We start from the raw sequence: 56,950 nt of genomic DNA on the forward strand, positions 1-56,950 counted from the left end.
CCAACTGCTACCACCTGTACCCGGCGCACGCCGCGTTCGGTGGCTACAAGAAGTCCGGCGTCGGTCGCGAAACCCACAAGATGATGCTCGACCATTACCAGCAGACCAAGAACCTGCTGGTCAGCTACGACATCAATCCGCTGGGCTTCTTCTGACAGGCCTCGGAGAGCAGCGGGGGCTGGCCTTGCGTGTGTCCGGCCCCCGCACATACACCACCGTGATCCTTCGGGAGCGAAACCTTCCGTAAAGAACACCGCGACACTGTTCAAAGCCAGTTTCAGGCCTGCCTGGCGCAGCCTCCGATTGGCTTCTGACGCCTGGCAAAACCATAACAAAAGGGCAAAGCAATGGATCAGATCGGCAATTACGTCCTCTACGTCATCATGTTCTGCGCGGTCCTGGGAGCCTTCGCAGCCATTCGTGACAGTGAAAAAGGCCTCGGCAAGGAGTTCATGGAGGGTATCCATGCCACGGGGCACATCTTCGTTCCGGCAGCCGGGATCATGGCCTCCATCCCCTACCTGACGGTGATGATCGAGAGTGTCTTCGGGCCGTTCTTCGACGCCCTGGGCGCCGATCCGGCACTGGCGGCCACAATGATCATCGCCTCGGACATGGGCGGCTATCACCTTGCCTCAGCCCTGGCGGCCAGCAAGGAAGCGCTGATCATGGCGCTGATCACCGGTTTCATGGGCGGTGCGACTATCGTCTTCTCGATTCCCATGGGCCTGGCCATGCTCGACAAGCGTGACCACAAGTACATGGCGCTGGGCATCATGTCCGGCATCCTGACCATCCCCATCGGTGTAATGATCGCCAGCGCCATCCTGGTGATCAGCAATCCCATGGTGCGCGAAGTGGTCGCCACCAACGGAGAAGCCACTTACCAGCTGGCCATGGGGCTGGGCGGCGTGTTCGCCAACCTGCTGCCAATCATCATCTTCGTGGTGGCGCTTGCCGCCGGCCTGCGCTTCCTGCCGGACCTGATGATCAAGGGCTTCATTGCCTTCGGTCGTGGCATGGATGCACTGATCAAGCTGGTGCTGGTGTTCTCCATCGTCGAATACTTCACCGGCGTGTTCACCCTCGTGCTGGGCGGCTGGGGCTTCGACCCGATCATCGCCGATGCCGAGGACCAGACCCGCGCCCTGGAAACCGCCGGCTATATCGGCATCATGCTGGCCGGCGCCTTCCCGATGGTCTACCTGCTGCGCAAGTACCTCGGCGGCCCGCTGGAAGCGCTGGGCGGCAAGGTCGGCCTGAGCGCCGTCGGCAGCGCCGGCATGCTGGCGACCATCGCCAATATCCTCGCGATGTTCCGCCTGGTGCGCTTCATGCCGCCGAAGGACAAAGTGCTCAACATCGCCTTCGGCGTGTGTGCGGCCTTCCTGCTCGGCGATCACCTGTCCTTCACCGCCAACTTCCAGCCGACCATCATCCTGCCGGTGCTGATCGGCAAGATACTCGCCGGTTTCTCCGCCGTGGGGCTTGCCTACTGGCTATCGGTACCCAAGGCGCTGCAACTGGAGCAGCAGGACCGGGCCGCCGGCATCATCGAAGCGGATGAGTATCCGGGATCGACGCTGCACGGCAGCCCCCTGCCGATCCCGAAAGAAGCCGCCCGGGCCTGAAACGCCCCAGGCACTCCCGAAAACGAGCCACAGCTGCCGCAAGAGGCTTAACTACCTCTATCGGCAGCCATACTCGCCGGGTTGTCTTCCACCCCGAGACAGGAGCCTGATCATGGCAACCTATTCCCACAGCATCGGCGGCCAGACCTGGCGCTTCGACAGCCTGCGCGAGTTGCTGGCCAAGGCCAGCCCACTGCGCTCGGGCGACTGCCTGGCCGGCGTCGCCGCCGCCAGCGACGCCGAACGCGCCGCGGCGCAGATGACCCTGGCCGACGTGCCGCTCAAGCAGTTTCTGAGCGAGGCGGTGATTGCGTATGAAAGCGACGAAGTCACCCGGCTGATCATCGACAGCCACGACGCCGCCGCCTTCGCCCCGGTCAGCCACCTGACGGTGGGTGGCCTGCGCGACTGGCTGCTCGGCGATGCCGCCGACGAGGCCAGTCTGCGCGCCCTGGCCCCCGGCCTGACGCCGGAGATGGCCGCTGCGGTGTCGAAGATCATGCGCGTGCAGGACCTGATCCTGGTGGCGCAGAAGATCCGCGTGATCACCCGCTTTCGCAACACCATGGGCCTGCGCGGACACATGTCCACCCGCCTGCAACCCAACCACCCCACCGACGACCCCGCCGGCATCGCCGCCAGCACCCTCGACGGCCTGCTCTACGGCAACGGCGACGCGATGATCGGCATCAACCCGGCCACCGACAGCATGGGTTCGATCTGCACCCTGCTGGAGATGCTCGATGCCGTCATCCAGCGCTACGAGATCCCCACCCAGTCCTGCGTGCTGACCCACGTCACCAGCTCCATCGCCGCCATCGAGCGCGGCGCGCCGCTGGACCTGGTGTTCCAGTCGATCGCCGGCACCGAAGCGGCCAACGCCAGCTTCGGCATCAGCCTCAAGGTGCTCCAGGAAGGTTACGAAGCCGGCCTGAGCCTCAAGCGCGGTACGCTGGGCAACAACCTGATGTACTTCGAGACCGGCCAGGGCAGCGCGTTGTCGGCCAATGCCCATCACGCTGTCGATCAGCAAACCTGCGAGGCTCGCGCCTATGCGGTGGCGCGCCATTTCAATCCGTTCCTGGTCAACACCGTGGTCGGCTTCATCGGCCCGGAGTACCTCTACAACGGCAAGCAGATCATCCGCGCCGGGCTGGAGGACCACTTCTGCGGCAAGCTGCTGGGCGTGCCGATGGGCTGCGACATCTGCTACACCAACCACGCCGAAGCCGACCAGGACGACATGGACATGCTGCTGACCCTGCTCGGCGCGGCCGGCATCAACTTCATCATGGGCATTCCCGGCTCCGACGACGTGATGCTCAACTACCAGACCACCTCCTTCCACGACGCACTCTACGCCCGCCAGGTACTCGGCTTGCGGGCTGCACCGGAGTTCGAGCAGTGGCTGGCGCGCATGGGCATCTTCAGTCACCGGGACGGCCAGCTGCGCCTCGGTGACGAGCTGCCACCCGCCTTCCGCCAGGCCCTGGCGCAACTTTCCTGATTCGCGCATTCATGCAGAGGTACGCATGTCCGACCACGCCCCCACCACCGAGAACCCCTGGCAGCAGCTGCGCCAGCTGACCCCGGCGCGCATCGCCCTGGGTCGTGCCGGCACCAGCCTGCCGACTCGCGCCCAGCTCGACTTCCAGTTCGCCCATGCCCAGGCCCGCGACGCCGTGCACCTGCCGTTCGACCCTGCCGGTCTGCGCGAAGAACTGCACAACCTCGGTCACCACTCGCTGCTGCTGCACAGCGCCGCCAGCGACCGCCATACCTACCTGCAGCGTCCTGATCTGGGACGGCGCCTGGATGATGAATCCGCCGCCCAACTGGATGAATACGTCAAGCAGCACGGCGGCGGCCATGACCTGGCCCTCGTCATCGCCGACGGCCTCTCGTCACTGGCAGTCAGCCGCCACAGCCTGCCCTTTCTCAAGCGTCTGCTCGAACAGGTGACCGCCGAAGGCTGGTCACTGGCCCCGATCACGCTGGTGGAACAGGGCCGGGTGGCGGTGGCCGACGAAGTGGGCGAGCGGCTGGGGGCGAAGATGACGGTGATCCTGATCGGCGAGCGTCCCGGCCTCAGTTCGCCCGACAGCCTCGGCCTGTACTTCACCTGGGCGCCCCGCGTCGGCCTCAACGATGCCTATCGCAACTGCATTTCCAATGTGCGCCTGGAAGGCCTTAGCTACGGCATGGCCACCTTCCGCCTGATGTACCTGATGCGCGAAGCCTGCCGGCGGCAGCTCTCCGGGGTCGACCTCAAGGACGACGCCCAGGTGCCGACCCTGGAAAACCAGGGGCCTGGCAACTTCCTGCTACCGAACAAGGATTGATGGCCTGAGGAGCCACCGATGCCTCCCTCGTCCCGGCATGCACGCCGCTTCGCCGTTACCCTCATTGTTCCGTTTCCACCCGCCGCCCGGCGAATCGCGGCGGCGGCGCTCCCGAGGCAATCCCAAGTCGTCGCCGGCAAGGCATATAGCCTGCGGGCTACCGGTAGGCCTGACGCATTACTGGCTGCTTCGCGTGCACTGGTCTGCAAATTGCTTGCTTTCTGAAGTCAGGGCGTTTCGCGAGGCCCAGCCGCTTTGACAGGAAAGGCTGATCGAAGACCACCGCTGCAATAACAATAAAAAGGGCGCCAGCATGTTCAAGCAGAAGAAATTCAAACAGGCGACGCTGATCCTGATTGCCATTACTATCATTCTGATCCTGCCGAACCTGAACCGCCTGGTCAGTTGAGCGCCAGCCACGAGGCGAACCGAGAGGAACCCCATGTACAGATTGTTCGCACTGCTCATGACTTTGGCCGGCGCCACGATGGCTGGTGAAATCGACCGTCCGGCGGCGCTTGCCGCCTTGCAGAATCCCGACACCCTTCTGATCGATGTGCGCACGGCACCGGAATACGCCCAGGGTGCCCTCCCCGGCTCATTGCGGATCGAAACCCCGGAACTTGCCGAGCGCATCGCCCGTGTAGCGCCCGACAAGAATGCCTCCATCGTGCTCTACTGCCGTAGCGGTCGACGCTCGTCAGCCGCCCAAGATCTGCTGCAGGAGCTGGGCTACACCCAGGTCATCAATGCCGGCGGTTATGAGCAATTGCGCGAACTCGTCCCCTCCCGCTGAAAGCGTCCTGAAAAGCGGACATCCACGCCACTTCCTGCGTCTCCCTGCCAGCACGGAGCCATCGGCACGGAACTAATGCGTGGCAAAGGCTACTGAAAAAGTAGCCTTTGCCTGGCGCCTGGCCGCGTCGTCGTAGGAGTTGAGTGATGAATTGGGATGCGATGCTGAACGAAACCCTGTGGATCAACATTGCCATAGTCGCGGTTGCCACCTTCGTCAGCTATCTGGTGCTGCAAACCGCCCTCAAGATTGTCACCAATCGCCTGCGCAAATTGAGCAAGGGATCGCCCAGCGGCTTCGCCGGCATGGTCGCGGAAATGCTCAGCCGCACCAGCCAACTGCTGCTCATCGCGATGTCGCTGCTGATCGGCCTGAAGTTCGCGGAGCTGCCCGACCGTTGGGAATCGGCCATGTCCCATGGCTGGTTCATCGCACTGGCGTTCCAGATCGCGCTCTGGCTCGACACGGCTGTCCATCTGTGGATGGACAGCCTGACGCGCGATGGCAAGGCGCGCAATCCGGTAACCACCACCATCATCGGCATCATGTTGCGCCTCGTCGTCTGGACGATGATGCTGCTGTCGGTCCTCGCCAACCTCGGCGTGGACATCACCGCGATGGTGGCCAGCCTGGGCGTGGGTGGTATCGCCATTGCGCTGGCGGTGCAGACGTTGCTCAGCGACGTCTTCGCCTCGCTCTCCATCGGCATCGACAAGCCGTTCGAGATCGGCGACTTCGTGGTCTTCGGCGATATCGCCGGTAACATCGAGCACATCGGCCTGAAGACCACCCGCATCCGCAGCCTGAGTGGCGAGCAGGTGGTGTGCTCCAACGCCGACCTGCTTGCGCAGACGATCCACAACTACAAGCGCATGGATACGCGGCGGATCGTCTTCAAGTTCGGCATCAGCTACAAGACGACCGCGAGCAAGCTGCGCGAAGTCAGCCAACTGGTTCGCCGGATCATCGAGGGCATCGAGCTGGCCAAGTTCGATCGGGCGCATTTCTTCTCATTCGACAACAGCCAGCTGACCTTCGAGGTCGTCTACATCATGCAGACTGCCGACTACAACAAGTACATGGATGTTCAGGAAGCGATCAATCTCGGTCTGCTCGAAGGTATACACGAGCTGGAAGTGGACTTCGCCTTCCCCATCCGCCAGGTGGAGTTCATCGGCGGCAATCTGCCGGAAATGCTGGTTGCCCGAGCACCAGAGGAGCAGACGGCAACCCCACAGCCATCAGCGCCAGCCCCCTGATCGGAACCTGCGGGGCGGCGACCGAAACAGGTCGCCGCCCCGCCCTGATCAGTTTTTCCGCATCGCCACGTGGGTATCGATCAATTGCTGCACCACGCCCGGATCGGCCAGCGTGGACAAGTCGCCCAGGGTGTCGAATTCATCCGTGGCGATCTTGCGCAGGATGCGCCGCATGATCTTTCCCGAGCGCGTCTTGGGCAATCCGCTCGCCCACTGGAGGGTATCCGGCACGGCGATCGGGCCGATCTCCTTGCGCACCCATTGCTGCAGTTCCTGACGCAACTGATCGCTCGGCTCCTCGCCGTGGACGAGGGTGACGTAGACATGGATACCCTGCCCCTTCACCGGATGCGGCACGCCGACCACCGCCGCCTCGGCGACCTTGCGGTGGGCGACCAGCGCGCTTTCGATTTCCGCCGTGCCCATGCGGTGCCCGGAGACATTGAGCACATCATCCACGCGCCCGGTGATCCAGTAGTAGCCGTCCTCGTCGCGGCGCGCGCCATCGCCGGTGAAATACATGCCGCGAAAGGTCTTGAAGTAGGTATCGACGAAGCGGTCGTGGTCGCGATAGAGGCTGCGCATCTGCCCCGGCCAGGAATCGAGAATCACCAGATTGCCTTCGATGGCGCCTTCGAGCAGGTTGCCGAGGTTGTCCACCAGGCCAGGCACCACGCCGAAGAAGGGTCGCGTCGCCGAGCCCGGTTTCAGCGCGGTGGCGCCGGGCAAGGGGCTGATCAGGATGCCGCCCGTCTCGGTCTGCCACCAGGTATCGACGATGGGGCAGCGTGACTTGCCCACCGTCTCGTAGTACCAGTGCCAGGCCTCGGGATTGATCGGCTCGCCCACGCTGCCGAGCAGGCGCAGGCTTGAGCCATCCGCGCCCGCCACCGCCGCGGCGCCTTCGGCCATCATCGCGCGAATCGCCGTGGGTGCGGTGTAGAGGATGTTCACCTGATGCTTGTCGATGATCCGGGCAATGCGCGCCACATCGGGATGATTCGGCACACCCTCGTACATCAGCGTGGTCGCGCCGTTGGCCAGCGGGCCATAGATGATATAGCTGTGCCCGGTGATCCAGCCGACGTCGGCGGTACACCAGTAGATTTCGCCGGGACGATAATCGAAGACCCGTTCATGGGTCAGCGCGGCGTACAGCAGATAACCGCCCGAGGTGTGCAGCACGCCTTTCGGTCTGCCGGTGGAGCCGGAGGTATAGAGGATGAACAGCGGCTCCTCGGCGCCCATTTCCTTCGGCGCGCAGACCTCGCCGGCCACCTGCATCAGTTCGTGATACCAGACGTCGCGATGCGGGTTCCACTTGATCTCGCCACCGGTGCGCCGCACCACGATGATCTTCTGCACGCAGCGGGTTCTGGGGTTGGTCAGCGCATCGTCGACATTGGCCTTCAACGGCACGGCCTTGCCGCCGCGCATGCCTTCGTCGGCGGTGATCACCACCTTGGAGTCGCCATCGATGATGCGCCCCGCCAGCGCCTCGGGCGAAAAGCCGCCGAACACCACCGAATGGATCGCGCCGATGCGCGCGCAGGCCAGCATGGCCACCGCCGCTTCGGGAATCATCGGCATGTAAATGGTCACCACGTCGCCGCGATGCACATCCTGACCACGCAGGGCGTTGGCGAACTTGCTGACTTCCCGGTGCAGTTCGCGGTAGGTGATCTGCCGGCATTCGGAGGGATCATCACCTTCCCAGATGATCGCCACGGCATCGCCGCGCGCCTCCAGGTGGCGGTCCAGGCAGTTGGCCGATACGTTCAACGTGCCGTCGGCGAACCACTTGATGTCCACATGATGATCGTCGAAGGAGGTCTGCTTGACCCTGGTGAAAGGTCTGATCCAGTCCAGACGCGCCGCCTGTTCGCGCCAGAAGCCATCCGGGTTCACCACCGATTGCTGGTACAGGGCCTTGTATTCGGCCTCGTCGGTCAGCGACCGCGCCGCCACTTCGGGCCGCACGGGATACAGGGACGCAGCGCTCATGGGCAATTACCTCATGTGTGTCATGGCATCAGTTGTCACTCCTGTCTCGCAGGCGAAACCCTGTTCCCATCCACGCGCCTGGCAGACATTGGGTTTGATCCCTACCGGGGTGGATGCGTTCCATCACGGCCACCCTGCGTTTCCCCAAGCATAGACCGCTGCCTGAGCACGGTTGAGTTGCCCTGCCCGGTGGCGCTCGGTCATGCTCGCCCCGAACGACGGCACACAGGTATCGCAAGCATGGAACAACGCGGCAACGCCCTGCCCCTGCACGGCATCAGGGTCATTGAAATGGGCCAGCTGATCGCCGGTCCCTTCGCCAGCAAGATGCTGGGCGAATTCGGTGCCGAGGTGATCAAGATCGAACCGCCGGGCGGCGGCGACCCGCTACGCAAATGGCGCAAGCTCAAGGACGGCACCTCGCTCTGGTGGCATGTGCAGTCGCGCAACAAACACTCGCTCACCCTCGATCTCAGAGAGTCCGAAGCCCAGGACATCGTGCGCAAGCTGGTAGCCGAGGCCGACGTGGTGGTGGAAAACTTCCGCCCCGGCACGCTGGAGGAATGGGGCCTGGGCTGGGACGCACTGTCGCAGCTCAACCCGCGCCTGATCATGCTGCGCATCTCCGGCTACGGCCAGACCGGCCCCTACCGCGACCTGCCAGGCTTCGGCGTGATCGGCGAAGCCATGGGCGGCCTGCGACACCTCTCCGGTTATCCGGGCCAGCCACCGGTGCGCGTCGGCGTCAGCATCGGCGATTCGCTGTCCTCACTGTACGGCGTGATCGGCGTGCTGCTCGCCCTGCAGGAGCGCAACCGCAGCGGCCTGGGCCAGGAGATCGACGTGGCGCTGTACGAATCGGTATTCGCCATGATGGAAAGCCTGGTGCCCGAATACGACGCCTTCGGCTACGTGCGCGAACCGGCGGGCAGCGCCCTGCCGGGTATCACGCCATCCAATTCCTACCCGTGCAATGACGGCACCTGGGTACTGATCGCCGGCAATGGCGACAGCATCTACAAACGCCTGATGACGCTGATGGGCCGCCAGGACCTGGCCGACGATCCGCGCTTCGCGCATAACGATGGCCGCGCACGGCACGCCGAGCTGATCGACGCCGCCATCGGCGAGTGGACGGCGCGGCACAGCCGCGACGAAGTGATCGAGGCGCTCAAGGGTGCCCGCGTGCCGGCGGGTTATCCCTATACCGCCGCCGATATCGTCGCGGACCCGCACTATCTGGCGCGGCGGATGATCGAGCAGGTCGAGACCTTCGCCGGCCCGCTGAAAGTACCCGGCGTGCTGCCCAAGCTCTCGCGCACGCCGGGACGCATCGGCCAGGGTGGCCCGCAGCTGGGCGAGCACACCGACGACATCCTCGCCGGCCTCGGCCTCAGCGACGAACAACGCCAGGGCCTGCGCGCGCGGGGGATCATCTGACGAGCCAGCTACTTCAGGTTGCCTGCCCGGCGCGCTGCAACAGACGACGGGCACGACCGACGACAGGCGCGTCGACCATCTGTCCATCCACCACGAAGACTCCATCACCGGACGCGCCGGCAGCGAGGATACGTTGCGCCCAGGCCAGCTCTTCAGCGCTGGGCATCAGCGTTTCATGCACCACGGCGACCTGGCTGGGATGAATGCACAGCAGGCCGCCAAAGCCCATGTCACGCGCATTCGCCGTGGCTTCGGCGAGGCCGTGCAGGTCCTTGATATCGGGGAAAATACTTTCCAGCGGCGGCGCCAGCCCGGCCAGTCGTGACTGCAGCAGCAGTGCATAGCGCGCCTGATCGAGCATGCGCTCGGCTGCCGCGCTGCCGCTGGAAAGTCCCAGGTCGAGGCCCAGGTCCAGCACGCCGAAGGACAACCGCTCGACACCTTCAGCCGCCGCGATCTCGCCCAGCGCGGCAAGCCCGCGCGCGCTTTCGACGATGGGCCACAGCGGCTTTCCGCAAGCCGCGACGGTCGCCACCTGGGCCACGCTTTCAACCTTGGGCAACAGCACGCCGATCACCCCGGCATGCTGCGCGCAGAGGGCGATATCCGCCGCTTGCTGTTCATGGCCGGGGGCGTTGATGCGCACCAGCACGCGAGCCTCAGGATGGCTTGCAAGGAAGTCAGCGAGGTTATCCCGAGCCTCGGCCTTGAGACTTTCGGCCACGGCATCTTCCAGATCGACGATCACCGCATCGGCGCCACTGGCCAGTGCCTTGGGAATCCGCTCCGGGCGGGTGGCGGGAACGAAAAGTGCGCTGCGGAGGGTGCCTGGATTCATATGGGTGTCCTTCAATTGTTCGTTTGTCAGGCAGGTTACACCGCGCCCTGCTCGTGCAGGCGCTGAATATCGCTCGACGTATAGCCCAGCTCCGCCAGCAGCGCATCGGTGTGCTGGCCCAGCGCGGGAATCGGCTCCATGCGCGGCCTGAAAGCGCTGTTGCCACCCGGCGGCAGCAAGGCGGGCAGTTTGCCGGACGGGCTGTCCACCTCGCTCCAGCGCTGGCGTGCCCGAAGCTGCGGATGCGCCCAGACGCCGGCCATGTCGTTGACGTGGGCGTTGGCGATCGATGCGTTGTCCAGGCGGACGATCACCTCCTCGGCGCTCAGCCTGGAGAAGGATTCGACGATGATCGCTCGCAATTCAGCACGGTTTTCCGAACGCTTGAAGTTGGCCGAGAAGCGTTCGTCCTGCGCCAGTTCCGGCTGCAGCAGCACCTTCTCGCAGAACAGCAGCCATTCGCGCTCGTTCTGCAGGCCGAGCATCACCGTGCCGCCGTCGCCGGTGGGGAACGGCCCGTAGGGATAGATGGTGGCGTGAGCGGCGCCGGCGCGCGGCGGCGGCGTGGCGCCCTGGTAGGCGTAGTACAGCGGGTAGCCCATCCATTCCACCAGACTCTCCAGCATGGACACGTCGATACGGCTGCCGACGCCGGTCTTGCCCCGCAGCATCAGCGCCGAGAGCACGCCGGTGTAGGCGTACATGCCGGCGGCGATATCGGCGATGGAACAACCGGCCTTGGCCATCTCGGTCTCGCCCGGCCCGCCGGTGACGGAGAGGAAGCCGCCCTCGGACTGGATCAGCAGGTCGTAGGCCTTCTTCTGCTCGTAAGGCCCGCCTTCGCCATAGCCGGAGATATCGCAGACGATCAGCCGTGGGAAGCGCTCGTGCAGCGCCTCGAAGGACAGCCCCATGCGCGCGGCGGCACCGGGCGCGAGGTTCTGCACCAGCACGTCGGCCTTGGCCAGCAGTTGGTCGAGCACGTGCGAGGCGGCATCCTGCTTGACGTCCAGAGTCAGGCTTTCCTTGGAGCGGTTGGTCCAGACGAAATGCGAGGCCAGGCCATCGACACGTTCGTCGTAGCCACGGGCGAAATCGCCGGCGCCGGGCCGCTCGACCTTGATCACGCGGGCACCGAGATCGGCCAGCTGCCGGGTGCAGAACGGCGCGGCGATGGCGTGTTCGAGGCTGACCACGGTGATGCCGTCGAGCGGGCGGGGTTTGGCGGTTGTATCGTTCATATCCGGTTCCTGCAGATTCGGCGTAGGGTGGAAATCGGCGAAGCCATTTCCACGCGTTTGTTCAAGCCCCAGGGGACTCTGGCACCGCTTTGGTGGATGAGGCTTCGCCGTCATCCACCCTACGATTCAGTTCAGGCCAGTTCGTCCAGCCGCTCCAGCCCGCGCAGCCGCCAGACCTTGTCGATCAACACGCCCGCCTCGTCGTCGCTGCGCGACCCGGAGAACTGCAGCAGCCGGCGAAACTTGTCTTCCAGCTCGGCGCGGCTCAGGGTGTTGCCCGGATCGCCCTTGGGTTCGTCGATGGCACCGTGCAGGATGCGTCCATCCGTGGTGGTCACTTCTACCCTGCCCAGCCAGCGCGCCGGATAGGCGCCGTCGACCTCGGGATCGAGCAGCATGCTCACCTTCTCGCGAAACAGCCCGACACGTGGATCGCTCAGCGCATGGCTATGGAATTCGCTCAGCCCGGCCTTGCCGTACAGGGCGATCAGACCCAGCACCGTGCCCATGGAGAACTTCGCCTGGTGCACGGTCTGCGGCACTACCACGCGACCCAGCACGTCGATGGCGCCCTGGTGTACATGGGCGGTGACGCTGGCGATGTTCTCGGCTGTAAGGTTCTCGCGCTGCATCAGATCAAGCAGCGCATCGGCAGCCGGGTGCGTGTGTCGGCACGAGGCGTGGAACTTGAACGAGGTCTCGGCCAGCGCCCAGCGGCTGCCGAGACGGTCGGAAAGTCTGCTCGGATCGGCATCATTGGACATCCCGGCAGCCATGCCCTGCTCGCCTTCGAGAATGTTCTGCGCGCCGGTCAGGCCGTCTTTCGTCAAGTAGGCCGCGAGCAGGCCATCGGCGGCGGCCTTGGCGGTATGCAGTTGCTTGGAGTCGGCGGCATCACGGAGGAATTCCCAGAGGCCGGCGGCCTGGGTGCCGGCACTGCCCAATAGATGGGTGAACTGCTGCTGATCGAAATCCATCAGCTTGCCCACCGCCACGGCGGCGCCCAGGGTGCCGACGGTCGCGGTGGTATGGAAGATGCGGTAATGCGAACGACCGAGGAATTCGCCGATGCGAATGCCCGCCTCATAACCGGCAACCGCAGCGACGAGCAGGTCGCGACCGGACTTGCCCAGATCCTGCGCCGCCGCCAGCGCCGCCGGAAAAACCACGGTGGCCGGGTGCAGCACCGAGCTGTTGTGCAGATCGTCCTGCTCCACCAGATGCGAGCTGGCGCCATTCACCAGCGCGGCGAAATAGGCACTGCTGCTCTTGCCATTGACGAAGATGCGCGCCGACCCTTCTGCCGGCCCCATGCGCTGCGCATAGCGCTCGAACAACGGGATCGGGTGCGATCCCGCGCTGGCCAGCGCGGAGCCGAGCCAGTCGAGAAACAGGTCTTCGGTGCGGGCGAGCACCGCGTCGGGAATCTGCTCGTAAGCGAGCCCGGCGAGAAATCCGGTCAGCGCCTGGGTGTGCTGGCTCATGCGTTCGGCTCCAGTATCGAATGATTTTCGTAGGAGCGGGCCTTGCCCGCGAAACATTCCCGCTCGGAGGGACGAGCCTCCTTCGCAGGCAAGGCCCGCTCCTACAGGATGGATTTCAGCCCACCGATGATTAAAAAGAACGCGGCAGCTCCAACAGATGCTCGGCCACGTAGGACAGGATCAGGTTGGTGGAGATCGGCGCCACCTGGTACAGCCGCGTCTCGCGGAATTTGCGCTCGACGTCGTATTCGTTGGCGAAGCCGAAGCCGCCGTGGGTCTGCAGGCAGGCGTTGGCCGCCTCCCAGGACGCCTTGGCCGCCAGATACTTGGCCATGTTGGCCGCCGCCCCGGCGTTGCGACCGGCGTCGTATTCCTCGCAGGCGCGCCAGCGCATGAGATCCGCCGCTTCCAGCTCTATATGCGACTCGGAGATGGGGAACTGCACGCCCTGGTTCTGCCCGATGGGCCGCCCGAACACCACGCGGTCGCGGGCGTACTGGGCGGATTTTTCCGTGAACCAGCGGCCATCGCCGATGCACTCGGCGGCGATCAGGGTACGCTCGGCATTCAGGCCGTCGAGGATGTAACGGAACCCCTTGCCTTCTTCGCCGATCAGGCTGCTGGCCGGAATCTCCAGGTTGTCGAAGAACAGCTCGTTGGTTTCGTGGTTGACCATGTTGGCGATCGGCTGCACGGTCAGGCCGTTGCCGATGGCCTCGCGCAGATCGATCAGGAAGATCGACATGCCGTCGGCCTTGCGCTGCACCTCGGCCAGCGGCGTGGTGCGCGCCAGCAGGATCATCAGGTCCGAATGCTGGATACGCGAGATCCACACCTTCTGGCCATTGATGATGTACTTGTCGCCCTGCTTCACCGCCGTGGTCTTGATCTTGGTGGTGTCGGTGCCGGTGGTCGGCTCGGTCACGCCCATCGATTGCAGGCGCAACTCGCCGCTGGACAGTTTTGGCAGGTAGTAGCGCTTCTGTTCCTCGCTGCCGTTCCTGAGCAGGGTGAACATGTTGTACATCTGCCCGTGCACGGTGCCGGAATTGCCGCCGCAGCGGTTGACCTCTTCGAGGATGATCGAGGCTTCGGCCAGACCCAGGCCCGAGCCGCCGTATTCTTCCGGGATCATCGCCGACAGCCAGCCGGCTTCGGTCAGCGCGCTGACGAAGGCTTCGGGAAAGCCCTTCTCCTCGTCGATCTTGCGCCAGTACTCGGCGGGGAACTCGGCGCAGAGGCAGCGCACGCCTTCACGGATGGCGCTGTATTCGTCGTTCAGGTACGGGTTCATCCAGGTTCCTCGATTCGAGTCGTTGTTGTGCGCTCACGCGCCACAACTAGTGATGTGTCAGGCGAATTCCACTTCGGCCTTCTGCGCGATGCCGTCGGCATTGCCGGCCCAGAGTTCGGCCTTGCCGGGCGTGACGATGCGCCCACCAACCTCGAACGGCTGCGGCGCGATCAGCGGGCGCACGCCGCGATAGGCGAAACGCCTGAGGCGCGCGTCGGGGTTGGCGCGGCAGAAGGCGCGCAGGCTGAGCGTGGCGATCAGCGGGCCATGCACCACCAGCCCCGGATAGCCTTCGGTTCCGGTGGCGTAGGGCCAGTCGTAATGAATGCGGTGACCATTGAAGGTGACCGCCGAGTAACGGAACAACAGCGTCGCGGTAGGCTCCACCGCCTCACGCCAGTCGCCGGTCGGCAACGGCTCGCTGCCGGACAGCTTTGGCGGGCTCGGCTCGCGGTAGACGATATCCTGTTCCTCGCGGATGGCCAGGCGACCGTCCTGGGAGTAGTCGTGGCGCAGGGTGACGAACAGCAGCGCCCCCGTGCGACCGGCCTTCTCCTCGACATTGAGAATGGTGGTGGTGCGGCTGGCTTCGCCGCCGACTTTCAGCGGCTCGTGGAATTCCAGACGTCCGCCGGCCCACATGCGGTTGCGCTCGCCAGCCGGTGGCAGGAAGCCGCCCCGCGCCGGATGCCCGTCCTGACCGAGACCGGCCTCGGCCACCGTGTCCTGGAAGAAGCACCACTGCCACAGCGGTGGCAGTGGTTCGCCATGCCCCGGATTAGGCTCGCCGAAAGTAGCGGCGATACGCTGGATCAGGTTGCGGCTCAGTTGATCGTGAACATCCTGGGTACGCCCGATCCAGGCAGTCAAAGCAGAGTCGGTCATTGCTTGGGTCCGCGCTGTGTTGTTTTACCGCAGGATGCAACGAAGCCGGCGTTCCGTGAATTTGTATTTACCGACACCAGCGTTCGGCTATCCTGAACGCCATTTCTTCCTGCGAGCGCCACCATGCATTTCGATCTGGCCGATCTGCGCCTGTTCATCCATATCGCCGAATCCCCCAGCCTGACCCAGGGCGCGCGGCGCGCGCACCTTTCGCCAGCCGCCGCCAGCGCCCGGATCAAGGCACTGGAGGGCCAGCTCGACAGCCGCCTGCTGTACCGCGACAGTCGCGGCGTGGAACTGACGCCCGCAGGCAGCCGGTTACTGCAGCACGCGCGGCTGATCATGCGCCAGGTCGATTACCTGAAAAGCGAGTTCACCGAATACGGTGCCGACAATGCCGGGCATATCCGCATCTTCGCCAACACCACGGCGGTCACCGAATTCCTCCCCGAGGTGCTGGCCGGCTTCCTCGCCCAGCGCCCCGGCGTCACGGTGGACCTGCAGGAAAAGCTCAGCCGCGACATCGTCCGTGGCGTGCTGGATGGCTCCACGGACATGGGCATCATCGCCGGCCCGGTGCAGGCCGAAGGCCTGCAGGTCCTGCACTTCAGCACCGACCGCCTGCTGCTGGCGCTGCCCGTAGGGCATCCGCTGGCGACGGAAAAGAAGGTGACCCTGCGCCAGACCCTGTCTTACCAGCACATCGGCCTGCACGCAGGCAGCACACTGTTGAGCTTCCTGCGCGATCAGGTCGAGCGGTTGGGTGGCAATCTGTCGTTGCGCATCCAGGTTTCCAGCTTCGAAGCCGTGTGCCGGATGATCGAGGCCGGCGTCGGCATCGGCGTGATCCCCGAATCCGCCGCCCTGCGCCACAGCCGCACCATGCAGCTGGTCACGGTGGCGCTGGACGAGCCCTGGGCCGTGCGTGAACGCAGCATCCTGGTGCGCGATCTGGAGGCGCTGCCCGGAACGGTGCGCGCGCTGATCGCCACCCTGACTTGCGCGTCGCACTGAGCCATCCACACATCGGAGCGAATTGGTTGGAATCCTCCGGCGCCTGAGTTGCCCAACCGAAGACACCAGCGAAACGCCGGAGCGCAACATGCCGGCCAATCTTCCGATTTTCCCCTTTTAATTCAACAGGCTGCACACGCAAGGCACTGGTCGTCGCGGCACTCTCAGCTTGCCATCATCGTTTCACTTGCCTAGGGTTGTTCGTCATGAGGACTTTAATCGCGCCCATCGCTTCACTACTCGCTGGTGTCGCCCTTCTTCTGCTCGGCCACGGCCTGCTCAATACCCTGCTGACCCTGCGCGGGGTCGCCGAAGGCTATTCCACGGGCATGATCGGCCTGCTGATGTCGGCCTATTTCGCCGGTTTCCTCATCGGTACCTGGCTGGCGCCTTCACTGATTCGCCGCATCGGGCATATCCGCACCTTCGCCTTCTATGCGGGCGTGGCGACGGTGGTGGTGCTGCTGCACGTACTGATCGTCAACCCCTGGGTGTGGCTGGCGCTGCGACTGCTCTATGGCGTTGCGCTGGTCACGCTGTACATGGTCATCGAGAGCTGGCTCAACGCGCAGGTCAGCGGCGAGAAGCGCGGCCAGGTGTTCGCCCTGTACATGGCCGTCAACCTCGGCGCGCTGGCCGCCGCGCAGCAGCTGCTGAGCCTCGACAGCCCCATGGCGTTCACCCTGTTCGCGCTGTCATCCATCCTGATCTGTGCCGCGCTGATGCCCATCACCCTGACCCGCCAGGCACAACCGGTACAGCCGGAAATGCCGCCCACCGACCTGCTGCAACTGGCCCGTATCGCGCCCTTGCCCCTGATGGGCGCCGGGATTTCAGGGCTGGCCCTGGGCGGTTTCTGGGGCCTGGCGCCGGTCTACGCCAGCCAGGTGGGCTTCGATGCAGCCGGGGTCGGCCTGCTGATGAGCGTGACGATTCTTGGCGGCGCGCTGCTGCAATGGCCCATCGGGCTGTTTTCCGACAAGCATGAACGGCGCGTGGTGATGCTCTGGGTGGTCGCCATCGCCGCGTTGCTCGCCCTGGTCATTGCCCCGCTGACGGCCAGCCCGCTGCTGCTGGGGCTGATGTTCATCTGGGGTGGCCTGGCCTTCTCGATCTATTCGATAGCCGTCGCACAGATGGTCGACCAGCTGCACCCGGACGAAATTCTCTCGGGCTCCAGCGGCCTTTTGCTGGCCAACGGCTTCGGCGCCGCCATTGGCCCGGTGGCAGCCGGTGGCCTGATGCACCTGGCCGGCCCCATTGCATTGCCGCTGTTCTTTGCCGTAAGCCTGGGCGTGCTGGCGTTGTACTCGTTCTGGCGGCCGCGTCGGGTCATGGATCTGGTGACCGAACCCCACGGCCATTTCACGCCGATGCTACGCACCAGCCCCACGGTGATGGAACTGATGCCCGACGCGCCCGAAGTGGTACCCACGGAGGAGCCGGTCAGCGAAGAAGGGCTGGACGACATGCCGCTTCCAGAGCCGGCACCGGACCTCGAGTCCGAGCAACGCAGCGGCTCGTAAGAGGCTGCGGGCAACTCAGAAATCCACCTTGCCCCGCCCTGCCTTGATCGCGCCCCGTTTGTTCTTGCCCTCCAGCCGGCGCTTTTTCGAGGCAAGGGTCGGGCGTGTCGGGCGTCGCGCCTTCTCGACCTTCGCTGCGCTGCGAATCAGCTCGACCAGGCGCTCCAGCGCATCGGCGCGGTTCTGCTCCTGGGTCCGATACTGCTGCGCCTTGAGGACGATCACCCCGTCGCCGGTGATGCGGCTGTCGCGCAATGCCAGCAGCCGTTCCTTGTAGAAGTCTGGCAGCGACGAGCCCTTGATATCGAAGCGCAGGTGCACCGCGCTGGAGACCTTGTTGACATTCTGCCCACCGGCACCTTGCGCGCGGATCGCGGTCAGTTCAACCTCACTGTCGGACAGATTCACGGTATTGGATATCTCGATCATCGAAGCCTTCATAAATCATCATCGCCGCAGCAACCCGGACACCTTTCTAAATGAATTGGCGCTGCTTGCCCGCGCGGTCTTCGGTTAACAGACCGTGGAAAAACGTAGGCGAGGCAGGCAAGACGAGGCAAAAACAGCCGAAGAAGCGGAGTTTAGGTGTTCTAAATGAGCATTCTGAGGCTGTTTTTAACGACGTATTGCCAACGCAGCTAGTTTTTCAACAGCCTGTTAAGGTTACCTTCCCGCTGCAACGGACAGTCCCATGGATTCGATTACTCAGGCCCTGCTGGGCGCCAGTGTACAGGCCTCCCTGCTCGGTCGCTGGCAGGGTCGCAAGGCGCTGCTGTATGGCGCCATGCTCGGCACCCTGCCCGATCTCGATGTGGTGATCGACTTTGGCGATGCCGTGGCCAACATGACCTATCACCGTGGCTTCAGCCATTCGCTGTTCGTCCTCAGCCTGGTGGCCGTGGGGCTGACCTGGCTGGTAAGACGATTCCGGCCCAACCCGGACTATTCGGGCATGCGCCTGTTCTTCACCCTCTGGCTGGTGCTGATCACCCATGTGACGCTGGACGCCTTCACCAGCTACGGCACCCAGCTGTTCTGGCCCTTGCAGACGACGCCCGTTGCCTGGTCCAGCGTTTTCATCATCGACCCGCTGTATAGCGTGCCCCTTCTTTTGGCGGTACTGGCCGGGACGATCCTCGGCTTGCAGGGACGCACCCCGCGCTGGCCCGCGCTCGCCCTGCTGCTGTCATCTCTGTACCTGGCCTTTACCCTGGCCGGCAAACAGATGACGGAAAATCGGCTGGAAACGGCCCTGTCCGGCACGAGCATCCAGGCCGAACGAATATTCATCACGCCGACGCCCTTCAACAGCCTGCTGTGGCGCGCCATCGTGGTGGACGGTGACGACTACTACGAAACCCTGGTGAGCTGGTTCGACCACAGCCCGCCGCAGCTGGTACGCCTGCCTCGTGGAGCGGGACTCGCCAGCCTGCTTGCCGACTCGCCGCAGCATGCCCGCCTGCACTGGTTCAGCGATGGCGTGCTGCGTTACGACGAAGTGAATGATCAGATTCTGGTGACGGATCTGCGGCTGGGCATGACCGGCTTCCATCCCTTCCGCTTCGCATTGGCCGAGCGCAACGGCGATGGCTGGCGGCTGATCCCCCATGTCGAAAGACTGCCAGCCGCGCGCGGCGACCTCGACCGTCTTGAACAGATCTGGCAACGCATCTGGCAGCAGCACCCCGGCCTGCCGCTGGCCGAATGGGCGGCAGACCTGAACAGGCGGTAGGTGGGGTCACGCTTCACCGCCCCGACGAGCGGAGTGGCGGATGTACCTGAAAAACTCCGATTACGCCTTCGGAGACCCGGATTACGCCTTCGGCTAATCCAGGCTACGACTGAGCAGAGTGTAGGGCCGAACGAGTTCGGCCCTACGATCAGGTACGGAAATGCCTGACCAGCCCTTGCAGCTCGACACCCAGACGCGCCAGTTCGGCGCTGGCGGCGGCGGTCTGCTCACTGGCGCTGGCGCTCTGCTCGCCGATGTCATGCACCCGCGTCACGCTTTCGGAGATGTTTTCCGCCACGGCGCTCTGCTCCTCGGCGGCGGCGGCGATCTGCTGGTTCATCTGTTCGATGGTGGACACCGACTCGGTGATGCGCCCCAGCGCCATGCCGGCCTCGTTGGCCAGCTCGACGGTGCGTTGGGTCAGATCACGGCTGCTCTGCATCTGCTCCACCGCCTGCTTGGCGACGCGCTGCAGATTGCCGATCAGGCCTTCGATTTCCTCGGTGGAATCATGGGTGCGCCGTGCCAGGGCGCGCACTTCATCGGCGACCACGGCAAAGCCGCGGCCCTGTTCCCCGGCCCGTGCGGCTTCGATGGCCGCGTTGAGCGCCAGCAGGTTGGTCTGCTCGGCGACGGCACGGATGACTTCCAGCACGCTGCCGATGCGCCCGCTTTCGGCATGCAGCGCCTCGATGGCATGGGCCGACTGCTCGACCTCACCGGCAAGGTGGCCGACCTGCACAGCGGCATCCTGCACCACCAGATCGCCCTGACACGCCTGCCGGTCAGCTTCGCGTGCAGCCAGCGAGGCCTGCTCGGCATTCTGCGCCACTTCCTGCACGGTGGCCGACATTTCGTGAATGGCAGTCACTACCTGTTCGGTCTCGATACGCTGTTTCTGCACACCGGCACTGGTCTGGGCGGTGACCGCCGACAGCTGTTCAGCGGCGGTGGCTAACTGTCCGACCCCGCCGCCGATGCGCCCGATCAGCGTGCGCAGGCTCTGGGTCATGTTGGCCATGGCCTGCTGCAACTGACCGAGTTCATCCTGCCGGGTAACCGTCTGCGTCTGGGTCAGATCCCCGCCCGCAACCTGCTGGGCCAGTTGTACGGTGTAGCGCAGCGGCACCACGATCATGCGCGAGATCAGCGTGGCGGCCACCAGACCGATAAGTACAGCAAGCACAGTGATGCCGCCCAGCAGCCAGTGGGCATTGCTGCGCTGGGCCTGCATGGCGGCGGTCGACCGATCCAGCGCCTGGTCGGCGGCATCGAGAATGTGCCGCGCCTGGGTTTCCATGGCCTGCTCCAGCGCAATCCGTGTGCCGCGATTGCCACGAAACTCGGTAAAAGCCTGCTCATAGTTGCTGATGGCCGCCAGCGCGCCGTCCATCGTGGCCTGCTGGTCTTCACTGAGCCAGACCTTGAGGCTGCTGCCGATGGTGTTCACGTCACCGTAGGCCTCGACCCAGCTATCGACCGCCGCCTGGGCGTTGGTGCCGATAAACATGCTCTCGAAGGTGCGCAGATCGAGGATGCGCTTGGTCAGACCGGATGCCGCTTCAGCGATGGTCAGTGGATCACTGCCCTTCAGGCGATCACCTTCGAGCCGCAACACCCGTACCGCATCGTACATATCCAGCTCGATATACTCGAATTCCTCACGGCTCCGCTGCGCGGCCTCGCCCATGTGCTGGCGCAGCTCCGCACCCCGGTCGATCAGCGTGCCGTATTCGCTGAACTGCTTGGCGTAGATCTCGACATCGCTGCGAATCCGCTGCAATTGCGCCTGCTCTTCAGCAATGGATCGGGCCGCCAGTTCATTCAGCTCCTGATTGAGCCTCTCCAGCGTGCTGCGCAGCGCCTCGGCGGACGTCGCCTGGCGGGTCAGCGCGTAGTCACGCTCCTGGCCACGCGCCTCGAGAATCGCGGCATTGATCCGCGAAAGCTGGTTCATCTGCGAGGAGCGGGTGAGAATCGAATCCACCGCGTAGAAACCGGTGCCAGCCACACCCAGGGTCAGCAAAAGGACCATGGCAAAGCCGAACAGCAGCTTTTTGCCTACGGAAAGGTTGGCGAAAATATCGGCAGACTGCATCGGAAAAACCCTACAAATGGCGTATTACGAAGTCGCCGGTGGTGCGACTGGAGCGAAGGGCTAAATCATAGCCTTTTAGTCAGCCATTGGCAGCAAAACGTCAACAATCCATCGCCATAAATCAGACGAAGTGCAGACCAAATACGCTCAATGCTGTTGCAGATGGCCGTATAGCCGCGCATAGAGCCCGCCTTCGGCGATCAGTTGCAGATGCTCACCCTGCTCGGCGATCCGCCCGCCATCGAATACAAGGACCCGATCGGCCTGTTTCACCGCCGACAGCCGGTGGGCGATGATCAGGGTCGTGCGGCCCTGGAGAAAGCGGCTCAGGCCTTGATGCAGGGCGTATTCGGTGGCGCTGTCGAGGGCCGAAGTCGCCTCGTCGAGGATCACCACGCTCGGCTCGGCAAGGATCATCCGCGCCACGGCCAGGCGCTGCCGCTGGCCACCCGACAGGCGCACCCCGGAACGTCCGACGATACTGTCCAGGCCCTCGGGCAACTGCCGGATGGTGTCCGCCAGTTGGGCGATTTCCAGCGCCTGCCAGCAGGCCTGATCGTCGCGTTCGCGGCCCATCAGCAGATTGGCGCGCACCGTATCGTTGAACAGCGCCGGATGCTGCAACACCACCGCCACATGCTCGCGCACGCAGTCCAGGCCGATCTGTTCGAGCGTGGCATCGCCATAGCGAATCTCCCCGGCCTGGGCGCGATACAGGCCCAGCAGCAGTTGCACCAGGGTGCTCTTGCCGCCACCGCTGGCGCCGACGATGGCGACCTTCTCGCCGGGCGCGATCTTCAGATCCAGGCCTTCGAGCACCGGCTCGTCCTGATAGGAGAAATACAGCCCGCGCACCTCGATGCCCACCGTGCGACCCGCCGTGAAGGGGTTGCGCCCACCTTCGTACTGCGGCTCGTCAGCCCGCGCCAGCAGCTGGTTGATCCGCGTCAGCGCGCCGCCTGCGGCATAAAATGCGTATTGCAGGCTGAGCAACTGCTCCACCGGGCCGATCATGAACCACAGGTAGCTGAACACCGCCAGCATCTGGCCGATGGACAGATCCGAGAGCAGCACCGTGAGCATCGCCGCCGCGCGAAAGACATCGATGCCGAACTGGAACAGCAGACCGCTGGCGCGATTGGAGGCATCGGTCTTCCACTGCGAAGCCACGGCATGGTCACGCACCTCGCGGGCCTTGAACCCCAGCCGCCCGAGGAAAAAACCCTGACGGTTGCCGGCGCGCACTTCCTGGATCGCATCCAGGGTTTCGGTGAGTGCCTGGGTGAAACGCGAAGTGCTGTCGTTCTCCAGCTTCTTCAGGTGCTTGACGCGCTTGCCCAGCTGCACCGTGGCGTAGATCACCAGCGGATTGAACAGCAGGATCAGCAGCGCCAGTTGCCAGTGCATCCACAACAGGATCGCCGCCGTGCCGGCAATCGACAGCAGCGCCACCAACAGGCGACTGAGGGTTTCGCCGACGAATTTGTCGATGGTTTCCAGATCGGTGACCAGATGCGCCGCCACCGTACCGCCGCCGAGGCTTTCGTATTCGGCCAGGGCGATGCGCTTGAGGCGTTCGATCAGGCGGATGCGGATACGGTAGACGATATCCTTGGACAACCGCGCGAACAGCCGCGCCTGCAGCACGTTGAACACCAGCGCAGAGCCGCGCAGCAGCAGTGTCACGCCGAGCATCAGGCCGATATAGCCGACCGCCGTCTGCCAACCTGTCGGCAGGAAGCGGTCCATGATCTGCAGCGCCGTGTTGCCGTCACCGAGCAGCACCTCATCGACCAGCAGCGGCAGCAACAGGGGAATCGGCACGCTGCTCAGGGTCGCCAGCACGGCGACCAGGTTGGCCAGGATCAGCGCCTTGCGGTGATGCAACGCGAGACGGCGAATCTCCGCCCAGCTGAGCCGGTCAGGCATGCGCGTTGCGCTCCAGCCAGCGCGCCAGCAACGGCTCCAGTGCCGCCAGCGGCTGGTAGCCGTTGGTCAGCAGCGCCAGCTGACCATCGTGCTCGGCGAGCAGGGTTGGAAACCCGGCGATGCCGAGGTTGCGCGCCCAGTCGAAATCACTGGCGGTGGTGTCGCGAATAGCCTGGGAATCGAAACGGTCGGCGAATTCGCCTCGCCCCAGCCCGACGGCTTCGGCCAGTTCCACCAGCCGTTGCGGCTGGGTAACGTCGCAGCGCTGCACGTAGAACGCCTGCTGGATACGCAACGCCAACGGCCAGACGCTGCGCTCATCGAGGCCACGCGCCGCCACCAGCGCACGGCAGGCCGGCTCGGTGTCGTAGATCAGCCCGTCGGGCAAGCCCTGTTCGAGGTCGAAGGGTTGTGCGCTGGCTTCATGCACCGCGCGCCAATAGGACAGGGTGCGTTCGCGTCCGGCGCTGTCCATGACCATCCGTTCGCGGCGCAGGCCGCCGACCACCAGCCGCATCCCGACGTCACAGGCACGCGCCTGCTCCGCCAATGCCTGGGCCACCGGCGCAAAGCCCCAGCACCAGGAACACATGGGGTCCATCACGTAGATCAGTCGGGTGCTCATCAGTACTCCTGAACCCGTGCCTTCACGCACCCTGTTTGCGGTAGTTGTGACCGATGGGATGCGGCTGGTTGCGCTTGAGCGCCAGTTCGATCTGCTTCTGCCGTTCACGGGCGCTGGTGCGGGTTTTCTCGCTCAGCGTATTCCAGCAATGCGGGCAGCTGATGCCGGGCACGTAATGCTCCGACTGTCGATCCTGAGCCGAAATCGGCGTGCGACAGGCATGACATTGATCGAAGTCGCCCTCACTGAGATCGTGGCGCACGGTCACCCGGTTGTCGAACACATAACAGTCGCCGCGCCAGCGAGTTTCTTGCTCGGGCACTTCCTCCAGGTATTTGAGGATACCGCCCTTGAGGTGATAGACCTCCTCGAACCCCTCACCCAGCATGTAGCTCGACGCCTTCTCGCAACGAATGCCGCCGGTGCAGAACATCGCGACCTTCTTGTGCCTGGCCGGGTCGTAATGCGCCTTGATGTACTCGGGGAACTCGCGAAAGGATTTGGTCTGCGGATCGATCGCACCGTCGAAGGTGCCGATGGCCACTTCGTAGTCGTTGCGGGTGTCGATCAGCAGTACCTCAGGGTCGTCGATCAATGCGTTCCAGTCCTTCGGCTCGACGTAGGTGCCGACACGCTGGTTGGGATCGACGCCCGGCACGCCAAGGGTGACGATTTCCTTCTTCAGCTTGACCTTGGTGCGATAGAACGGCGGTTCCTCACAGCGGGATTCCTTGTGGTCGATATCGGCCAGACGCGGATCGTTGTCGAACCAGGCCAGCAGTGCATCGATACCTTCGCGGCTGCCGGCAACGGTGCCATTGATGCCTTCCTCGGCGAGCAGCAACGTGCCCTTGATACCGTTGGCTTCGAGGACGGCGAGCAGCGGCTCACGCAACGCGACGTAGTCCGGCAGGGAGACGAACTTGTACAGCGCCGCGACGACGATCTTTTGAGTCATGAAGGTTCTCCAGTGGTCACCCTCGCAAAGGGCGGACCGGGAATGCGAAAACGACAGCGCCGGCGTGAGCCGGCGCGGCGCGCATTCTAACAACAAACGCGCGACTGTCCTCTGGTGACAGCCAAACGGCTATTTATGTCCGCCCGCACAGACGGGCGAAGCCGGCGCAACGCCCTGCTGTTGCCATTCTTGCGGTGTATAGGTGTGCAGCGCCAGGGCGTGGATCTGCTGCATCAGTTCGCCCATGGCGGCATAGGCCTTCTGGTGGCGTTTGACGGCGTTGAGGCCGGCGAACTGCTCGCTGACGATCACCGCCTTGTAATGGGTTTCCTGCCCCCGGCTGTGCATGTGGCTTTCATCGAGCACCTGCAGGTGCTCGGGTTGCAGCACCCGCAGGGCGTTTTCAATCACGTTCAGTTTGCTCATGCCTGGCTAACTCCGTCAGGGCTTCTTCTGGGTATCGAGTTCGGCGGTCATTTCCGCCAGCAGCTTGTTCACCTGGGGCACGGCGCCTTCCAGCCTGGCCTGGGTCAGCTGCGCCGAGCGCGCATTGAGTTGCGGCAACCGGGCCAGCACCTTGCGGCCCAGTTCGGATGCGTAGAATTCATTCAGTTCGGCCAGCTCCTGCTCACTGAACACTTCGCTGTAGAGCGCAATCAGTTCGGGCTTGAGCTTGTCCCAGCCGATCTCCCGGTCCAGCACGGCATCGGCCTTGGACTGGTAGCTTTCCAGCAGGGCGCGCTTGCTTTCCGGCGCCTGCGTCTGGGCGAAGCGCTCGGCGAACATCTGCTGGACCTGGGCATAGATCGGTACGGTCAGGCGGTTGGCGCTGGCCAGTTCGAGAAAGCGCTCGGCCCGTGCGGCGTGGCTGGCCTCATCGGCGCTGACCTGAACGCTGAAGACTGCCAGCGACAAGACACTGCAAAGGCCGGCCATACGAAAAAGGTGCATTGAGTGATCCTTGGTGGGCGATAGTTGAGCCTCAGTGGACACATTCTGCGCGCGGAGTTCCAATCTCTCAAGGAAGGGGGAACCCGCACCCTCCCCCGGCAGCCTAAACTCAATCGTCCAGCAACGGAGCAAAATGGCATGACCCGCACCGAAACCGACAGCCTAGGCCCCGTGGAAGTACCGGAACAGGCCTACTGGGGCGCGCAGACCCAGCGCTCGTTGAGCAACTTCGCCATCGGCGACCAGCGCATGCCCCTGGCCGTCTGCCACGCACTGGCGCTGATCAAGAAGGCGGCGGCGCGGGTCAATGACCGTATCGGCGACCTGCCGCCCGATATCGCCCGGCTCATCGAACAGGCCGCCGACGAGATTCTCCACGGCCAGCACGACGAGCAGTTTCCGCTGGTGGTCTGGCAGACCGGCAGCGGTACCCAGAGCAACATGAACGTCAACGAAGTGATCGCCGGTCGCGCCAACGAACTGGCCGGCGGCACCCGCGGCGGCAAGAGCCCGGTGCACCCGAACGATCACGTCAATCGTGCACAGAGCTCCAACGACTGCTTTCCCACCGCCATGCACATCGCCACCGCCAGGGCGATCCATGACCAGTTGCTGCCGGCCATTGCCGAGCTGTCCGGCGGCCTGGCCGAGCAGGCGGCGCGCCATGGCAGGCTGGTCAAGACCGGGCGCACGCACATGATGGATGCCACGCCCGTCACCTTCGGCCAGGAGCTGTCCGCATTCGTCGCGCAACTGGACATCGCCGAGCACGCCATTCGCCAGGCGCTGCCAGCGGTCTACGAACTGGCCCAGGGTGGCACCGCGGTCGGCACCGGCCTCAATGCGCCCCATGGTTTCGCCGATGCCATCGCGGCGGAACTGGCGGCGCTGTCCGGGCTGCCCTTCGTCTCGGCGCCGAACAAGTTCGCCGCGCTGTCCGGCCATGAGCCGCTGGTGGCCCTGTCCGGGGCGCTGAAAACCCTGGCCGTGGCGCTGATGAAGATCGCCAATGACCTGCGCCTGCTCGGCTCCGGCCCGCGCGGCGGCTTTGCCGAAGTGCGCCTGCCGGCCAACGAACCGGGCAGCTCGATCATGCCCGGCAAGGTCAACCCGACCCAGTGCGAGGCACTGTCGATGCTCGCCTGCCAGGTCATGGGCAATGACGTGACCATCGGCTTCGCCGCGAGCCAGGGGCACCTGCAGTTGAACGTGTTCAAGCCGGTGATCATCCACAACCTGCTGGAATCGATCCGCCTGCTGGCCGATGGCTGCCGCAACTTCAACAGCCACTGCATCATCGGCATGGAGCCGGACGCCGAGCGCATGGCCGAACACCTGGAACGCGGCCTGATGCTGGTGACGGCGCTGAATCCGCATATTGGCTACGACAAGGCTGCCGAAATCGCCAAGAAGGCCTACGCCGAAGGCAGCACCCTGCGCGAAGCGGCGCTGCAACTCGGCTATCTCAGCGATGAGGAATTCGATCAGTGGGTGCGCCCGGAAACCATGCTGGAACCGGGGTAGCGGAGCGTCGGATTACGCCTACGGATCGTCGGATTACGAGACCCGGATCGTCGGATTACGCCTACGGCTAATCCGACCTACATCTGGCGGAACATCGGCGGCAACGCGGGTTGGTTTTTTCCTAATCCTTTGCGATGGCCGCCTCAAGCGCTTCGTTCAGCGTGCGCAGGACCTTGATCCGGGCGAAGCGCTTGTCGTTGGCTTCCACCAGCGTCCAGGGCGCGATTTCGGTGCTGGTGCGGTCGACCATGTCCGTTACCGCATTGCCGTAATCGTCCCACTTTTCACGGTTGCGCCAGTCTTCCCCGGTGATCTTGAAGCGCTTGTGCGGCGTGTTCTCGCGCTCCTTGAAACGCTCCAGCTGGGTCTGTTTGTCGATGGACAGCCAGAACTTGACCACCACCACGCCGGCATCGATCAGCTGCTCCTCGAAATCGTTGATCTCGTTGTAGGCCCGCAGCCACTCATCAGGCGAACAGAACCCCTCGACGCGCTCGACCAGCACACGGCCATACCAGGAACGGTCGAAGATGGTGAACATTCCACGGCCCGGTACATTGCGCCAGAAACGCCAGAGCCAGGGTTTGGCCCGCTCGTCCTCGCTGGGCGCCGACACCTGTACGGTGCGATACAGGCGCGGATCCAGTGCGCCGGTGATACGGCGGATGGCACTGCCCTTGCCGGCGGCGTCATGTCCTTCGAACAGCGCCAGCACGCCGCGCTTGCGCAGGCGACGATCACGCAGCAAGTGGGAAAGCCGCGCCTGCTCGTCGGCCAGTTGGCGTTTGTAAGTGTCCTTGTCCAGCTTCTGCGAGAGATCCAGGCTGCCGAGCAGACTCAGCTGATTCATGCTCATGTCCGCTTCGACCGGTGCGGAATGCGGCGCCACGGCAGGTCCATCGTTGCTATCGAGTGCCGCATTCAGACCTCCGAGCAACAGACGTCCGGCGATCAGGCTGCGATAACGCTCGTCAGCCCCCTCGATCACGTACCAGGGGGCGAAACTTCGGCTGCTGCGGCGCAGGATCAGCTCGCCATGGCGCACGAACCTGTCGTAGGTCTTGGACTGCTGCCAGTCCAGCGGGCTGATGCGCCAGCTGTGCAGCGGGTCGTCCTTGAGCGCTTCGAGGCGACGGTGCATACGGTCCTTGGACAGGTGAAACCAGAACTTGAAGATCAGCACGCCTTCGTCGCAGAGCATGCGTTCCAGGCGTTGCGCCCGGCTGATGGCCAGCTCCAGGTCAACCTTGCGCGTGCGCCCATGCACACGGTCTTCGAGCATCTTGCTGTACCAGTTGCCGAAAAAAATGCCGGTCTGCCCCTTCGCAGGCATACGCCGCCAGTAGCGCCAGGCAAGCGGATGCGAAAGCTCCTCGTCGCTGGGCACATCGAAGCTGTCCACACGAATCAGGCGCGGGTCCATCCATTCGTTGAGCAGCTTGATGGTCTCGCCCTTGCCCGCACCTTCGATGCCGTTGATCAGGATAAGCACCGGAAAACGTGCCTGTTCCCGAAGCCGGTTCTGGGCATTGAGCAAGGCTTCGCGCAGGATCGGTACTTCGGCGTCGTAGGTGGCCTTGTCGATGCTGTGGCCGATTTCCGCAGACTCGAACATCGTGTTCTCCAGAGACTTGTCGCGTTCATTGATGGTTAGCAGGCCCGTCCAAGTATCGCGCAAAAACACTGCCCGAAATTGACTGATGGCAGTTGGCCTCCAACTTCTCTGCTTTTCTGATGCGACAAAGCGTGCCCGCAGCGGCTTTGCGGTGGCTGCTAGAATCGCGCACCTTGATTTCAGGATATAGCCCATGCCTGCCGATACCCCGACGCCTCTGCAGCACGCTGAACTCGACTGGGACGAAAACGGCCAGCCGCAATCACGCCGCTATGGCGATGTGTATTTTTCGCGCGCCTCGGGGCTTGCCGAAACGGCTCATGTATTTCTGCAGCCGAACCGGCTGGCCGAGCGCTTCGCCGCCCTGGCGAAAGGCCAGCGACTGGTGATCGGCGAGACGGGGTTCGGCACGGGGTTGAATTTTCTCTGTGCCTGGCGGCTCTTCGAGCAGCAGGCGCAGGCTGACACTTTCCTGCATTTCGTCAGCGTGGAAAAGCATCCACTGAGCCGTGAGGACCTGCAGCGGGCGCTGGCCCTGTGGCCGGAACTGCAGGGTCTGGCGCAACAGCTGTTGGATCGGTACGTGGCGGTGAATCCGGGCTTCCAGCAATTTCGCTTCGGTCGGATAACCCTGACGCTGATGGTGGGCGACGCATTGGAATGCCTGGGCAGCCTGTACGCAGGGGTCGATGCCTGGTTCCTCGACGGCTTCGCCCCGGCGAAGAACCCGGACATGTGGCAGCCGGAGCTGTTCGCGCAGCTGGCGCGCCTGTCCGCACCGGGCGCGACCCTGGCCACCTTCACCAGCGCAGGCATCGTGCGCCGTGGATTGCTGGCGGCAGGCTTCGAAGTCGAACGTATCCCCGGCTTCGGACAGAAACGCGAAAGCCTGCAGGGGCGCTTCGACAGTCGGGTTCCACAGCCCGGCAAACCCTGGTTTTCCCGGCCCACCTTCACCCCGAAGCAGCGCAAGGCGCTGGTGATCGGTGCAGGCCTGGCCGGTTGCGCCAGCGCCGCCAGCCTGGCCGCGCGGGGCTGGCAGGTGACGCTGCTGGAGCGCCACGCAGAGATTGCCGAGGAAGGCTCCGGCAATCCCCAGGGCGTGCTCTACCTCAAGCTTTCGGCGCATGGCACGGCGCTTTCACAACTGGTGCTCAGCGGCTTCGGCTACACCCGCAGGCTGCTGCGCAATCTGCAACAGGGCCGGGACTGGGACGCCTGCGGCGTGTTGCAGATCGCCTTCGATGACAAGGAAGCCGCGCGTCAGGCCGAGCTGGCCGGCGTCTTCCCGACAAGGTTGCTGCATGCGCTGGACCGCACCCAGGCCGAACAGCTGGCCGGCGTCGAGCTGGACAACGGCGGCCTGTTTTACCCGGATGCCGGCTGGGCGCATCCACCGGCCCTGTGTCGCTGGCTGATCGACAACCCGGCCATCGAAGTGCGCACGCATCGCCATCCCGTCGAACTGCGGCGCAACGGCGAACAATGGCAGGCCATCGAGGACGGCGCGGTACTGGCCGAAGCGCCGGTGGTCGTCCTTGCCGGCGCGGCGGATGTGGCCCGCTTCGAGCAGAGCGCCTGGCTGCCGCTCAAGCGCATTCGCGGGCAGATCACCGGCCTGCCGATGACCGAGCAGAGCACGGCCTTGCGCACCGTACTCTGCGCCAAAGGCTATGTCGCACCGGCACGCAACGGTCAGCACACGCTGGGCGCAAGCTTCAATTTCGCCGACACCGACCCGGCGCCCAGCGCAGCCGAACACCACGCCAATCTGGACATGCTGGAGGAAATCTCCGCCGACCTGCATCGAAAGCTGCGGGCCGACAGCCTGCCCGTCGAGCATTTGCAGGGGCGCGTCGCCATGCGCTGCACCAGTCCCGACTACCTGCCGATCATCGGCCCGCTGGCCGATTCCGCGTCATTTGCCGAGGCCTATGCGGTACTCGCTCGCGATGCGCGACAAGTGCCGCAAACGCCCTGCCCCTGGCTGGACGGGCTTTATGTCAATACCGCCCACGGCTCGCGCGGCATGATCAGCGCGCCGCTGTCCGGCGAGCTGCTGGCCGCCTGGATCGACGGCGATCCGCTGCCGGTGCCACATGCCATTGCCGAGGCCTGCCATCCCAGCCGCTTCCTGCTGCGCAAACTGATCCGCGGCGCGTCCTGACGCTGCGATTCAGCGATTCTCTGCAGCGGTTATTCCCGCCGCGCGGTAGCCACTGTTCAGCGAAAGCGACAGACAGTTTTACGAATTCTGGTTTGACCCCCAATCCCGAATTTGTTTGGGTATACCCCTGACTGGTACGCAATGGCTGCCGCAGGCAGCGCGCTGGTCCGGAAAGCTGAACTTCAGGTTCCGGGCATCAGTCACACTCCCCAACGGCAAAACCGGTAAGGACTTTCATGTGTGGCATAGCTGGAGAACTTCGTTTCGATAATCGCCCCGCCGATCTGGCGGCGATTGAACGCATCACTCAACACCTCACCGCCCGCGGCCCCGACGCCAGCGGCTTTCATAGTGCCGGCCCGATGGCCATGGGCCATCGGCGGCTGAAGATCATGGATCTGTGCGAGGCCTCGGGTCAGCCGATGATCGATTCGGCGCTGGGCCTGTCGATGGTCTTCAACGGCGCCATCTACAACTACCCGGAACTGCGCGCCGAGCTCGAAGGCCTTGGCTACCGCTTCTTTTCCGAAGGCGACACCGAGGTCCTGCTCAAGGGTTTTCATGCCTGGGGCGAGGCCCTGCTGCCGCGCCTGAACGGCATGTTCGCCTTCGCCATCTGGCAGCGCGATGTGCAGGAACTGTTCATCGCCCGCGACCGGCTCGGCATCAAGCCGCTGTACCTGTCGCAAACCGGCGACCGTCTGCGCTTCGCCTCCAGCCTGCCGGCGCTGCTCAAGGGCGGCGATATCGCCGGCGTGCTGAACCCGGTGGCGCTCAATCACTACATGAGCTTCCACGCCGTGGTGCCGGCCCCGGATACACTGATCGCAGGGATCGAGAAACTGCCGCCGGGCACCTTCATGCGGGTCGATGCCAGCGGCAAGACCCACCAGCAGCGCTGGTGGCAACTGACGTTCGGCGCGCGGGAAGACGAGCAGCACTACACATTCGAGGACTGGCAGGAACGCACCCTGGCGGCGCTGCGTGAATCCGTCGCTTTGCGCCAGCGTGCGGCGGTGGACGTCGGCGTGCTGCTGTCCGGCGGCGTCGATTCCAGTCTGCTGGTCGGGTTGCTGCGCGAGGCCGGAGCGGCGAACAATCTGCTGACCTTCTCCATCGGTTTCGAGGACGCTGGCGGCGAGCGCGGCGACGAATTCAAGTATTCGGACCTGATCGCCAATCACTACCAGACCCGCCATCACCAGCTGCGCATCCAGGAAAAGGAAATCCTCGAACAGTTGCCCGCAGCCTTCCAGGCGATGAGCGAACCGATGGTCAGCCACGACTGCATCGCCTTCTATCTCCTGTCGCGCGAGGTTTCCAAACACTGCAAGGTGGTGCAGAGCGGCCAGGGCGCGGACGAACTGTTCGCCGGCTATCACTGGTATCCCCAGGTCGATGGCGCTGGGGACCCGGCTGCAGCCTACCTCGCCGCCTTCCGCGACCGCAGCTACGAGGAGTACGCCGAAACCATGCAGGCGCAATGGGCCAGGGGCGATTTCTCCGGCGACTTCGTGCGCCAGCACTTCGCCCAGCCCGGCGCCGATGCTGCGGTGGACAAGGCGCTGCGTATCGACAGCACCGTGATGCTGGTGGAAGACCCGGTCAAGCGCGTGGACAACATGACCATGGCCTGGGGCCTGGAAGCGCGCGTACCTTTCCTCGATCACAATGTCGCCGAGCTTTCAGCACGCATACCGGCACAATACAAGCTGCCCGGCGGCGGCAAATATGTCCTCAAGGAAGCCTCACGCAAGGTCATTCCCGCCGAGGTCATCGACCGGCCCAAGGGCTATTTTCCGGTGCCCGGCCTCAAGCATCTGCATGGTGTCACCCTGAACTGGGTGCGCGAACTGCTGACCGATCCCAGCCAGGATCGCGGCCTCTACGACCCGGCCATGCTCGACAGGCTGCTCAACGATCCCGATGGCCAACTGACGCCGCTACGCGGCTCCAAGCTCTGGCAACTGGCGGCGCTCAACCTGTGGCTGAGCGAACAGGGGCTTTGACTCGCGTTGCAAGCGAGTCCACCACACTCAAGGAAAGCCACATGCAGAAGTCTCAAGCATACGGACAGCGACTGTTGCGCGGCCAGGCACCGACCTACGAACGTCTCCAGGCGCGCCTGGCTGGCGACGGCCAGGCCGAACAGCCCGGGCCGGTCACCCTGCATTGCGGCTGGGGGCGGATTCTGGTCGGCCATACCTATGCCGAGCCAGCGGAGCTGGCGGCGGACCTGCTGGGCGAACAGGCCGGCGAACGCGACATCGCCCTCTATGTCGCCGCGCCGCATCAGGTGCTGGCCCATGCGCCGCAGCAGCTCTTCCTCGACCCCTCCGACACGCTGCGTATCTGGTTCACCGATTACCGTCCGGCGCGCCGCAGCTTTCGCGGTTTCAGCATTCGCCGGGCGCAGAGCGAGGCGGACTGGAAGGCCATCAATTGCCTCTACCAGTCGCGCGGCATGCTGCCGGTCAATCCGGAACTGTGCACACCGCGCGAGGAAGGCGGGCCGGTCTACTGGCTGGCCGAGGACGAGGACTCCGGGCAGGTCATCGGCAGCGTGATGGGCATCAATCACCAGAAGGCCTTCAACGATCCGGAAAACGGTTCCAGCCTCTGGTGCCTGGCGGTTGCACCCAGTTGTACGCGCCCCGGTGTCGGCGAGGCGCTGGTGCGGCACCTGATCGAGCAGTGCATGGGCCGCGGCCTGGCCTATCTGGACCTCTCGGTGCTGCACGACAACCGCCAGGCCAAGGCGCTCTACGCCAAGCTCGGCTTCCGCGACCTGCAGACCTTTACCGTCAAGCGCAAGAACAGTTTCAACCAGCCGCTGTTTCTCGGTCCCGGCCCGGAAGCCACGCTCAACCCCTACGCCCGGATCATCGTCGACGAAGCGCGCCGGCGCGGCATCGAGATCGCCATCGATGACGCCGAAGCCGGCCTGTTCACCCTCACCCAGGGCGGTCGGCGCGTGCGCTGCCGCGAATCGCTGTCGGACCTGACTTCCGCCGTGAGCATGACGCTGTGCCAGGACAAGTGCCTGACCCACCGCACTCTTGCCCGCGCGGGCCTGCACCTGCCGGCCCAGCGCCTGGCGGGCTCTGCCGAGGACAACGCCGCCTTTCTGCGCGAACACGGCAGTCTTGTCGTCAAGCCCGTCGATGGCGAACAGGGCCACGGTGTCTCGGTGGACCTGCGCAGCCGCGAGGACGTGGAAGAGGCCATCATCCGTGCGCGCCAGTTCGACCAGCGCGTACTGCTGGAAAGCTTCCATCCGGGGCTGGATCTGCGCATCGTGGTGATCGGCTATGACATGGTGGCCGCCGCGATCCGTCGTCCTGCACAAGTCGTCGGCGATGGCAGCCACACCATCGGTGAACTGATCGAAGCCCAGAGCCGCCGGCGCCAGGCGGCCACGGGCGGCGAAAGCTGCATTCCCATGGATGAAGAAACCCGGCGCTGCCTGCACGATGCCGGCCTGGACTACGACAGCGTCCTGCCCGGCGGCCAGCATCTGGTAGTCAGGCGCACCGCCAACCTGCACACCGGCGGCACCCTCGAGGACGTCACCGAGCAGCTGCATCCCGAGCTGGTCGAAGCTGCCGTTCACGCAGCGCGGGCACTGGATATCCCGGTGGTCGGGCTGGACCTGCTGGTCACAGCGCCTGACCAGCCTGAATACGTCTTCATCGAAGCCAACGAGCGCGTCGGCCTGGCCAACCATCATCCTCGCCCCACTGCCGAGCGCTTTATCGACCTGCTGTTTCCCCTGAGCCACAGCGCCAGCCTGGCGCAAGCTCAGCAACCTGAACAGGAGCGCAAGTGACCACCCGCATTCCCGAGCCTGACCTCAACTACCTGCAGCGCGTGCTGCTGGAAACACTCGCAATCCCCAGCCCCACCGGCTTTACCGACACCATCGTGCGCTACGTGGCCGAGCGCCTGAAGGAACTGGACATCCCCTTCGAGCTGACCCGGCGCGGCACCATCCGCGCCACGCTCAAGGGTCGCCTCGACAGCCCGGACCGCGCCATCGCCGCGCACCTGGACACCATTGGCGCCAGCGTGCGCGAAATCCATGACAGCGGTCGCCTGGGCCTGTCACCGGTGGGCTGCTGGTCGAGCCGCTTCGCCGAAGGCAGCCGTGTCAGTGTTTTCACCGACGAGGGTGTGATTCGTGGCAGCGTCCTGCCGCTGCTCGCCTCGGGCCATGCCTTCAATACCGAAGTCGACACCATGCCCATCAGCTGGGACCACGTCGAACTGCGTCTGGATGCCCATACCGCCAACCGCGCCGACACCCTGGCACTGGGCGTCAACGTGGGCGACTTCGTCGCCTTCGATCCGATGCCGGAGTTCACCGACAGCGGCTATATCAGCGCCCGCCACCTGGACGACAAGGCCGGCGTGGCCGCCCTGCTGACTGCGCTGAAGGCACTGGTCGAGAGCGGACACGAACTGCCCATCGATTGCCACCCGCTGTTCACCATCACCGAGGAAACCGGCTCCGGTGCGGCGGGCGCCCTGCCCTGGGACGTCAGCGAATTCGTCGGTATCGATATCGCCCCCACGGCCAAGGGCCAGGCCTCCAGCGAACATGCCGTCACGGTCGCCATGCAGGATTCGGGCGGCCCCTACGACTATCACCTGTCGCGACACCTGCTCAAGCTGGCGAGCGCCCAGGATATCGCGGTACGCCGCGACCTGTTCCGCTACTACCACAGCGATGCCCAGTCCGCGATTGCCGCCGGCCACGATATCCGCACGGCATTGCTGGCGTTCGGCTGCGACGCCACCCACGGCTACGAGCGCACCCATATCGACAGCCTGACGGCCCTGAGCCGGCTGATCTGCGCCTACCTGCTCAGTCCGCCGGTATTCTCCAGCGACGCCCAGGCCTGCCAGGACTCGCTGGAAAGCTTCAGCCACCAGCTCGAACACGACACGCAGATGGAAAACGACACCCGGGTACCGGCGGTCGATGCGATTCTCGACAGACCGACAGAGGGCAGGAAGGACACCTGAGCCCAGCTGACGGTATGCTTGCCGACCCGTCACCAGGCACTCCGGAACCATGCTTATTCCTTACGACCAGCTCGAACCCGACACCCTCACCCGCCTTATCGAAGACTTCGTGACACGCGACGGCACCGACAATGGCGACGAGACCCCGCTGCAGACCCGTGTCGAGCGGGTGCGCGGGGCGCTGGCCAAGGGGACGGCGGTGATCGTTTTCGACATGGAACACCAGCAATGCCAACTGGCGCTCAGGCATGAAGTGCCGCGCGAGTGGCTGGAGGATTGAGGAAAACTCGTAGGGCCGAAGAAAAATCAGCCCAGCACGCCGCCATCCCGCTCCCAGGCACAACGCATGCGCAGATCGCGCTGGTGCGGGCTGTGCGAGCCGCTTTCGGTTTCCCAGCGGAAGGTGTGGGTGCCGTTGAGTTCGGTTTCGAGGTGGACCACCGCGCTGGTCCAGTAGAGTTCGTCGAGCAGTGCCTCGAAGTTGCGCACCCACAACGCCCACTCGTATTCCACCGCCCGATAGCTGGCGCCGAAGTGAATCACCTGGGTCTGATACAGGCCTTCGTCCTGGCAGCAGGAAAACATTTCCCGCCCGATAAAGGGCCAGCCCTCCCCCTGCGGCAGGTTGTCCAGCGCACGGCGGTTGACGGCGCGGCGCACGCGGCACTGCTCGGCGTCGGCTGATGGCCAGTCGCGGATACTGCCGTAGACGATGGATTCGGGCTCCACAGGCTCACTCCAGGGGAAAGCCCGACATGTTCAACCAATTCTTGCCGTCATTCCAGCACCGGACCAGCTGACACCAGGCCTCACATTTCACAGAGTGATGCAGACCACAGTTGCCCTGACTAGCCCGCTGCCTGCGCACGTCGTGGCGTCAGCCCCATGGCCAGCACCGACATCGTCGCCGACATCCCGGCGAGCACCAGAAACGGCACACGGTAGTCACCGGCCAGATCACGTCCCAGACCGACCAGCACCGGCGACAGACACGCCAGGCAATATCCGGTACAGAGCATCATCGCGGTCAGGCGACTCACCGCCAGCGGCGTACTCGCTTCATACATCGGCAACAGCATCGACAGCGAGAAGGTCCCGTTCAGGGCAACCCCCAGCAACATGCAGACCACCAACGGCTGAACCTGCGGCGCCCAGGCGATCAACAACAGGGACGTGGTCGCGAGCACCCCGCAGGCAGCCATCAACAGGTGCCGGTTACCAAACCGCTGCGCCACCCAGGGCAGCGCGAAGGCACTCGGCAGACCGATCAGCATAAAGCCGCTGAAGAACGCATTGCCCTCCGCCACGCTGAAGCCGGCCTCGTGATAACGCGCCACCAGCCAGGTCGTCAGCGCGTAGAACAGCCCGGCCTGCAGCGCAAAATAGCCACTCACGAGCCAGGCCCTCGGCTGATTCCAGGGCAGTCCAGCACGGCTTTCGCTGGGCGCTTCCGGCTGGTTTGGCAAGCGCAGCCAGATCAACAGGGCCAGCACGGCAGGAATCGCCCACAGAGCCAGCGCCCAGCTCCAGCGCCCTCCCAGCCACTGCATCGCCGGCGCGGTCAGCACCACGCCGAGGGTGCCGCCGATGGCCATGCTCAGGGAATAGAAGGCTGCAGTCTGGCCCATGCGATCAAGGAAATAGCGCTTGATGAAGCCCGACAGCAGCGGCCCGGCGACCGCGATGCCGGCACCAACCATGGCCGCCGTGACGATCAGCAGTACCGCGTTGTCACCCAGAACACGCAGCGCCAGGGCCACGGCGATCAGCCCCAGGCAACCGGCAATGGTCCGTTCCAGCCCGAAACGCACCGCAAGGCGTGGCGCCGTTGGCGCAAGCAGGCCCATCAACAGCACCGGCAGAGCGGTGGTCAGGCTGACCAGGCCGCGACTGAGGTCAAGCGCCTCGGCGACACGCTCGATCAGCGGCGCAAAGGAGGTGATACCAGGGCGAAGATTGATGGCGGCGAGCACCAGAGCCAGCATGAGCAGCCAGCGGGATGGGTTGTTCACAGTGCATCCTGAAGCGGACCGGGAGCGGGTCGGTCACCCTACCCCCGCCCCTCCGTTCGATCAAGCCTTTTGGACTCGTCAGTCAGGTTTATGCTTGCTGAGCATCTTCTCCGTCATCGTGATCATCTCGTCGTAGATCGACTGGGGGTCATGCCGCTTGGCTTTCCAGGCCATGCGCCCCTGCTCGTGGGGCAGGATCATGAACACGCCTTCGGCGACCTGCCGATGAATATGCTCGGCAATATCGGCAGCGGTGATCGGCGAGGCTTCCAGCAGCTTGCTGACCTGGGCCTTCATGCCAGGTGTCGGACCCCGGAAGGAATCCATCAGGTTGGTCTGGAAGAATGACGGGCAGACTACATGGACGCCAACGCCCTGCGGCTTGAGCTCCACCAGCAGGCTTTCCGACAGGGCCACCACACCGGCCTTGGCCACGTTGTAGTTGCTCATGCCCGGCGCCTGCATCAGCGCCGCCATGGAAGCGATGTTGATGATCGTGCCACGGCTTTCCCGGAGCAGCGGCAGGAAGGCCTTGCAGCCTTTGACCACGCCCATCAGGTTGATCGCGATCTGCCAGTCCCAGTCTTCCAGCGAGAGCTCGTCGAAGAAACCGCCCGAAGCGACTCCGGCGTTGTTCACGACCACGTCGATGCCGCCCAGCTTGACCTCACACGCCTGCGCCAGTGCCGTCAGCTGGCTGTAGTCGCGCACGTCGCAGCGCTGGGTGAAACCGTCGCCACCGGCTTCGCGAACCATTTCCAAGGTCTCAGCCAGACCGGCTTCATTGACGTCCGAGAGCGCCAGGCGCCAGCCTTCACGCGCCCAGCGCAGGGCGATCTCACGCCCAAGACCGGAACCGGCACCCGTAACCATCATGCGATTTTGCATCGTTCGCCGCCTTTCGTTCGTTGAGTCGCAGCGAGTCTAGCGAAAGCCAATGTCCGCCCTGACCTTCATTCAAGCACTGAATGACGGGTGCTTTGCCTGAGCGCTGAAATGCAAAAAGGGCAGCCCCTGGGCTGCCCTTTTACGTGTACCGCTCTAGCCGATCATCAGTGAGCGACGGCGCCAGTGGCCCCCAGCCCGGTCTGCGAACGCACGAACTGCGGGAAGAACCGCGCGCGCTCTTCGCCGGCACTGCGGCTCTTGTCGGTGACCGAGAAGAACCAGATGCCGATGAAGGCCACGGTGACCGAGAACAGCGCCGGGTAGGAGTACGGGAAAATCGCCTCGGCGTTGCCCAGTACCTGCACCCATACGGTCGGGCTGAGGATGGTCAGGACCAGCGCGGTGAACAGGCCCAGCGAGCCACCGAACAGCGCACCACGGGTGGTCAGATCCTTCCAGTACATGGAAAGGAACAGCACCGGGAAGTTGCAGCTGGCGGCGATGGAGAAGGCCAGACCGACCATGAAGGCGATGTTCTGCTTCTCGAAGGCGATGCCCAGCAGGATCGCGATCACACCCAGCGAGAGCGTGGTGATCTTGGTCACGCGCATCTCGTCGGCTTCCTTGGCCTTGCCCTTCTTGATCACGCAGGCGTACAGGTCATGGGACACCGCCGAGGCGCCGGCCAGCGTCAGACCGGCGACCACCGCCAGGATGGTGGCGAAGGCGACCGCGGAGATGAAGCCCAGGAACAGGTTGCCGCCGACCGCTTCGGCCAGGTGCACCGCCACCATGTTGGTGCCGCCGATGATGGCGCCAGTGGCGTCCTTGTACTCGGGATTGGTGCTGACCAGCAGGATCGCGCCGAAGCCGATGATGAAGGTCAGAATGTAGAAGTAGCCGATGAAGCCGGTGGCGTAGAACACGCTCTTGCGCGCTTCCTTGGCATCCGACACGGTGAAGAAGCGCATCAGGATATGCGGCAGGCCGGCAGTACCGAACATCAGCGCCAGGCCCAGGGAAATCGCCGAAATCGGATCGGTCACCAGACCGCCGGGGCTCATGATGGCCGCGCCCTTGTCATGCAGCTTGACCGCTTCGCTGAACAGCGCGCCGAAGTCGAAGTTGACACTCTTCATCACCATGATGGCCATGAAGCTGGCGCCGGACAGCAGCAGCACCGCCTTGATGATCTGTACCCAGGTGGTGGCCAGCATGCCGCCGAACAGCACGTACATGACCATCAGCACGCCGACCAGGATCACCGCGATCATGTAGTCCAGGCCGAACAGCAACTGGATCAGCTTGCCGGCACCGACCATCTGCGCGATCAGGTAGAAGGCCACCACGGTCAGCGAGCCGAAGGCCGAGAGGATGCGGATCTGGGATTGGCCGAGGCGATAGGAGGCCACGTCGGAGAAGGTGAACTTGCCCAGGTTACGCAGGCGTTCGGCCATCAGGAACAGGATCAGCGGCCAGCCGACCAGGAAGCCGATGGAGTAGATCAGGCCGTCGTAACCGCTGGTGAATACCAGCGCGGAAATACCCAGAAAGGACGCCGCGGACATGTAGTCGCCGGCAATCGCCAGACCGTTCTGAAAGCCGGTGATGCTGCCGCCGGCGGTGTAATAGTCAGCGGTGGAGGTGTTGCGCTTGGCCGCCCACTTGGTGATCCCCATCGTGAATGCGATGAAAACCACGAACATGATGATGGCGGTCCAGTTGGTCGCCTGCTTCTGGACTTCGCCTGTCAGGGCTTCGCCAGCCAGCAGCAGCGGGGATGCCGCCAGCAGTGCGGCAGCGATCAGGAAACGAAATTTCATTACTTCTGGACCTCGTCGAGGATTTCCTGGTTGAGGCGGTCGAACTCGCCATTGGCACGCTGTACGTAGATACCGGTCAGGATAAAGGCCATGAAGATCACGCCGATGCCCACCGGAATACCCCAGGTGGTGACGCTGCCCGCAGCAAGCGGAATGCCCAGAACTGCAGGCTCGAATGCGATGGTCAGAATGAAAGCCAGATAGGCGCCAAGCATCAGGCTCGAAAGCAGCCAGGCAAAACGTCCCCGCTTTGCGACCAACTCCTGGAACCGCGGATTGTCGTAGATCTGCTGGTAAAGATTTTCGTTGCTCATTGAATGTTCTCCGCACATTCCTCGCCCTCCAATGAGAGCAGGGGGCGGTACTTTAGGGCCGAGCCAGCCGAACGCCACTCGACGATGGTCTTGTTTTTATTTTCCTGAAACCTGCGTTCTAGACGCATGCGTGGCATATTGCCGCGCACATAGAAGACGACTATTCCGCTCATCATGTTTCGTGATTTCCCGATCACACCGGGCTGACGCAGACTCCACCCAACAGAGAATAATTCTCGACTGCAATGTCAGGAGTCGGCCATGACCAAGACCATCACTTTCACCCTGATGCACTTCTGCATCGCCTTCTCGGTGACCTATGCCTTGACCGGAAGCCTCGCTGCCGGTGGCCTGGTAGCTGCAATCGAACCCCTGTGCAATTCCGTGGGTTTTTATTTTCACGAGAAGATCTGGCAGCGACTGGACAAGCGTCAGCCCGCGCAAACTGCGATCCCGGCCCATGCCTGGTTGCATCACCAGGCCTGACCCCCTTCTTTAAATCCCGGTATGGCTTTCAATCAGGCTGATTGCCATCGCGTGCAACCAGAAAGCTGCGCGGCGGTCAATGTAGGAGTACAAGGAGTCCGAAGCGGAGCGTGACGGCTAACTCAGGCTCTCACCCCGTCCATGGAGATGTTCCCGATGCGATTGCCGTTGTTATCCGCCCTGCTCGCGCTGGTCATGACGCCTGTTCATGCAGCGGATATCAGTATCGAAGAATATGGTTACCCCTTGAGCAACCCCTTCGAGGCGACTATCGCCTCGACCCCTGTGGAGTTGCGCGTCGAAGTCCCCGCCAATGAGGATATCGATCAGGCCGACTACAGCCTGCGCTTGCGCCCCGAACGCGAGTTCATCCTGCCGGACAATTTCTGGGCGGTGAAAAGACTGACCTATCGCCTGGCCCGCCAGCCCGGACCTGCGCCGTTGATATTCATCATCTCGGGTACAGGCGCAAGCTATGCCGCAGGCAAGACCGAGTCGCTGAAACGCCTCTTCTACGGCGCCGGCTATCACGTCGTACAACTGTCATCGCCGACCAGCTTCGACTTCATCGCCGCCGCCTCGCGCCATGCCACGCCGGGCTACAGCCCCGAGGACGCCAAGGACCTGTACCGGGTCATGCAGGCGGTCCGGGCGCAGCAGCGCGACCTGCCGGTCACCGAATTCCACCTCACCGGCTACAGCCTGGGCGCGCTCAACGCGGCTTTCGTCAGCCAGCTGGACGAGACACGACAGAGCTTCAACTTCAAGCGCGTCCTGCTGCTCAACCCGCCGGTGAACCTCTACACCTCGATCAGCAACCTGAACAGGCTGGTGCAGACCCGCGTGGAAGGCATCGACAGCAGCACTACCTTTTACGAACTCATCTTCGACAAGCTCACCCGCTACTATCGCCGGCAAGCCGTGATCGACCTCGATGCGGCCATGCTCTTCGACTTCCAGCAATCCCCCATGCGGCTGACCGATGAGCAGATGGCGATGCTGATCGGCTCGTCCTTTCGCTTCTCCTCCGCCGACATCGCCTTCACCTCCGACCTGATCAACCGCCGTGGCCTGATCGTGCCGCCCGGCTACCCCATCGACGAAGGCACCAGCCTCGAACCCTTCTTCCGGCGTGCGCTGCTGTGTGACTTCGATTGCTACCTGACCGAGCAGCTGATTCCCATGTGGCGCGCCCGACAGGGTGGCGGTGGCCTGCAGCAACTGATCCAGCAGGTCAGCCTTTACGCGCTGGAAGACTACCTGCGAGACAACCCCAGAATCGGCGTGATGCACAATGCCGACGACCTGATCCTGGGCCCTGGCGACCTGGGCTTTCTGCGCCGCACCTTCGGCGAACGCATGCGCCTGTACCCGCGCGGCGGGCATTGCGGCAACCTCGACTACCGGGTCAACGCCCGCCATATGCTGGAGTTCTTCCGTGGCTAGGACGCTGATGAGAAAACTGGGCGCGACCACCCTGCTCGTGCTGCTGGCCGGCATCGCCCATGCACAGACAACCATTGCCGACGAGGATGGCTTCACCCATCCGCTGCGTACATTGAACTTCAATCCAGGGCTGAATCAGCGTGAATTCGAGCGCGCCACCTTCGATGCGCTGGACATTCACGACCCCTGGGAATCACTGAACCGACGCATGTATTACTTCAATTACCGCCTGGACCAGTGGGTGATGCTGCCGGCGGTGCGCGGCTACCGCTATGTCACGCCCCGGATCGTGCGCACGGGCGTGAGCAACTTCTTCAACAACCTGGGCAATATTCCCACGCTCTTCAACAGCCTCGCTCAATTCAAGGGCGAGCGGGCGATGAACACCACGGCCAGATTGCTGTTCAATACGGTAATTGGCATTGGCGGCATCTGGGACCCGGCCACTCGCATGGGCCTGCCTCGCCACCGTGAGGATTTCGGACAGACGCTGGGGTTTTACGGAGCGCCCCACGGGCCGTACCTGATTCTGCCGGCGCTGGGGCCGTCCAATTTGCGCGACACCACAGGGCTGGTGATGGATTTTACCGTCGAGAGGCAGGTCGATTATTTCCGCTACTCCGAGGCCAGCGGCGGCGAGTCCGGCCTGACCGCACTGCGCCTGATCGACCTTCGCCACGGCACCAGCCTGAGATATGGCCAGCTCAATTCGCCCTTCGAGTACGAGAAGGTCCGCTACATCTACACCAGGGCGCGGGAACTGCAGATCGAGGAATAGCAGAGTCTGTTCCCGTTTCGTTCGCGGTCGCGGCTTAGTACAGCTTCGCCTCGCCCTCAGGCCGCGTCTTGAAGCGGCGATGGGCCCACAGGTACTGCTCGGGACACTGGCCAACCGCCTCTTCGATCCAGGCATTGACCCGCCGGCAATCGGCCTCCTCGCTTTCCCCCGGAAAGTCCGCCAGCGGCGGATGGATCACCAGCCGGTAACCGCCGCCATCAGCCAGGCGTTCCTGGGTATAAGGGAGCACCCGCGCACGTCCCAGCCTGGCGAACTTGGTGGTGGCTGTGACGGTCGCCGCCGGGATGCCGAACAGCGGCACGAAAATGCTTTGCTTGCGCCCGTAGTCCTGATCCGGCGCGTACCAGATCGCACGCCCCGCACGCAGCACCTTGAGCATGGCGCGCACATCCTCGCGCTCGATGGCCGTGGCATCGTCATTGTGCCGCTCGCGCCCGCGCCGCTGTACGAAGTCGAACACCGGGTTCTTGTGCTCGCGGTACATGCCGTCGATGGTGTGGTGCTGACCGAGCAGCGCCGCGCCGATTTCCAGGGTGGTGAAATGCAGCGCCATCAGGATCACGCCCTGCCCTTCGGCCTGCGCCTGCTGCAGATGCTCCAGCCCCTCGACATGCGCCAGCCGCTGCAAGCGCGCCCTGGGCCACCACCAGCTCATGGCCATCTCGAAAAAGGCGATACCGGTGGAGGCGAAGTTCTCGCGCAACAGACGCTCGCGCTCACGGGCGCTCAGTTGTGGGAAACACAGTTCGAGATTGCGCCCGGCAATGTGTCGCCGCGAACGGGCAGTCCGGTACATCAGCGCGCCCAGGCCGCGCCCCAGCAGCAGCAGAACCTTGTAGGGCAGCTGGACCACCAGCCACAGCAAGCCCAGGCCCAGCCAGAGCGGCCAGAAACGCGGATGAACAAAGGATGCGCGAAAGCGGGGACGATCCATCGGCAAGCTCGAACCGGTAAAACGGCGCATTCTAAGCCCTCAGAAGAAAAAATGCCGACGCCGCTGGCTTCACGCGGCTGCTTTTGCGTTTGTTTTTCCTGCCGTTTGCTGCTTGCGACTTGCAGCTCCCCGTCTGCCCCGTTATAAGTTCACGCCATTTACCGCAGCAGACAGACCATGAGCCAAGCCGACCTTCTCGACCAAGTTCCCGTGTTCCAGCTCAAGGGCAGCATGCTGGCCATCACCGTGCTGGAGCTGGCACAGAACGATCTGGAACGTCTCGACCGGCAACTGGCCATGAAGGTCGAGCAGGCGCCCGACTTCTTCAACAACACACCCCTGGTGCTGGCACTGGACAAGCTGCCAGCCGACAGCCAGCCTGACCTTCCCGCGCTGATCGCCCTGTGCCGCAAGCACGGCCTGCGCACCCTGGCGCTACGTGCCGCTGATCCGCAGATCATCGAAGCGGCGAATACGCTCGATCTGGCCGTATTGCCACCCTCCGGGGCACGCGAGCGCAAGCTCGACCTGTCCGCCAAGGCAGCCGCCGAACCCGCCAAGCCAGCCGAACCGGTCTATCGCCCCACCCGTATCGTCACCACACCGGTACGTGGCGGCCAGCAGATCTACGCCCAGGGTGGCGACCTCATCGTTCTGGCCACCGTCAGCCCCGGTGCGGAACTTCTTGCCGATGGCAACATCCATGTCTACGGTCCGTTGCGCGGTCGTGCCCTGGCCGGCATCAAGGGCGATGCCAATGCACGGATCTTCTGCCAGCAGCTCGGCGCCGAAATGGTTTCCATCGCCGGGCAATACAAGGTGGCCGAAGACCTGCGGCGCGATCCCTTGTGGGCCGAGGCGGTACAAATGAAGCTGTCCGGCGACGTGTTGAACATCACCCGCCTTTAACGGATACTTCCGCGAATTTTCAAGACCAACGGGCACCTGGACGCCGACTCGGCTGAAGGTCCCGATTTCCATATTCTTAGGGTGAATCACCTTGGCCAAGATCCTCGTAGTCACTTCCGGCAAGGGTGGCGTCGGCAAGACCACTTCCAGCGCCGCCATCGGTACCGGCCTCGCCCTGCGTGGCCACAAGACCGCCATCGTCGACTTCGACGTCGGTCTGCGTAACCTGGACCTGATCATGGGCTGCGAGCGCCGCGTGGTGTATGACTTCGTCAACGTCATCAATGGCGACGCCACCTTGACCCAGGCCCTGATCAAGGACAAGCGCCTGGAAAACCTCTACGTGCTGGCCGCCAGCCAGACCCGCGACAAGGACGCGCTGACCCTCGAAGGCGTCGGCAAGGTCATCGACGAGCTGGCGCAGAACTTCGAATACGTGATCTGCGATTCGCCGGCCGGTATCGAGAAGGGTGCGCACCTGGCGATGTACTACGCCGACGAGGCCATCGTGGTGACCAACCCGGAAGTTTCCTCGGTGCGTGACTCCGACCGCATGCTCGGCCTGCTGGCAAGCAAGTCGCGCCGTGCCGAGAACGGCCAGGAGCCGATCAAGGAGCACCTGCTGCTGACCCGCTACAACCCCGAGCGCGTGGTCAAGGGCGAAATGCTCGGTGTCGAGGACGTCGAGGAAATCCTCTCCATCCGCCTGCTGGGTGTCATCCCCGAATCCCAGGCGGTGCTCAAGGCCTCGAACCAGGGCGTGCCGGTCATCCTCGACGACCAGAGCGACGCTGGCCAGGCCTACAGCGACGCGGTGGACCGGCTGCTGGGCAAGGAAGTCAGCCACCGTTTCCTCGATGTCAAGAAGCAGGGCTTCCTGGCGCGTCTGTTTGGAGGTCGAGAATGAACCTGCTGGACTTCTTCCGCGAGCGCAAAAAGAAGGAAACGCCCGCCTCCATCGCCAAGGAACGCCTGCAGATCATCGTCGCCCACGAACGCGGCCAGCGTAACGAGCCGGACTACCTGCCGGCGCTGCAGAAGGAACTGGTCGAGGTGATCCGCAAGTACGTCAACATCGACCAGGACCAGGTTCAGGTCGCACTCGAAGACCAGGGCAGTTGCTCGATTCTGGAATTGAACATCACTCTGCCGGACCGCTGAAAATCAGCACTGGTCTGCTGCGCGCCGGCCCTGCGGCGTTAAAAACAGGCTCGGCAAGCCGCTTGCGGCTAACGCGCTTCAGCGCGGCCCGAAGGGCGAACGGAGTGAGTCATGCTCATTCAGGCCACTAAACTCGTACGCGAGCCCGGTCCGTTCCTCGCCTGTTTGATTCGCTGGCGCTCACCCTTCGGGCCAGCCTTCGGCTGTTACTCCCGTTGGTCGTAGCGCCTTGCAGGGCTCTAGCTCGCGAGACCCAGAGCAGATTTTTGCATAGTGATACTGCTGACGAACGGCGGCTCAAAGGCCGCCGTTTCCGTTTATGGAATTCGTAATGCCCCTGAACAATATCCAGATCGTCCACCAGGACGCCGCCCTGCTGGTCATCAACAAGCCCACCCTGCTGCTCTCGGTGCCCGGTCGCGCCGAGGACAACCGCGATTGCCTGGTGACCCGTCTGCAGGAGAACGGCTTTCCCGAGGCGCGCATCGTGCACCGGCTGGACTGGGAAACGTCCGGCCTGATCGTGCTGGCCCGCGACGCCGACAGCCACCGCGAACTGTCGCGCCAGTTCCATGATCGTGAAACCGAAAAGGCCTACACCGCCCTGTGCTGGGGCTTGCCTGCACAGGACAGCGGCAGCATCGACCTGCCCCTGCGCTACGACCCGCCGACCAAGCCCCGGCACGTGGTCGATCACGAACTGGGCAAGCACGCCCTGACCTACTGGCGCGTGATCGAGCGCTGCGAAAACCACAGCCGCGTCGAGCTGACGCCCATCACCGGGCGTTCCCACCAGTTGCGCGTGCACATGCTGTCCATCGGTCACCCGCTGCTGGGTGATCGCCTCTATGCCCATGAACAGGCGCTGCATGCCCATGAACGGCTGTGCCTGCATGCCAGTATGCTCGCACTGACCCATCCACAGACCGGCGAACGGATGCGCTTCGACTGCCCGGCGCCGTTCTGATGAACGACTTTCTGCAGGCGACCCGTGGCGCACCTGCACACCCCAGCCTTCACAAAGCCCTTGCCCTGTGGTCCCGTGAGCCCGCCCAGGCACTGGACCTGGGCTGCGGCGCCGGACGCGATAGCCTGGCGTTGCTCGCCGCGGGCTGGGAAGTCACCGCTCTCGACCGCGATCCGCAAGCACTGGCTCTTCTGCGAGAACAGGCAGCCATGCATGCGCCTGGCAAGCTGTCCACGCTATGCCGAACGTTCGAAGACGCGACCGCCTTGCCGGCAGCGGACCTCATCAATGCCAGCTTCGCACTGCCATTCTGCCAACCGGACGCATTCGGCGATCTATGGCTGCGGATCACCCGGAGCTTGCGTGAAGACGGTCTGTTTACCGGACACTTCTTCGGCCCACGCGACGATTGGGCGAGAAAAGACTTCAGTATTCACAGCCGTGATCAACTGCAGCAGCAATTCGAAGGCTGGACGCTGCTTGAACTCAACGAATTCGAATACGACGGCAAGACAGCGCTTGGGCGGGCCAAGCATTGGCATCTGTTTGAAGTCATCGCACGAAAGGACTGAAACCGGGTTCAGCCACGGCAGACTGCAGTCTCACTGGCCGATGGGATAGACTTTCCCGTCCTGCCGTCCGGAGCCCCCCATGCGCGAAGAACTCAACCAGGGCCTGATCGATTTTCTCCAGGCCTCCCCCACTCCGTTCCATGCCACCGCCAGCCTTGCCCAGGCCTTGCAGGCCGCCGGTTTCAAGGCGCTGAACGAAAGCGAGACCTGGCACACCGAGCCTGGCGGGCGTTACTACGTCACCCGCAACGACTCCGCGATCATCGCCTTCCAGCTCGGCAGCAAATCCCCCGTCGAGCACGGCCTGCGCCTGGTCGGCGCCCATACCGACAGCCCCTGCCTGCGGGTCAAGCCGCAACCGGAGCTGCAACGCCAGGGCTTCTGGCAACTGGGGGTGGAAGTCTATGGCGGCGCCCTGCTGGCGCCCTGGTTCGACCGCGATCTGTCACTGGCGGGGCGCGTCACCTACAGCCGCGACGGTCGCATCGAAAGCCAGCTGGTCGACTTCAAGCTGCCGATTGCCGTGATCCCCAGCCTCGCCATCCACCTCAACCGGGAGGCCAACCAGGGCTGGGCCATCAATCCGCAAACCGAACTGCCACCGATCCTGGCCCAGATCGCCAGCGAAGAAAGCCCGGATTTCCGCGCCCTGCTGGCCGACCAGCTCAGCCGTGAACACGGCCTGCTCGCCGATGTGGTGCTGGATTTCGAGTTGAGTTTCTACGACACCCAGGACGCCGCCGTCATCGGCCTGCACGGCGACTTCATCGCCGGCGCGCGGCTGGACAACCTGCTGTCCTGTTTCGCCGGGCTGCAAGCCCTGCTGCGGGCCACGCCGGATGAAAGCTGCGTACTGGTCTGCACCGATCACGAAGAAGTCGGCTCGGCCTCCATGTGCGGCGCGGACGGCCCCTTCCTGGAGCAGGTGCTGCGTCGCCTGTTGCCCGACGAGGAAGGATTTCAGCGCTGCATCAACCGTTCGCTGCTGATCTCCGCAGACAACGCCCATGCGGTACATCCCAATTACAGCGACAAGCACGACGGCAATCACGGGCCGAAACTCAACGCCGGCCCGGTGATCAAGATCAACAACAACCAGCGCTATGCCACCAGCAGCGAAACCGCAGGCTTCTTCCGCCATCTCTGCCTGGAAAACGAAGTATCGGTGCAAAGCTTCGTCACCCGCAGCGACATGGGCTGTGGCTCCACCATCGGCCCCATCACCGCCAGCCAGCTGGGCGTGCGCACCGTCGACATCGGCCTGCCAACCTTCGGCATGCACTCGATTCGCGAGCTGGCCGGCAGCCAGGATCTGGCGCAACTGGTCAAGGTACTCAGCGCCTTCTATTCGAGCCCGACGCTGCCCTGAAGCCAGAGCGGGCGAGCATCCGGCCCGCCCGGCTGTCGCCTCAGAACCTGTTCAAAGTCTGCTGCGCGTCGGCACTGCTGCGTTAAAAACAGGCTCGGACTACTCATTTACAGCTGTAAACTCCGTGTCCTCGCCTGTTTTTGCCTTGCATTGCTCTAGCTCGCGAGACTTTGAACAGGTTCTCACTGCAGGCTGGAGTCGATCACCAGCGCCAGCTTGCCCGACACGCTGTTGCTGGCCAGCAGCTCGAACGCGGCCTCCACGTCGCCAATCGGGAAGGTCCGTTCCAGACGCGGTGACAACTGCCCGCTGGCCAGGAGCGGCCAGACTTTATCTTTCAGCTCGGCCATCAGCCCGGCCTTGTCGTCGGCGTCGCGGCTGCGCAGGGTCGAGCCGATCAACTGGATGCGCTTGGCCAGCAACGCGCCGAAATCCAGCTCGCCCTTGCGCCCGCCCATCAGCCCGATCATCACCCAGCGCGCATCCCTGCCGAGCAGTTGCAGGTTGAGTGCGGCATATTTGGCGCCCACCGGATCGAGAATCAGATCGAAGGGGGCGAAATCACGCAGCGCTTCCAGCGTCTCGCCGCGCAGCACACCGCCTTCGGCGCCCAGGGATTCGCAGTAGGCCAGACGCTCGACCGAACCGACACTGACCCAGCAGGGGTTACCGAATGCCTTGCACAGCTGGATCGCCGCCGAACCGACGCCGCTGGCACCGGCGTGCAGCAGCACCTTTTCACCCGGTCGCAAGGCGCCGAGGCGGTACAGGTTGAGCCAGGCGGTGGCGTACACCTCGGGAATCACCGCGGCCTCATGCAGCGACAGCCCCTCGGGAACCGGTAGCGCATGCCGCCCATCGACGACCACCTCTTCCGCCATGCCGCCACCGGCCAACAGTGCGCAGACGCGATCACCCACCTGCCAGTCGCTGCCCGCGCCCACCTCGCTGATCACGCCCGAGCACTCCAGGCCAAGGATATCGGTCACCCCGGCTGGCGGCGGGTAATGCCCGGCACGCTGCAGCAGATCGGCCCGATTCAGCCCCGCTGCGGCTACCCGGATACGCACCTGTCCCGGAGCGCATTGCGGCGCGTCTCGTTGCGCCCACTCCAGTTGTCCCTCGATACCTTGCAAAGCCTTCATGCTGCCTCCATATTGTTGAAACTTGCGTTCGTCCAACATCACTCGCTGACGTTCGCAACCGCCTGTTACCATCGGGCTATTATTTTTCACCGTCGACCAGTGACTGCGGCCGGCGCCCAACATGATGGCCTAATATGCGTTATTACCCAGCCTCACGTCGCCCCTCCCGCATTAAACGGTCCCTGACCTTCGGCGTATTCGCCCTGTTCATCGGCCTGCAGACCTCGTCTGTGCTGGCCAAACCAAGCGCAAGCGCCTGGGATTACCTGCAGCCCGACCGCGATCAGGTGATTGCCAGCCTCAATGTGGTCGAGCTGCTCAAGCGCCACCATTACAACAAACCTCCGCTCAATGATGCCCGCTCGGCAAAAATCTTCGACAGCTATATCGAGATGCTCGATCCGTCGCGCAGCTATTTCACTGCTGGCGACATCGCCAGATTCAAGGCCTGGCGCAACGATTTCGACAACTACCTGAAGAACGGCAATCTCGAGCCCGGCTTCGCCATCTACAGGCTGCACCTGGAGCGCTTGCAGGGTCGCCTGCAATACGCTCTGAGCCTGCTGGAAAAAGGCGTGGACCACTTCGACTTCACCCTTGACGAGGAATTGCTGGTCGACCGCAAGAATGCCGCCTGGTCGAAGGATATGGCGGAACTCGACGACCTCTGGCGCAAACGCGTGAAGGACGAGGTACTGCGGCTAAAGATCGCCGGCAAGGACTCCAAAGCCATCGAGGAATTGCTCACCAAGCGCTACAGGAACCAGCTCTCGCGCCTGGATCAGACCCGTGGCGAAGACGTCTTCCAGACCTATATCAATGCCTTCGCGCAGTCCTACGATCCGCACACGCAATACCTGTCGCCAGACAACGCGGAAAACTTCGACATCAACATGAGCCTCTCCCTGGAAGGCATCGGCGCCGTCCTGCAGAGCGACAACGAACACGTCAAGGTGGTGCGCCTGGTGCCGGCCGGCCCCGCCGAGAAGAGCAAGCAGATCGCCCCCGCCGACAGGATCATCGGCGTCGCCCAGAGCGACGAGGAAATGGTCGACGTGATCGGCTGGCGGCTCGATGAGGTGGTCAAACTGATCCGCGGCCCCAAGGGTTCGGTCGTTCGCCTCGAAGTGATCCCGGCCAGCAATGCGCCCAACGATCAGAACAGCAAGATCGTCGCCATCACGCGTGAAGCCGTGAAGCTCGAAGAGCAGGCCGCCAAGAAGTCGGTCCTCAACCTCCAGCATGAAGGCCGCGACTACACACTCGGCGTCATCGAAATCCCGGCCTTCTATCTCGATTTCAAGGCCCTGCGTTCCGGCGACAAGAACTACAAGAGCACCACTCGCGACGTGAAGAAGCTGCTGACCGAACTGCAGCAGGAACAAGTCGATGGCGTGGTGATCGACCTGCGCAACAACGGTGGCGGCTCGCTGCAGGAAGCGACCGAACTGACGGGGCTGTTCATCGAGCAGGGGCCGACCGTACTGGTGCGCAACAGTGACGGTCGTGTGGATATCCTGGCCGACGAACAGCCCGGCGCCTTCTATACAGGACCGCTGGCAGTACTGGTCAATCGCCTGTCCGCCTCGGCCTCGGAAATCTTCGCCGGTGCGATGCAGGACTATCATCGGGCGCTGATTCTTGGCGGCCAGACGTTCGGCAAGGGCACGGTACAGACCGTGCAGCCGCTCAACCACGGTGAACTGAAACTGACGCTCGCCAAGTTCTACCGGGTTTCGGGGCAAAGCACGCAACACCAGGGCGTGATCCCGGACATTTCCTATCCAGCTGAAGTCGATACCAGCGAGATCGGCGAAAGCGCCCTGCCCGAAGCCCTGCCCTGGGACAGCATTCGCGCCGTGCACAATGAAGACATGAATCCGTTCAAACCCTTCCTTGCCGAACTCAAGGCCCGTCACGAAACACGGACCGGCGAAAACCCCGACTTCGTTTTCACCCGCAATCGCCTTGCCCTCGCTCAGGAGTTGAGCCACGAAACCACGGTCAGCCTCAACGAAGAAAAACGTCGGGCGCAGCAGGACAGTATCGAGAAGCGCCAGTTGACGCTGGAAAATGCCCTGCGCGAGGCCAAGGGCGAGGAGCCCCTGGCCAAGCTGGAGCGCGAAGACGAAACGACACCGCATGTCGAAGACAAGAAAGGCAAACCCGAAGACGACGCCTACCTCGCGGAAAGCGGAAGAATCCTGCTCGACTGGCTGGGGCTGAATGAGGCCGTAGCCAAAAACAGCCTGCCAAGGGAATAGCATTCCACTGGATGTCATCAAAATGACATCACCGTATCGTGAAATGAGAAGAGCCGCCTGAGCGGCTCTTCTCATTTCACGATACGGAACCATCATGACCGTCACCGAGCAGTTGAGCACTCTCGATCACATCCTTGCTCACGGCGGCATCAGCAGTCTTTTCCAGCCCATCATTTCACTGTCCGAACGCCGCATAGTCGGCCATGAAGCACTGACGCGAGGCCCGTCGGATAGCTCGCTGCATTCGCCCATCAACCTGCTCGCAGCAGCACGTCACGGCGACCGCCTCAACGAGCTGGAAATGCTCTGTCGCGAAAACGCCTGCCGCCGCTACAGCCAGCTACACCTGCAGGGGCGGTTGTTCCTCAACGCTTCGCCAGAAACCCTGCTCGATGCGAGCCACAAGCCTGGCCGCACGCTCGAGCTGCTGCAGCGATACGGCATTCCTGCGGACAAAGTCGTCATCGAACTGACCGAACAGATGCCGACCGATGACTTCGAGCTGCTCAATACGGCCTTGCACCACTACCGCAACATGGGCTTCTCCATCGCCCTGGACGATCTGGGCGCCGGCTACTCCAGCCTGCGCATGTGGTCGGAGCTGCGCCCGGATTACGTCAAGATCGATCGCTACTTCATCGATGGCATTCACCGGGACGCCGTCAAGCGCAGGTTCGTCGAATCGATCCTGAAGATAGCCAGAGCCGCCCAGGCACAGGTCATTGCAGAAGGCATCGAACTGCCTGAAGAGCTGAGCGTGCTCGCGGATATGGGTATTGACCTGGTTCAGGGATACCTGCTGGGTCGGCCAGAAGAAAAGCCCTGCGTTGACATAGCCAGCGCACTGCCAAACACGCCCCTGTGTGACGGGCCATTCAATGAGCAAAGCGAGGATCTGTCCGCCCTGGTGCTGAAACAGTCGGCGGTCTCCGTCACGCAGCCCATTGCCGAAGTGCTGGAGCTGTTTCGCCGGCAGGCCAACCTGAATTCAGTTGCGGTCCTGGACGCAATGAACGCCCCTGTCGGTATCGTTCATCGCAGCCTGCTCTCCGATGCCTTGCTCAAGCCCTTCGCGACCGAGCTGCTGGCGCGAAAAGCCATCAGCAGACTGATGAGCGATGACTTTCTCGCCGTGGAAGTCGGTCAATCGCTGCAACAGGTCAGCCGCCTGCTGACCAGCCGCGCCCGGCAGCGTATCGAGGAAGACTTCGTGATTACTCTCAACGGCAAGTATTACGGGCTGGGACGGGTGATCGATGTACTGAAGCTGATTACCGAAATGAAAGTCCAGCAGGCCCGCCATGCCAATCCGCTGACCCTGCTGCCAGGCAACGTGCCCATTCAGCAATGCCTGACACGCCTTCTGCACGAAGGCCGCGAAGCCGTTATCTGCTACGTGGATATCGATCACTTCAAGCCTTTCAACGACATTTACGGCTACGCCAAGGGTGACGAAGCCCTGCTCTGTCTTGCCCGTTGCCTTGATGAGCAGATCGATTCGAGCTGTGACTTCATCGGCCACATCGGTGGCGATGACTTCATGCTGGTCATGGGACCACAGGACTGGTCAGGAAAAATCAGCCGTCTATTCGCTGCGTTCGAGCAGCGTTGCCAATCGTTCTACCATGACGAACACCTTGCGGCAGGTTGCTTCATCGCCGAGGGGCGTCAAGGCAGCATGGAGCGCTATCCACTGCTTTCACTTTCCATCGGTGCCGTTCATGTGAAACCCGATACCGCAGCCGAACTCGATGCGGCGCATCTGGCCAAACTCGCTTCGCAAGCCAAACGCCTGGCCAAGCACACTTCCGGTTTCAGCCTGCACGTCGTTGATACTGCACAGCAGGCTTCCCAGGATCAGAGCCCCAGCCCGGCGGCCCTGGCCTTGTAATGCTCGGCCTGCTGTTTATCGCACGCCAGGCCGTGGCCACCCGCCGTGTAGAGCTGCGACAGACGAGTCGCAGCCAATGGGTGGCCAGCCTCGACCGCACGCTTCCACCAGTACGCTGCCTGGGTGCCATCGGGGCCGTGGGTAGCGTCTTCACTGAGGCTGACGACACCCATCTGATAGGCGGCCTTGGCATCGCCCGCCTCGGCCGCCAGACGCAGCAAACGTATGCCTTCCCTTTTCGCACCATAGCCCTGGCCGCGAAAAAGCAGGATATGACCGTAGAAACTCTGTGCTTGCGTATCACCAATACCGGCCATGCGGGAAAACTGGCCCTCCATCCAGCGCCACAGCTTCGGCTGCTGCACAGCCCAGCGTGACCCCATCAGCCTGCGTGCAATCCAGTAACCTGCGCGTGCGCGAACCTTGAGCAGTATCACGGTGCCTCCGGATAGTCGAATTCAAACACTCGCGCCACTTCTCCCGCATGCCAGGAGGCGGCAGCCGTGCCATCAACAGGGCCGCAAAAACGTCCCAAGCGAGCGGCGCACTCGAAAAACCCGGTCCTTGGCAAGCGACTGGCGCTCTGGCTGATCACCAGCACGCTGCGCAGCGGTCGTCCCGCCTGAGCATCGAGCATCGCCAGATGCTCCAGCGCAGCCGTCAGGGTCTGCATGGCGGGAGTCGGCAGTTGAAGTCGTTCGAGCAGGGAACGATAGGTCACCAGATGGCGCTGCAGCCGGGCATCATTCAGCTCATCGAGCAGCGCATGCCAGTGTGGCCGGCTGATACGAATCGGCGCCGCTCCGTCTCTCACACTTGCGGGTCCCATTGTGCAACCTCCAGGGCACGTGCCAGCGCACGGCGTATGGGCTCGCCCGGATCACGCTCGCCCTGCTCGATCAGGGCCAGATAGGCCGGGCTGATACCCACCGAACGTGCCAGCACTTCCTGGCTCATACCCCTGGCTTCCCGCAAGGCCGACAGTTCGCTGAACCTGGGCGAGGCAACCGGGGCGGGCTTGACGCTCGCATCGATGGAAGGCCGGCCAAGCGCATTCAGCAGAGCCTGATAGTCGGCCCAGGGCAACACTGCATACTCCGGCTCGCCATCCCGCATGATGGTTTGAACATTCATCCGCTACCTACCTGCTGTTCGATTCCGTAGAAGCGAATCTTAACAGCCCGGAGACAGCTTTTTAGCCAAAGGGGCCGCATCACTGAGTGAAACGCAAGCATGAATTGACTTTTTAAAGACAATTAAGCGCACAAAAGGATTAATCCCTGCCATTTCGCGTCTATTCAGTCATTCAGCTATTCCACCTTGGGCTCATCGGCAGCAGGCAAACGCATCAGTCCTGCGCGCGTCTCTGCCGACTGGCTGTCTCGCCAGGTGCGGAAGGCCTCCAACTCACCAGACCATTTGCGCATCACCCAGCCCAGCACGGCAAGGTCGTCGATGAAGCCAAGCCCCGGAATCCAGTCCGGAATGGCATCCAGTGGCGCCAGAAAATACAGAAGGCCGGCCACCACTGCGATCAGTGCGGGTTTGCTGACGGCCCGGTATTCACCTCGCCACCAGGCGACGCACAA

General features: G+C 63.5%; 52 protein-coding genes (1 of these 52 cut by a window edge). 27 read left to right on the forward strand and 25 right to left on the reverse strand.

Annotated elements, in window-relative coordinates; translation table 11 throughout:
• From G7020_RS06235 to G7020_RS06260, 6 genes are all read left to right on the forward strand, one after another.
• A partial coding sequence (locus G7020_RS06235; protein ID WP_073657905.1) for an aldehyde dehydrogenase family protein occupies positions 1–155 on the forward strand: 155 nt, incomplete at its 5' end.
• 192 nt (positions 156–347) lie between these two features.
• Positions 348–1,631, forward strand: a complete 1,284-nt coding sequence (eutH, locus tag G7020_RS06240; protein ID WP_181083071.1) for an ethanolamine utilization protein EutH — start codon at positions 348–350, stop codon at positions 1,629–1,631.
• A 112-nt stretch (positions 1,632–1,743) separates the two neighbouring features.
• Positions 1,744–3,138 (forward strand): ethanolamine ammonia-lyase subunit EutB, encoded by a 1,395-nt coding sequence (locus G7020_RS06245; protein WP_181083072.1) that lies wholly within the window; start codon positions 1,744–1,746, stop codon positions 3,136–3,138.
• Between the two features lie 25 nt (positions 3,139–3,163).
• Positions 3,164–3,973 carry an ethanolamine ammonia-lyase subunit EutC gene (gene eutC, locus G7020_RS06250; protein WP_181083073.1) on the forward strand — a complete coding sequence of 270 codons (810 nt, stop codon included), beginning with the start codon at positions 3,164–3,166 and terminating at the stop codon, positions 3,971–3,973.
• A 442-nt stretch (positions 3,974–4,415) separates the two neighbouring features.
• Positions 4,416–4,769: a rhodanese-like domain-containing protein gene (locus tag G7020_RS06255; protein ID WP_181083074.1), complete on the forward strand. Its 354-nt coding sequence runs from the start codon at positions 4,416–4,418 to the stop codon at positions 4,767–4,769.
• A gap of 146 nt (positions 4,770–4,915) precedes the next feature.
• Positions 4,916–6,028 carry a mechanosensitive ion channel family protein gene (locus tag G7020_RS06260; protein WP_181083075.1) on the forward strand — a complete coding sequence of 371 codons (1,113 nt, stop codon included), beginning with the start codon at positions 4,916–4,918 and terminating at the stop codon, positions 6,026–6,028.
• Positions 6,029–6,076: 48 nt separating this feature from the next.
• Here the strand turns inward: G7020_RS06260 and acs are convergent, their stop codons facing one another.
• Positions 6,077–8,032 (reverse strand): acetate--CoA ligase, encoded by a 1,956-nt coding sequence (gene acs / locus G7020_RS06265; RefSeq protein WP_181083076.1) that lies wholly within the window; start codon positions 8,030–8,032, stop codon positions 6,077–6,079.
• A gap of 240 nt (positions 8,033–8,272) precedes the next feature.
• Here acs and G7020_RS06270 point away from each other — a divergent pair, with 240 nt between their 5' ends.
• Positions 8,273–9,472, forward strand: a complete 1,200-nt coding sequence (locus G7020_RS06270; RefSeq protein WP_181083077.1) for a CaiB/BaiF CoA transferase family protein — start codon at positions 8,273–8,275, stop codon at positions 9,470–9,472.
• A gap of 13 nt (positions 9,473–9,485) precedes the next feature.
• Here the strand turns inward: G7020_RS06270 and G7020_RS06275 are convergent, their stop codons facing one another.
• The 5 genes from G7020_RS06275 to G7020_RS06295 form a co-directional block, all read right to left on the reverse strand.
• Positions 9,486–10,310, reverse strand: a complete 825-nt coding sequence (locus G7020_RS06275) for an HpcH/HpaI aldolase/citrate lyase family protein (RefSeq protein ID WP_181083078.1) — start codon at positions 10,308–10,310, stop codon at positions 9,486–9,488.
• 35 nt (positions 10,311–10,345) lie between these two features.
• The gene (locus G7020_RS06280; protein ID WP_181083079.1) at positions 10,346–11,551 is read right to left on the reverse strand and encodes a CaiB/BaiF CoA transferase family protein; all 1,206 of its coding nucleotides are present in this window, start codon (positions 11,549–11,551) and stop codon (positions 10,346–10,348) included.
• Positions 11,552–11,682: 131 nt separating this feature from the next.
• Entirely contained in the window at positions 11,683–13,035 is a 1,353-nt protein-coding gene (locus tag G7020_RS06285) for an MmgE/PrpD family protein (protein ID WP_181083080.1), read from the reverse strand.
• A 130-nt stretch (positions 13,036–13,165) separates the two neighbouring features.
• Complete coding sequence (locus G7020_RS06290) at positions 13,166–14,329, reverse strand: acyl-CoA dehydrogenase family protein (RefSeq protein WP_181083081.1); 1,164 nt, start codon at positions 14,327–14,329, stop codon at positions 13,166–13,168.
• 57 nt (positions 14,330–14,386) lie between these two features.
• Positions 14,387–15,214, reverse strand: a complete 828-nt coding sequence (locus G7020_RS06295) for an FAS1-like dehydratase domain-containing protein (RefSeq protein WP_181083082.1) — start codon at positions 15,212–15,214, stop codon at positions 14,387–14,389.
• 123 nt (positions 15,215–15,337) lie between these two features.
• On the opposite strand from G7020_RS06295, the gene G7020_RS06300 reads away from it, so the two are divergent.
• Together G7020_RS06300 and G7020_RS06305 are read left to right on the forward strand one after the other, a co-directional pair.
• Positions 15,338–16,228 carry a LysR family transcriptional regulator gene (locus tag G7020_RS06300; RefSeq protein ID WP_181083083.1) on the forward strand — a complete coding sequence of 297 codons (891 nt, stop codon included), beginning with the start codon at positions 15,338–15,340 and terminating at the stop codon, positions 16,226–16,228.
• A gap of 206 nt (positions 16,229–16,434) precedes the next feature.
• Positions 16,435–17,754: an MFS transporter gene (locus G7020_RS06305; RefSeq protein WP_181083084.1), complete on the forward strand. Its 1,320-nt coding sequence runs from the start codon at positions 16,435–16,437 to the stop codon at positions 17,752–17,754.
• Positions 17,755–17,769: 15 nt separating this feature from the next.
• Here the strand turns inward: G7020_RS06305 and arfB are convergent, their stop codons facing one another.
• On the reverse strand, positions 17,770–18,183 hold the full coding sequence (gene arfB, locus G7020_RS06310; protein WP_181083085.1) for an alternative ribosome rescue aminoacyl-tRNA hydrolase ArfB: 414 nt from the start codon (positions 18,181–18,183) through the stop codon (positions 17,770–17,772).
• 262 nt (positions 18,184–18,445) lie between these two features.
• Here arfB and G7020_RS06315 point away from each other — a divergent pair, with 262 nt between their 5' ends.
• On the forward strand, positions 18,446–19,486 hold the full coding sequence (locus G7020_RS06315) for a metal-dependent hydrolase (RefSeq protein ID WP_181083086.1): 1,041 nt from the start codon (positions 18,446–18,448) through the stop codon (positions 19,484–19,486).
• Between the two features lie 148 nt (positions 19,487–19,634).
• Here the strand turns inward: G7020_RS06315 and G7020_RS06320 are convergent, their stop codons facing one another.
• The 6 genes from G7020_RS06320 to G7020_RS06345 form a co-directional block, all read right to left on the reverse strand.
• The gene (locus G7020_RS06320; RefSeq protein WP_181083087.1) at positions 19,635–21,584 is read right to left on the reverse strand and encodes a HAMP domain-containing methyl-accepting chemotaxis protein; all 1,950 of its coding nucleotides are present in this window, start codon (positions 21,582–21,584) and stop codon (positions 19,635–19,637) included.
• A gap of 147 nt (positions 21,585–21,731) precedes the next feature.
• Positions 21,732–23,513 carry an ABC transporter ATP-binding protein gene (locus G7020_RS06325; RefSeq protein ID WP_181083088.1) on the reverse strand — a complete coding sequence of 594 codons (1,782 nt, stop codon included), beginning with the start codon at positions 23,511–23,513 and terminating at the stop codon, positions 21,732–21,734.
• Positions 23,506–24,138: a DsbA family protein gene (locus tag G7020_RS06330; RefSeq protein WP_181083089.1), complete on the reverse strand. Its 633-nt coding sequence runs from the start codon at positions 24,136–24,138 to the stop codon at positions 23,506–23,508. The genes G7020_RS06325 and G7020_RS06330 overlap by 8 nt, the downstream gene beginning before the upstream one ends.
• 22 nt (positions 24,139–24,160) lie before the next feature.
• Positions 24,161–25,096, reverse strand: coding sequence for a rhodanese-related sulfurtransferase (locus tag G7020_RS06335; protein ID WP_181083090.1), 936 nt, complete (start codon positions 25,094–25,096; stop codon positions 24,161–24,163).
• Between the two features lie 129 nt (positions 25,097–25,225).
• A complete protein-coding gene (locus G7020_RS06340; protein WP_181083091.1) occupies positions 25,226–25,522 on the reverse strand; it encodes a BolA family protein in 297 nt (98 codons plus the stop codon).
• A gap of 15 nt (positions 25,523–25,537) precedes the next feature.
• Positions 25,538–26,047, reverse strand: coding sequence for a DUF2059 domain-containing protein (locus G7020_RS06345; RefSeq protein ID WP_181083092.1), 510 nt, complete (start codon positions 26,045–26,047; stop codon positions 25,538–25,540).
• Between the two features lie 138 nt (positions 26,048–26,185).
• Between G7020_RS06345 and G7020_RS06350 the strand changes: the two genes are divergently transcribed.
• Entirely contained in the window at positions 26,186–27,571 is a 1,386-nt protein-coding gene (locus tag G7020_RS06350) for a class II fumarate hydratase (RefSeq protein ID WP_181083093.1), read from the forward strand.
• Between the two features lie 121 nt (positions 27,572–27,692).
• On the opposite strand, the gene pap is transcribed toward G7020_RS06350, so the two are convergent.
• On the reverse strand, positions 27,693–29,186 hold the full coding sequence (gene pap / locus G7020_RS06355) for a polyphosphate:AMP phosphotransferase (RefSeq protein ID WP_181083094.1): 1,494 nt from the start codon (positions 29,184–29,186) through the stop codon (positions 27,693–27,695).
• Positions 29,187–29,379: 193 nt separating this feature from the next.
• Here pap and mnmC point away from each other — a divergent pair, with 193 nt between their 5' ends.
• From mnmC to G7020_RS06380, 5 genes are all read left to right on the forward strand, one after another.
• A complete protein-coding gene (gene mnmC, locus G7020_RS06360; protein WP_181083095.1) occupies positions 29,380–31,353 on the forward strand; it encodes a bifunctional tRNA (5-methylaminomethyl-2-thiouridine)(34)-methyltransferase MnmD/FAD-dependent 5-carboxymethylaminomethyl-2-thiouridine(34) oxidoreductase MnmC in 1,974 nt (657 codons plus the stop codon).
• A 236-nt stretch (positions 31,354–31,589) separates the two neighbouring features.
• The gene (locus G7020_RS06365) at positions 31,590–33,362 is read left to right on the forward strand and encodes an N-acetylglutaminylglutamine amidotransferase (RefSeq protein ID WP_181083096.1); all 1,773 of its coding nucleotides are present in this window, start codon (positions 31,590–31,592) and stop codon (positions 33,360–33,362) included.
• 41 nt (positions 33,363–33,403) lie between these two features.
• Complete coding sequence (gene ngg, locus G7020_RS06370) at positions 33,404–35,182, forward strand: N-acetylglutaminylglutamine synthetase (RefSeq protein ID WP_181083097.1); 1,779 nt, start codon at positions 33,404–33,406, stop codon at positions 35,180–35,182.
• Positions 35,179–36,381 carry an osmoprotectant NAGGN system M42 family peptidase gene (locus G7020_RS06375; protein WP_181083098.1) on the forward strand — a complete coding sequence of 401 codons (1,203 nt, stop codon included), beginning with the start codon at positions 35,179–35,181 and terminating at the stop codon, positions 36,379–36,381. Before ngg ends, G7020_RS06375 begins: the two co-directional genes overlap by 4 nt.
• Before the next feature lie 49 nt (positions 36,382–36,430).
• Complete coding sequence (locus G7020_RS06380; protein ID WP_181083099.1) at positions 36,431–36,661, forward strand: YheU family protein; 231 nt, start codon at positions 36,431–36,433, stop codon at positions 36,659–36,661.
• A gap of 26 nt (positions 36,662–36,687) precedes the next feature.
• Here the strand turns inward: G7020_RS06380 and G7020_RS06385 are convergent, their stop codons facing one another.
• From G7020_RS06385 to G7020_RS06405, 5 genes are all read right to left on the reverse strand, one after another.
• A complete protein-coding gene (locus tag G7020_RS06385) occupies positions 36,688–37,110 on the reverse strand; it encodes a hypothetical protein (protein ID WP_181083100.1) in 423 nt (140 codons plus the stop codon).
• Between the two features lie 119 nt (positions 37,111–37,229).
• Entirely contained in the window at positions 37,230–38,366 is a 1,137-nt protein-coding gene (locus G7020_RS06390; RefSeq protein ID WP_181083182.1) for a CynX/NimT family MFS transporter, read from the reverse strand.
• 105 nt (positions 38,367–38,471) lie between these two features.
• The gene (locus G7020_RS06395) at positions 38,472–39,281 is read right to left on the reverse strand and encodes an SDR family oxidoreductase (RefSeq protein ID WP_181083101.1); all 810 of its coding nucleotides are present in this window, start codon (positions 39,279–39,281) and stop codon (positions 38,472–38,474) included.
• A 164-nt stretch (positions 39,282–39,445) separates the two neighbouring features.
• Entirely contained in the window at positions 39,446–41,104 is a 1,659-nt protein-coding gene (locus tag G7020_RS06400) for a cation acetate symporter (protein WP_181083102.1), read from the reverse strand.
• Positions 41,104–41,418, reverse strand: coding sequence for a DUF485 domain-containing protein (locus tag G7020_RS06405; protein WP_181083103.1), 315 nt, complete (start codon positions 41,416–41,418; stop codon positions 41,104–41,106). The genes G7020_RS06400 and G7020_RS06405 overlap by 1 nt, the downstream gene beginning before the upstream one ends.
• Before the next feature lie 261 nt (positions 41,419–41,679).
• On the opposite strand from G7020_RS06405, the gene G7020_RS06410 reads away from it, so the two are divergent.
• The 3 genes from G7020_RS06410 (at position 41,680) to G7020_RS06420 (ending at position 44,128) form a co-directional block, all read left to right on the forward strand.
• Positions 41,680–41,904, forward strand: coding sequence for a DUF2061 domain-containing protein (locus tag G7020_RS06410; protein ID WP_181083104.1), 225 nt, complete (start codon positions 41,680–41,682; stop codon positions 41,902–41,904).
• A 195-nt stretch (positions 41,905–42,099) separates the two neighbouring features.
• Entirely contained in the window at positions 42,100–43,350 is a 1,251-nt protein-coding gene (locus G7020_RS06415) for a serine/threonine protein kinase (RefSeq protein ID WP_258189269.1), read from the forward strand.
• 7 nt (positions 43,351–43,357) lie between these two features.
• Complete coding sequence (locus G7020_RS06420; protein ID WP_181083183.1) at positions 43,358–44,128, forward strand: MlaA family lipoprotein; 771 nt, start codon at positions 43,358–43,360, stop codon at positions 44,126–44,128.
• 34 nt (positions 44,129–44,162) lie between these two features.
• On the opposite strand, the gene G7020_RS06425 is transcribed toward G7020_RS06420, so the two are convergent.
• On the reverse strand, positions 44,163–45,083 hold the full coding sequence (locus tag G7020_RS06425; RefSeq protein WP_181083106.1) for a lipid A biosynthesis lauroyl acyltransferase: 921 nt from the start codon (positions 45,081–45,083) through the stop codon (positions 44,163–44,165).
• Between the two features lie 177 nt (positions 45,084–45,260).
• On the opposite strand from G7020_RS06425, the gene minC reads away from it, so the two are divergent.
• From minC to G7020_RS06455, 6 genes are all read left to right on the forward strand, one after another.
• On the forward strand, positions 45,261–45,992 hold the full coding sequence (gene minC / locus G7020_RS06430; protein ID WP_181083107.1) for a septum site-determining protein MinC: 732 nt from the start codon (positions 45,261–45,263) through the stop codon (positions 45,990–45,992).
• 91 nt (positions 45,993–46,083) lie between these two features.
• The gene (gene minD, locus G7020_RS06435) at positions 46,084–46,899 is read left to right on the forward strand and encodes a septum site-determining protein MinD (protein WP_181083108.1); all 816 of its coding nucleotides are present in this window, start codon (positions 46,084–46,086) and stop codon (positions 46,897–46,899) included.
• Complete coding sequence (minE, locus tag G7020_RS06440) at positions 46,896–47,153, forward strand: cell division topological specificity factor MinE (protein WP_181083109.1); 258 nt, start codon at positions 46,896–46,898, stop codon at positions 47,151–47,153. The genes minD and minE overlap by 4 nt, the downstream gene beginning before the upstream one ends.
• Positions 47,154–47,484: 331 nt before the next feature.
• Entirely contained in the window at positions 47,485–48,120 is a 636-nt protein-coding gene (locus G7020_RS06445) for an RluA family pseudouridine synthase (RefSeq protein ID WP_181083110.1), read from the forward strand.
• On the forward strand, positions 48,120–48,692 hold the full coding sequence (locus G7020_RS06450; protein WP_181083111.1) for a methyltransferase domain-containing protein: 573 nt from the start codon (positions 48,120–48,122) through the stop codon (positions 48,690–48,692). The genes G7020_RS06445 and G7020_RS06450 overlap by 1 nt, the downstream gene beginning before the upstream one ends.
• A 79-nt stretch (positions 48,693–48,771) precedes the next feature.
• Positions 48,772–50,061, forward strand: coding sequence for a M18 family aminopeptidase (locus G7020_RS06455; RefSeq protein WP_181083112.1), 1,290 nt, complete (start codon positions 48,772–48,774; stop codon positions 50,059–50,061).
• Positions 50,062–50,243: 182 nt separating this feature from the next.
• Here G7020_RS06455 and G7020_RS06460 read toward each other — a convergent pair whose 3' ends face one another.
• On the reverse strand, positions 50,244–51,206 hold the full coding sequence (locus G7020_RS06460) for an NAD(P)H-quinone oxidoreductase (protein WP_181083113.1): 963 nt from the start codon (positions 51,204–51,206) through the stop codon (positions 50,244–50,246).
• A 170-nt stretch (positions 51,207–51,376) separates the two neighbouring features.
• Here G7020_RS06460 and G7020_RS06465 point away from each other — a divergent pair, with 170 nt between their 5' ends.
• Together G7020_RS06465 and G7020_RS06470 are read left to right on the forward strand one after the other, a co-directional pair.
• On the forward strand, positions 51,377–53,470 hold the full coding sequence (locus G7020_RS06465) for a carboxy terminal-processing peptidase (protein ID WP_336509713.1): 2,094 nt from the start codon (positions 51,377–51,379) through the stop codon (positions 53,468–53,470).
• Between the two features lie 94 nt (positions 53,471–53,564).
• Complete coding sequence (locus G7020_RS06470; protein ID WP_181083115.1) at positions 53,565–55,361, forward strand: bifunctional diguanylate cyclase/phosphodiesterase; 1,797 nt, start codon at positions 53,565–53,567, stop codon at positions 55,359–55,361.
• On the opposite strand, the gene G7020_RS06475 is transcribed toward G7020_RS06470, so the two are convergent.
• The 4 genes from G7020_RS06475 to G7020_RS06490 all read right to left on the reverse strand — a co-directional run.
• Positions 55,328–55,795, reverse strand: coding sequence for a sel1 repeat family protein (locus G7020_RS06475; protein WP_181083184.1), 468 nt, complete (start codon positions 55,793–55,795; stop codon positions 55,328–55,330). The two genes, G7020_RS06470 and G7020_RS06475, sit on opposite strands and share 34 nt — an antisense overlap.
• Positions 55,795–56,190 carry a hypothetical protein gene (locus tag G7020_RS06480; RefSeq protein WP_181083116.1) on the reverse strand — a complete coding sequence of 132 codons (396 nt, stop codon included), beginning with the start codon at positions 56,188–56,190 and terminating at the stop codon, positions 55,795–55,797. The genes G7020_RS06475 and G7020_RS06480 overlap by 1 nt, the downstream gene beginning before the upstream one ends.
• Positions 56,172–56,495, reverse strand: a complete 324-nt coding sequence (locus tag G7020_RS06485; RefSeq protein WP_181083117.1) for a helix-turn-helix domain-containing protein — start codon at positions 56,493–56,495, stop codon at positions 56,172–56,174. The genes G7020_RS06480 and G7020_RS06485 overlap by 19 nt, the downstream gene beginning before the upstream one ends.
• 176 nt (positions 56,496–56,671) lie before the next feature.
• Positions 56,672–56,950, reverse strand: the 3' portion of a protein-coding gene (locus G7020_RS06490) for a YkvA family protein (protein WP_181083118.1). 159 nt of this gene lie beyond the right edge of the window; only the last 279 of its 438 coding nucleotides appear in the window; its start codon lies beyond the right edge, outside the window; it ends in the stop codon at positions 56,672–56,674.

It is taken from the genome of Stutzerimonas stutzeri (genome assembly GCF_013522825.1).
Classification (GTDB): Bacteria; Pseudomonadota; Gammaproteobacteria; order Pseudomonadales; family Pseudomonadaceae; genus Stutzerimonas; species Stutzerimonas stutzeri_AK.

Excerpts from the sequence above, each read along its gene's own strand:
- G7020_RS06365 (WP_181083096.1), top strand. The coding sequence starts at position 31,590 with ATGTGTGGCATAGCTGGAGAACTTCGTTTCGATAATCGCCCCGCCGAT.
- eutH (WP_181083071.1), top strand. The coding sequence starts at position 348 with ATGGATCAGATCGGCAATTACGTCCTCTACGTCATCATGTTCTGCGCG.
- G7020_RS06410 (WP_181083104.1), top strand. The coding sequence starts at position 41,680 with ATGACCAAGACCATCACTTTCACCCTGATGCACTTCTGCATCGCCTTC.
- G7020_RS06320 (WP_181083087.1), bottom strand. The coding sequence starts at position 21,584 with ATGCAGTCTGCCGATATTTTCGCCAACCTTTCCGTAGGCAAAAAGCTG.
- G7020_RS06270 (WP_181083077.1), top strand. The coding sequence starts at position 8,273 with ATGGAACAACGCGGCAACGCCCTGCCCCTGCACGGCATCAGGGTCATT.
- acs (WP_181083076.1), bottom strand. The coding sequence starts at position 8,032 with ATGAGCGCTGCGTCCCTGTATCCCGTGCGGCCCGAAGTGGCGGCGCGG.
- G7020_RS06255 (WP_181083074.1), top strand. The coding sequence starts at position 4,416 with ATGTACAGATTGTTCGCACTGCTCATGACTTTGGCCGGCGCCACGATG.
- minC (WP_181083107.1), top strand. The coding sequence starts at position 45,261 with ATGAGCCAAGCCGACCTTCTCGACCAAGTTCCCGTGTTCCAGCTCAAG.
- G7020_RS06390 (WP_181083182.1), bottom strand. The coding sequence starts at position 38,366 with ATGCTGGCTCTGGTGCTCGCCGCCATCAATCTTCGCCCTGGTATCACC.
- G7020_RS06315 (WP_181083086.1), top strand. The coding sequence starts at position 18,446 with ATGGATTCGATTACTCAGGCCCTGCTGGGCGCCAGTGTACAGGCCTCC.
- mnmC (WP_181083095.1), top strand. The coding sequence starts at position 29,380 with ATGCCTGCCGATACCCCGACGCCTCTGCAGCACGCTGAACTCGACTGG.
- G7020_RS06290 (WP_181083081.1), bottom strand. The coding sequence starts at position 14,329 with ATGAACCCGTACCTGAACGACGAATACAGCGCCATCCGTGAAGGCGTG.
- G7020_RS06460 (WP_181083113.1), bottom strand. The coding sequence starts at position 51,206 with ATGAAGGCTTTGCAAGGTATCGAGGGACAACTGGAGTGGGCGCAACGA.
- G7020_RS06400 (WP_181083102.1), bottom strand. The coding sequence starts at position 41,104 with ATGAAATTTCGTTTCCTGATCGCTGCCGCACTGCTGGCGGCATCCCCG.
- ngg (WP_181083097.1), top strand. The coding sequence starts at position 33,404 with ATGCAGAAGTCTCAAGCATACGGACAGCGACTGTTGCGCGGCCAGGCA.
- G7020_RS06445 (WP_181083110.1), top strand. The coding sequence starts at position 47,485 with ATGCCCCTGAACAATATCCAGATCGTCCACCAGGACGCCGCCCTGCTG.
- eutC (WP_181083073.1), top strand. The coding sequence starts at position 3,164 with ATGTCCGACCACGCCCCCACCACCGAGAACCCCTGGCAGCAGCTGCGC.
- G7020_RS06330 (WP_181083089.1), bottom strand. The coding sequence starts at position 24,138 with ATGAGCACCCGACTGATCTACGTGATGGACCCCATGTGTTCCTGGTGC.
- G7020_RS06305 (WP_181083084.1), top strand. The coding sequence starts at position 16,435 with ATGAGGACTTTAATCGCGCCCATCGCTTCACTACTCGCTGGTGTCGCC.
- G7020_RS06425 (WP_181083106.1), bottom strand. The coding sequence starts at position 45,083 with ATGGATCGTCCCCGCTTTCGCGCATCCTTTGTTCATCCGCGTTTCTGG.
- pap (WP_181083094.1), bottom strand. The coding sequence starts at position 29,186 with ATGTTCGAGTCTGCGGAAATCGGCCACAGCATCGACAAGGCCACCTAC.
- G7020_RS06345 (WP_181083092.1), bottom strand. The coding sequence starts at position 26,047 with ATGCACCTTTTTCGTATGGCCGGCCTTTGCAGTGTCTTGTCGCTGGCA.
- G7020_RS06450 (WP_181083111.1), top strand. The coding sequence starts at position 48,120 with ATGAACGACTTTCTGCAGGCGACCCGTGGCGCACCTGCACACCCCAGC.
- G7020_RS06260 (WP_181083075.1), top strand. The coding sequence starts at position 4,916 with ATGAATTGGGATGCGATGCTGAACGAAACCCTGTGGATCAACATTGCC.
- G7020_RS06480 (WP_181083116.1), bottom strand. The coding sequence starts at position 56,190 with ATGGGACCCGCAAGTGTGAGAGACGGAGCGGCGCCGATTCGTATCAGC.
- G7020_RS06415 (WP_258189269.1), top strand. The coding sequence starts at position 42,100 with ATGACGCCTGTTCATGCAGCGGATATCAGTATCGAAGAATATGGTTAC.
- G7020_RS06455 (WP_181083112.1), top strand. The coding sequence starts at position 48,772 with ATGCGCGAAGAACTCAACCAGGGCCTGATCGATTTTCTCCAGGCCTCC.
- G7020_RS06295 (WP_181083082.1), bottom strand. The coding sequence starts at position 15,214 with ATGACCGACTCTGCTTTGACTGCCTGGATCGGGCGTACCCAGGATGTT.
- G7020_RS06280 (WP_181083079.1), bottom strand. The coding sequence starts at position 11,551 with ATGAACGATACAACCGCCAAACCCCGCCCGCTCGACGGCATCACCGTG.
- G7020_RS06485 (WP_181083117.1), bottom strand. The coding sequence starts at position 56,495 with ATGAATGTTCAAACCATCATGCGGGATGGCGAGCCGGAGTATGCAGTG.
- G7020_RS06395 (WP_181083101.1), bottom strand. The coding sequence starts at position 39,281 with ATGCAAAATCGCATGATGGTTACGGGTGCCGGTTCCGGTCTTGGGCGT.
- G7020_RS06325 (WP_181083088.1), bottom strand. The coding sequence starts at position 23,513 with ATGCCTGACCGGCTCAGCTGGGCGGAGATTCGCCGTCTCGCGTTGCAT.
- G7020_RS06340 (WP_181083091.1), bottom strand. The coding sequence starts at position 25,522 with ATGAGCAAACTGAACGTGATTGAAAACGCCCTGCGGGTGCTGCAACCC.
- G7020_RS06300 (WP_181083083.1), top strand. The coding sequence starts at position 15,338 with ATGCATTTCGATCTGGCCGATCTGCGCCTGTTCATCCATATCGCCGAA.
- G7020_RS06285 (WP_181083080.1), bottom strand. The coding sequence starts at position 13,035 with ATGAGCCAGCACACCCAGGCGCTGACCGGATTTCTCGCCGGGCTCGCT.
- minE (WP_181083109.1), top strand. The coding sequence starts at position 46,896 with ATGAACCTGCTGGACTTCTTCCGCGAGCGCAAAAAGAAGGAAACGCCC.
- G7020_RS06245 (WP_181083072.1), top strand. The coding sequence starts at position 1,744 with ATGGCAACCTATTCCCACAGCATCGGCGGCCAGACCTGGCGCTTCGAC.
- G7020_RS06470 (WP_181083115.1), top strand. The coding sequence starts at position 53,565 with ATGACCGTCACCGAGCAGTTGAGCACTCTCGATCACATCCTTGCTCAC.
- arfB (WP_181083085.1), bottom strand. The coding sequence starts at position 18,183 with ATGATCGAGATATCCAATACCGTGAATCTGTCCGACAGTGAGGTTGAA.
- G7020_RS06350 (WP_181083093.1), top strand. The coding sequence starts at position 26,186 with ATGACCCGCACCGAAACCGACAGCCTAGGCCCCGTGGAAGTACCGGAA.
- G7020_RS06420 (WP_181083183.1), top strand. The coding sequence starts at position 43,358 with ATGAGAAAACTGGGCGCGACCACCCTGCTCGTGCTGCTGGCCGGCATC.
- G7020_RS06380 (WP_181083099.1), top strand. The coding sequence starts at position 36,431 with ATGCTTATTCCTTACGACCAGCTCGAACCCGACACCCTCACCCGCCTT.
- G7020_RS06405 (WP_181083103.1), bottom strand. The coding sequence starts at position 41,418 with ATGAGCAACGAAAATCTTTACCAGCAGATCTACGACAATCCGCGGTTC.
- G7020_RS06275 (WP_181083078.1), bottom strand. The coding sequence starts at position 10,310 with ATGAATCCAGGCACCCTCCGCAGCGCACTTTTCGTTCCCGCCACCCGC.
- G7020_RS06335 (WP_181083090.1), bottom strand. The coding sequence starts at position 25,096 with ATGACTCAAAAGATCGTCGTCGCGGCGCTGTACAAGTTCGTCTCCCTG.